Source organism: Thiorhodococcus mannitoliphagus, from assembly GCF_010915725.1.
GTDB classification, from domain to species: Bacteria; Pseudomonadota; Gammaproteobacteria; order Chromatiales; family Chromatiaceae; genus Thiorhodococcus; species Thiorhodococcus mannitoliphagus.
In genome coordinates, this window is the sequence record NZ_JAAIJR010000042.1 from 1 (window position 1) to 42,698 (window position 42,698).

Annotated in this window: 34 protein-coding genes and 1 tRNA gene; 19 read left to right on the top strand and 16 right to left on the bottom strand. The window is 62.5% G+C overall.

All coding sequences use genetic code 11. The features are described 5' to 3' along the window. The 3 genes from G3480_RS28960 to G3480_RS11820 form a co-directional block, all read right to left on the bottom strand. The coding region (locus tag G3480_RS28960) for a type II toxin-antitoxin system RelE/ParE family toxin (RefSeq protein ID WP_338114122.1) at positions 1–108 on the bottom strand (108 nt) is incomplete at its 3' end. A gap of 621 nt (positions 109–729) precedes the next feature. Next, a complete protein-coding gene (locus G3480_RS11815) occupies positions 730–1,062 on the bottom strand; it encodes a type II toxin-antitoxin system RelE/ParE family toxin (protein ID WP_164654094.1) in 333 nt (110 codons plus the stop codon). After that, a complete protein-coding gene (locus tag G3480_RS11820) occupies positions 1,059–1,289 on the bottom strand; it encodes a ribbon-helix-helix domain-containing protein (RefSeq protein ID WP_240905771.1) in 231 nt (76 codons plus the stop codon). The genes G3480_RS11815 and G3480_RS11820 overlap by 4 nt, the downstream gene beginning before the upstream one ends. 758 nt (positions 1,290–2,047) lie before the next feature. On the opposite strand from G3480_RS11820, the gene creD reads away from it, so the two are divergent. Then, positions 2,048–3,445, top strand: a complete 1,398-nt coding sequence (gene creD / locus G3480_RS11825) for a cell envelope integrity protein CreD (protein ID WP_164654096.1) — start codon at positions 2,048–2,050, stop codon at positions 3,443–3,445. Positions 3,446–3,653: 208 nt separating this feature from the next. Next, the gene (locus tag G3480_RS11830; protein ID WP_164654097.1) at positions 3,654–4,781 is read left to right on the top strand and encodes a glycosyltransferase; all 1,128 of its coding nucleotides are present in this window, start codon (positions 3,654–3,656) and stop codon (positions 4,779–4,781) included. Here G3480_RS11830 and G3480_RS11835 read toward each other — a convergent pair. Next, positions 4,722–5,231: a glycosyl-4,4'-diaponeurosporenoate acyltransferase CrtO family protein gene (locus G3480_RS11835; RefSeq protein ID WP_164654098.1), complete on the bottom strand. Its 510-nt coding sequence runs from the start codon at positions 5,229–5,231 to the stop codon at positions 4,722–4,724. The genes G3480_RS11830 and G3480_RS11835 overlap by 60 nt on opposite strands. A gap of 279 nt (positions 5,232–5,510) precedes the next feature. Between G3480_RS11835 and G3480_RS11840 the strand changes: the two genes are divergently transcribed. Continuing rightward, positions 5,511–5,867 (top strand): PilZ domain-containing protein, encoded by a 357-nt coding sequence (locus G3480_RS11840; protein ID WP_164654099.1) that lies wholly within the window; start codon positions 5,511–5,513, stop codon positions 5,865–5,867. A 420-nt stretch (positions 5,868–6,287) separates the two neighbouring features. Here the strand turns inward: G3480_RS11840 and G3480_RS11845 are convergent, their stop codons facing one another. Then, on the bottom strand, positions 6,288–6,611 hold the full coding sequence (locus G3480_RS11845; RefSeq protein WP_164654100.1) for a DUF2782 domain-containing protein: 324 nt from the start codon (positions 6,609–6,611) through the stop codon (positions 6,288–6,290). Between the two features lie 213 nt (positions 6,612–6,824). Here G3480_RS11845 and G3480_RS11850 point away from each other — a divergent pair, with 213 nt between their 5' ends. The 3 genes from G3480_RS11850 to G3480_RS11860 all read left to right on the top strand — a co-directional run bounded on the left by G3480_RS11850 (position 6,825) and on the right by G3480_RS11860 (position 10,024). Continuing rightward, positions 6,825–8,831: a UvrD-helicase domain-containing protein gene (locus tag G3480_RS11850; protein ID WP_164654101.1), complete on the top strand. Its 2,007-nt coding sequence runs from the start codon at positions 6,825–6,827 to the stop codon at positions 8,829–8,831. A gap of 147 nt (positions 8,832–8,978) precedes the next feature. Beyond that, positions 8,979–9,055, top strand: a tRNA-Arg gene (locus tag G3480_RS11855). Between the two features lie 588 nt (positions 9,056–9,643). After that, positions 9,644–10,024 carry an addiction module antidote protein gene (locus G3480_RS11860; protein ID WP_164654102.1) on the top strand — a complete coding sequence of 127 codons (381 nt, stop codon included), beginning with the start codon at positions 9,644–9,646 and terminating at the stop codon, positions 10,022–10,024. Between the two features lie 167 nt (positions 10,025–10,191). Here G3480_RS11860 and G3480_RS11865 read toward each other — a convergent pair whose 3' ends face one another. The 6 genes from G3480_RS11865 to G3480_RS11890 all read right to left on the bottom strand — a co-directional run bounded on the left by G3480_RS11865 (position 10,192) and on the right by G3480_RS11890 (position 15,499). Further along, positions 10,192–10,536: a hypothetical protein gene (locus tag G3480_RS11865; RefSeq protein WP_164654103.1), complete on the bottom strand. Its 345-nt coding sequence runs from the start codon at positions 10,534–10,536 to the stop codon at positions 10,192–10,194. Between the two features lie 69 nt (positions 10,537–10,605). Next, positions 10,606–10,962, bottom strand: a complete 357-nt coding sequence (locus G3480_RS29730; RefSeq protein ID WP_240905772.1) for a hypothetical protein — start codon at positions 10,960–10,962, stop codon at positions 10,606–10,608. Between the two features lie 694 nt (positions 10,963–11,656). After that, positions 11,657–12,259 (bottom strand): NUDIX hydrolase, encoded by a 603-nt coding sequence (locus G3480_RS11875; RefSeq protein ID WP_164654105.1) that lies wholly within the window; start codon positions 12,257–12,259, stop codon positions 11,657–11,659. Positions 12,260–12,327: 68 nt separating this feature from the next. Then, positions 12,328–12,942 carry a BMC domain-containing protein gene (locus G3480_RS11880; protein WP_164654106.1) on the bottom strand — a complete coding sequence of 205 codons (615 nt, stop codon included), beginning with the start codon at positions 12,940–12,942 and terminating at the stop codon, positions 12,328–12,330. A gap of 605 nt (positions 12,943–13,547) precedes the next feature. Further along, positions 13,548–14,336, bottom strand: coding sequence for a DUF2189 domain-containing protein (locus G3480_RS11885; RefSeq protein WP_164654107.1), 789 nt, complete (start codon positions 14,334–14,336; stop codon positions 13,548–13,550). Between the two features lie 191 nt (positions 14,337–14,527). After that, positions 14,528–15,499, bottom strand: coding sequence for a TonB-dependent receptor (locus G3480_RS11890; RefSeq protein ID WP_164654108.1), 972 nt, complete (start codon positions 15,497–15,499; stop codon positions 14,528–14,530). Between the two features lie 696 nt (positions 15,500–16,195). Between G3480_RS11890 and G3480_RS11895 the strand changes: the two genes are divergently transcribed. From G3480_RS11895 to G3480_RS11945, 11 genes are all read left to right on the top strand, one after another. Then, on the top strand, positions 16,196–18,154 hold the full coding sequence (locus tag G3480_RS11895) for a methyl-accepting chemotaxis protein (protein ID WP_164654109.1): 1,959 nt from the start codon (positions 16,196–16,198) through the stop codon (positions 18,152–18,154). Then, on the top strand, positions 18,154–19,257 hold the full coding sequence (gene cheB, locus G3480_RS11900) for a chemotaxis-specific protein-glutamate methyltransferase CheB (RefSeq protein ID WP_164654110.1): 1,104 nt from the start codon (positions 18,154–18,156) through the stop codon (positions 19,255–19,257). The genes G3480_RS11895 and cheB overlap by 1 nt, the downstream gene beginning before the upstream one ends. Further along, positions 19,254–20,900 (top strand): CheR family methyltransferase, encoded by a 1,647-nt coding sequence (locus G3480_RS11905; protein WP_164654111.1) that lies wholly within the window; start codon positions 19,254–19,256, stop codon positions 20,898–20,900. The genes cheB and G3480_RS11905 overlap by 4 nt, the downstream gene beginning before the upstream one ends. 9 nt (positions 20,901–20,909) lie before the next feature. Then, the gene (locus G3480_RS11910) at positions 20,910–23,129 is read left to right on the top strand and encodes a hybrid sensor histidine kinase/response regulator (RefSeq protein ID WP_164654112.1); all 2,220 of its coding nucleotides are present in this window, start codon (positions 20,910–20,912) and stop codon (positions 23,127–23,129) included. Positions 23,130–23,272: 143 nt separating this feature from the next. Beyond that, positions 23,273–23,620: a response regulator gene (locus G3480_RS11915; RefSeq protein ID WP_164654113.1), complete on the top strand. Its 348-nt coding sequence runs from the start codon at positions 23,273–23,275 to the stop codon at positions 23,618–23,620. A 16-nt stretch (positions 23,621–23,636) separates the two neighbouring features. After that, the gene (locus G3480_RS11920) at positions 23,637–25,370 is read left to right on the top strand and encodes a diguanylate cyclase (protein WP_164654114.1); all 1,734 of its coding nucleotides are present in this window, start codon (positions 23,637–23,639) and stop codon (positions 25,368–25,370) included. Next, positions 25,367–25,921 (top strand): chemotaxis protein CheW, encoded by a 555-nt coding sequence (locus G3480_RS11925; protein WP_164654115.1) that lies wholly within the window; start codon positions 25,367–25,369, stop codon positions 25,919–25,921. The genes G3480_RS11920 and G3480_RS11925 overlap by 4 nt, the downstream gene beginning before the upstream one ends. An 11-nt stretch (positions 25,922–25,932) precedes the next feature. Then, positions 25,933–26,373 carry a hypothetical protein gene (locus G3480_RS11930; RefSeq protein WP_164654116.1) on the top strand — a complete coding sequence of 147 codons (441 nt, stop codon included), beginning with the start codon at positions 25,933–25,935 and terminating at the stop codon, positions 26,371–26,373. 1,045 nt (positions 26,374–27,418) lie between these two features. Further along, positions 27,419–28,735, top strand: coding sequence for an AAA family ATPase (locus G3480_RS11935; RefSeq protein WP_164654117.1), 1,317 nt, complete (start codon positions 27,419–27,421; stop codon positions 28,733–28,735). 74 nt (positions 28,736–28,809) lie between these two features. Further along, positions 28,810–29,631 (top strand): SPOR domain-containing protein, encoded by an 822-nt coding sequence (locus tag G3480_RS11940; RefSeq protein WP_164654118.1) that lies wholly within the window; start codon positions 28,810–28,812, stop codon positions 29,629–29,631. Positions 29,632–29,910: 279 nt separating this feature from the next. Further along, positions 29,911–30,711, top strand: coding sequence for a P-loop NTPase (locus G3480_RS11945; RefSeq protein ID WP_240905773.1), 801 nt, complete (start codon positions 29,911–29,913; stop codon positions 30,709–30,711). Between the two features lie 644 nt (positions 30,712–31,355). Here the strand turns inward: G3480_RS11945 and G3480_RS11950 are convergent. Further along, complete coding sequence (locus G3480_RS11950; protein ID WP_164654119.1) at positions 31,356–32,030, bottom strand: tetratricopeptide repeat protein; 675 nt, start codon at positions 32,028–32,030, stop codon at positions 31,356–31,358. A 478-nt stretch (positions 32,031–32,508) separates the two neighbouring features. Here G3480_RS11950 and G3480_RS11955 point away from each other — a divergent pair, with 478 nt between their 5' ends. Next, positions 32,509–34,335: an asparagine synthetase B family protein gene (locus tag G3480_RS11955; protein ID WP_164654120.1), complete on the top strand. Its 1,827-nt coding sequence runs from the start codon at positions 32,509–32,511 to the stop codon at positions 34,333–34,335. A gap of 146 nt (positions 34,336–34,481) precedes the next feature. Beyond that, a complete protein-coding gene (locus G3480_RS11960) occupies positions 34,482–39,542 on the top strand; it encodes a hypothetical protein (RefSeq protein WP_164654121.1) in 5,061 nt (1,686 codons plus the stop codon). Here G3480_RS11960 and wecB read toward each other — a convergent pair. The 4 genes from wecB to G3480_RS11980 form a co-directional block, all read right to left on the bottom strand. Then, complete coding sequence (wecB, locus tag G3480_RS11965) at positions 39,511–40,629, bottom strand: non-hydrolyzing UDP-N-acetylglucosamine 2-epimerase (RefSeq protein ID WP_164654122.1); 1,119 nt, start codon at positions 40,627–40,629, stop codon at positions 39,511–39,513. The genes G3480_RS11960 and wecB overlap by 32 nt on opposite strands. A 73-nt stretch (positions 40,630–40,702) precedes the next feature. Continuing rightward, a complete protein-coding gene (locus tag G3480_RS11970; RefSeq protein ID WP_164654123.1) occupies positions 40,703–41,935 on the bottom strand; it encodes a pyridoxal-dependent decarboxylase, exosortase A system-associated in 1,233 nt (410 codons plus the stop codon). 25 nt (positions 41,936–41,960) lie between these two features. After that, positions 41,961–42,392, bottom strand: a complete 432-nt coding sequence (locus G3480_RS11975; RefSeq protein ID WP_164654124.1) for a DUF29 domain-containing protein — start codon at positions 42,390–42,392, stop codon at positions 41,961–41,963. A 30-nt stretch (positions 42,393–42,422) separates the two neighbouring features. Beyond that, the coding region (locus G3480_RS11980; protein WP_206171686.1) for a DUF4351 domain-containing protein at positions 42,423–42,698 on the bottom strand (276 nt) is incomplete at its 5' end.

The window sequence follows — 42,698 nt, forward strand, 5'->3', positions numbered from 1 at the left end:
CTGCTCCGCTCGCAGGACGGCTTCACGTAACATCCCGTCCCGGATCTTCTGCTTGCGCGCGAAGCGCTCGAACCAAGCGTTCTTGAAGATCCTCACGTGCTCTTGCACTCCGATGCTGTATCACACTAAGTATTATATCATCGAGTCGAAGCAATCACCTCCGCTAAGATCCAGGCGCTCGTCAGCGCCACGGCAGAATGATTGGCAGAGAATCTGACCTGCTATCAGAGGCATTTGGTTCGGTAGGATCATGATGCTGCTAGTGCTGCGGGTTAGAAGTCGCGAGGCCGTTCTTGGCCATTGTCGTTGTCGAAATATTCGCCATGTCGAGACCGCGATCACGATTACGACAACGACAACGACAACGACAACGACAACGACAACGACAAGGCACCCGTCTCGGAACTTGCGCGGCGACGCGCTAGCTAATCCGGAGCGGATCCGACGATGCTCTAGCGTCCGGTTCCCAGTCGATTCCAGCCGTCGAAGCAGTCGGCGCTCAGTGTCAGCAACGGGTCGTCAGCGACCGCTGTCCTTACCCGATCCGACGGGACTCGGCCAACAGCGGTCGCTGGCGCATATCGTTTCGGTGACCGGTTTGCTCTGATTTTCGGCCAGAAGCCAAGCTGTCCGGACTTACGCGCAGATCACCTCTATGTGTTGGGGAAAAGGCAGACGTGTCCGCCATGCGGCCGCGAAAAATGTGTCTTTGAAAGCCTGGCCCCGGGATCACTCCGACTCGTCTTGCTCGTGCATCCATAGAGGCACATCCCGACGGCCGTGAAGGACTCGCCAGACGTCGATATGAGCGACCCGTTCCAAGTAGAAGATCAGGTAGGGGTAGCGCTTGAGTGGCCATGACCGCAGGCCAGGTAGCTCAAGCTCGTAGGCGTATCGCGGTGAGCCAATCGCGGGGTTCAGGCCAATCTCGGCATAGGCCGATTCCAGCGCATCCACGAACCCAAGGGCAATGGCTTCCGAGCTTGTCTCCAGATAGTACTCGATGATCTCGTCGACGTCCCCAATCGCGAGGCGCCGCGGTATGACCTGCTTCGTCGTCAATCGGCCTTACCTTTACGAACACGCTCTCGTAATGTGCCGAAGTAGGCCATGTCCGCGGCCGCTCCGGGTTCAGACGTGGCCCCATCGAGGAGGAGCCCGCGCAGACGCTGCCGGTCCTGATCACGGCGGATCAGGTCGCGCACGTACTCGCTGCTGGTACCAAAGCGCCGACCGGAAACCTGCTCATCGACGTAGGCTTTCAGTGAGTCCGGGAGAGAGATGTTCATGGTGCTCATGTCGACAAGCTAGCGTCGATGGCAAAAATTGGCAAGTCTCAATGCCTGTCATTCGGCGCGGGCTTTGTACCAGATGGTCCCGGCTTGAAGCGTCCTTCTGACGGATTGCTCGTCTTGCCGCCGCAACGTCATCGGAAGCGACCAGCAGTACCGTGTTTAAGGACTGGAGGCGGAGCCAGCAGCCACAGGTCCGGTGTCGCCCCCTAAGCTGAGGCTCACGGCCGCAAGCCCGGAGTCGGTTCTGGGTCGATTCCCGACCTTGTCCACCACTGAGGTGGTGTGGCAATGCGGGCAACATGGCCGGTGGCGAGGTGGGCGAATCTAAGAAATTCGCGACGAAATCGTGTTGGGAATAACACTCCCCGAAGCCGAATGCTCCTAGGAGCCTGTCCGACTTGGGGGGATCGAAGCGAGGAAGTGGGAGAGCGAGGCCATTTCGCTCCGGTTTTGAGGCGCATAGTGGTTCTATGTAACGAAAAAGCGGGGCGAAAGGGACCGTTCTCCCGATTCCGCAGCCGATTCATCCTAAGTCGGACAGGCTCCTAGGACTTGGCGTTGGTGCGAAACAGCGGTTCGCCGGTGATTGGGTTCACGAGCACGCCCCGACGCTTCTGGAAGACGAAATCCCAAGTGAGTCTCAGGTAGCCGGCACTTCACACAAGTTCACAGACGCCTCACCCCGCCTCGACCGGGGCTTCAACTCCGTCCGCCAGACTGTCTCCCGGGATCAACCGAAAAGGAGACAACGCATGCAAAAGGCTCTATTGATCAAGTCGGCCGTGACGGTCGGTCTAGTATTGGCACTGGCGGTGCCCTTGGGAATGGTCGACCAGCTGGTCGGTGAGCGTGCGGCGCGGCAGCGCGCCGTGGTGACTGAGATCGCCGCCAGCTCCGCTGGGGCGCAGACCATTTTAGGCCCTGTACTCGTGCTGCCTTACACCCAGGTCTTCAAGGAAAACTACTGGGCAGACGAGCCGGTCGAAGGCGGTACGCGCCGGGTTCGCCGCGTCCGTGAGGTCCAGACGGAGGGCATGACGCTGCTCATGCCGCAGCTGGCGCACATGGCGTTTTCCGGCGACACCGCGCTCAAGCGGCGCGGGCTCTTCAAGGCCATGATGTACGAGCTGAACGGCGTGATCGAGGGGCGCTTCGAGGTTCCGGCCGAGCCCGAGGTCGAACGGCGTCGCAAGGGCGCGAGCATCACTTGGGGGCGGCCCTATCTCAGCCTCGGGATCAGCGATACACGAGGGATTGCCCGCGCACCCCTGCTCAAGTGGGATGGCGTCGAGCACGGCTTCGCGCAGGGAGCCAAGCTGGGGAAGGCGATTCCCAAGGGCATTCATGCCGAGCTGCCGCCCCTGGTTCAACGACAGACGCCGTCGGCTGCCTCTGACGGACCGCGTGAGATCGCGTTTCGGATCGAACTCGGCTTCAGAGGGACCGAGTCCGTTGGCTTCGTGCCGCTGGCCGAGAGCACGCGGATCGACCTCGCATCGACCTGGCCGCATCCCAGCTTCCAGGGTCGTTTTCTCCCCAACACCGACAGCCAACGGGTGAGTGCCGATGGTTTCAGTGCGGTCTGGGAGGTCTCCGGACTCGCGACGACCGCGCCGGCTGCCTTGCGGGCGGATGTCGCGGCAGATCGTGCTTGTGGATCCGGCTGCTCCGAGTGGCTTGGGGTGCGCTTCATCGAGCCGGTGAACGTCTACTCCATGGCGGACCGCGCCCTGAAGTACGGCATCCTCTTCATCGCCCTGAGTTTCGCGGCCTTCTTCCTCTTCGAGCTGACCAAATCGCTGCGGATCCATCCGGCCCAGTACCTGCTGGTGGGGCTTGCCTTGGCGCTCTTCTTCCTGCTCCTGCTCAGTCTGTCGGAGCACATTGCCTTTGGTCAGGCCTATGCGGCGGCAACGCTGGCCTGTGTCGGGCTGCAAGGCTTCTATCTCAGCCATGTGCTGGGGAGCCTGGGGCGTGGGCTCGCGTTTGCCGCCTTGCTCGGCGTGCTCTTCGCGGCCCTCTACGGCCTGCTGGTCTCCGAGGACGTTGCCTTGCTGATGGGATCGGCGCTGCTCTTCGGGCTGCTGGCGCTGACCATGGTGCTGACCCGCAAGCTGGACTGGTACGCCTTGGAGTCCAAGCGCGTCTGAGTGGGAGGTGGACGCTGTCCGTCACGCCGCTTGGGTGGTGCTGCCATCCAAGCGGCAGCGACGCAGATTGCTGAATCTGAAGCGGAAAGTTTGCCATCTTGCAGGGAGGTCGCCATACTGCTTGCGCCCGCTGGTTCATGCCTGGTGTGCCGCTCTCGAGCAGGCCGCGCCACCACCTTCCCCAACGCTAGGAACGAGTCTACCCGCCGTGCCAACCGAGCTACTCTGGCTGCTCCTGCCATGGAGCCTTGCGTTCGTCTTTCTAGGACGAATTCGTACTTGCCCACCGCTGAAGCACCTGGTCGATAAGATCAGCCAGGCCGATGCGATCAAGGTGTCCGTGATCATCCCGGCCCGTAACGAGCAGCTACGCCTGCCGCCGCTCCTCGCGTCGCTTCAGACTCAGGATTACGCAAACTACGAAGTCATCGTGGTCGACGACAATTCGACGGACACGACCGCAGCGCTGGCGCGCGCGGCCGGGGCCAAGACCTTAGCCCTAACGGAGCTTGCCGATGGCTGGATTGGCAAGCCGCACGCCTGTTGGGTGGGTGCTCAGGAGGCGAGCGGCGACCTCTTCGTCTTTCTCGACGCCGACACCGAGCTGGAGCCGACGGGTCTGCGGCGCATCGTCGCCACCCATGCCAAGCACGGCGGCCTGGTTTCGGTGCAGCCCTATCACCGCATGGTCAAGGCCTACGAGTATCTTTCGTCCATGTTCTTCATCGTCATGATGGGGAGCATCCGCTCATTCACGCTAGCTGGCGATGCAGTCAAGTCGAACGGCAGCTTCGGTCCCTGCATGGTTTGCTCGCGCGAGGACTATTTCCGCACCGGCGGCCATCGTCTGGTGCGCACTGAGATCATCGACGACGTGGCGCTTGCGCGCGAGATGGCCCAGCGCGGTGTGCGGGCGTCGAACTTCATCGGGGCGGGGACCATTTCCTTCCGCATGTATCCCGGAGGGCTGCGCGATCTGGTCGACGGCTGGACCAAGAACTTCGCGCGTGGCGCCATGACGACGGATCCGCTGATCCTCGTCATGATGATCTGTTGGGTCTCTGGAGCCTCGGCATCTGTCGATGCCCTGGTCGGGTGGTGGCGCGATGGGATGTCCGCCTGGGTCGTCGCGGGCCTGGTGGCCTACCCGGCCTATGTGCTGCAGCTGTTGTGGCTGTTGCGCAAGCTGGGCAACTTCGGACTGGTGACTGCGTTGAGCTACCCGGTTTCGCTGGTCTTCTTCACGGCGGTCTTCTTGCGGTCGCTCTACCGCACGCTAGTGCGCAACAGCGTTCACTGGAAGGGGCGCTCCATCCCGATCCGCACGTCGGGCTAGGATGCGAATCGCGCGCCTCAGCCTGACGCGGTTGTAGCGCTGTATCAGGATGCAGGGCAGGTTGGCGATCGCGCCATAGATCATCATGGCCACGCCGACGTCCCAGGGATTCCAGGCGAAGAAGGTCAATGCCATTCCCCAGGTCAGCCAATGCGAGGTCTCAGCGCGTGAGGTTTCGATCACGAAGCGTCTGAGGTAGGCGGGGTCATGACCGTGCAAATGACGTTTCGAGAACCCGCCTGCGTAAAAATCACCGGCCTCTGGTAGACGGTCTTTCCAATCGCGAATCCCGAGCCGCTCATAGAGTCGCCCGGTGGTCTCCCAGCGATAGCATTGGCTGACAAAGGGTAGATCCCTGAGGAAGGCTGGGGGCAAGCGGTAGGCGATGTAGCCGATGCCGAAATGGAAGGCAATCCAAAGGGCGGCATAGAGGCCTGCGTTCTCTAACACGACAAGTGCTCTTGATGGCTATCTGACAAGGCGCGCAATCTTACCCCGAGTTCCTGGCGGGTGCAGAGGTGCCTCCGACTCACCTCGAAGGTAAGGGGTGTCGCAGCGCAGCCGGCTTTAGGCAAGGTGGGTCCGGAACCTCTTTCCCGTCTACAGTGGCCGGGTTCAGCGCGAGCAAGCTTGAGGGCGGCTTCATCAATTCGTCATCTTTGCTGCACCTGACTGTCAACTTGAGTCTCTAATATGGGCTGAAAGTTAAACCCTTAAGGAGTCAAGGCAGTGACGACCATCGAGCGCCGCTACTCTGCCCGCTACCCGATCAAGCTGGCAGTTTACATCCGCTACCGCAAGCGGCGGTTCTTCTGCGCCACGGGTGCGAATCTATCGAGCCAGGGGATGTTCCTTGAAGTGCGCAATGTGATGCTGCCGACTGGAACCATGGTCGAGCTGGAGTTGCGTGCATTGGGGCGCGATTGGCTGATTCCCGCAGTCGTGGCCCATCGCGATGCGGCTGGGATTGGTGTCATGTTCCGGGAGCTTCAGTCCGAGCTGTCTCATGGCTTGTCGCAGCTCATTGAAGAGTCCGCGCGGCCGCCCTTGCCGCTTTCAACGGCCGACCGCAGACCCCCTGCTTAGAAAGTGACCATCAACAACTCCCCCCCCTTTCGCAAAGGGGGGCCAGGGGGGATTTCGGGCGGCATCGCTCGCATCGGGAAACAATTGATGGGCATTTTCTTAGACGGTTTTCCGGACTCCTGATACCTGCATCCCGCAGACAATCGTCGTCGCTCTAAGAAAGCGTCCATCAACAACTTCCCCCCTTTCGCAAAGGGGGATTTCGGGCGGCATCGCTCGGGCCTCGATCATCCTCTGGTCCAAGCGCCTGGCCGGTGGGAGCGGCGCCCCGCCGCGACGGGCGCGCGCAATCGCCCCAGCGTGTTGCGCCGCATGGCAGGCAGCCGTGAGGCTTCGATCGGCTTCGTCTGGCTCAGGGCGTTGAGCTGGTGGGGTAGGGACGAGAGGACACCACCCCTTGGCGGCATCCCCTCGCTGGCGTCAGTTCCACTCGAACAGCACCCACTGGGGGATCGCGATGTTCGTTGGTGAAGAGTCCTGGGCGTCGATCAGTCCGTCTCCGTTCAAGTCGTAGAGGTAGTAGGGAGGGCCGAACTGCGGCTGGATGCGGACCATGTAGAGCACGCCGCGGACGCGGTACTCATAGATGAGTTGGTCGCCGTCCTCGACGATGGTGATCTCGGGCTCTACCGCCTCGCCGGTCACCGAGGATGGCTCCACCGTTGGCGCCTGCAAGAACCCGGCAGCACCTGCGTCCGTGTCATCTTGTGCGCTCACGCCCCCGAGCATCAGCCCCAGGGTCATTGCAGTTAGGATTCTTTTGGGCACGACTTCACCATTGCGCGTCTAAACTCAGATCCGAATGGTAGTACGAACGCCAGCGGATTGCTCGTTCAAGCGTCCCGCCTCAGGCATAATCAGTCGCCTGACCAGGCCGCGCGTCGGTCGCGGCGCTCTGACCTCCCTGACCCACGCCAAGTCGGTGTGGCCTGTCATAAGGCCGCCCGCAGGAACGCTATGCCCGGACTCAATTCGCGACAACGCGAGGCGGTGCGCTACACCGCCGCCCCGCTGCTCGTGCTTGCGGGGGCGGGATCCGGCAAGACACGTGTGATCACCCGCAAGATCGCCTATCTGATCGAGGACAAGGGTCTGCAACCGCGCCACATCTGTGCAGTCACCTTCACCAACAAGGCCGCGCGCGAGATGCGCGAGCGGGTCAGTCAGCAGCTCAAGGGCGTCAACACGCGCGGCTTGCGGATCTCCACCTTCCACACCTTGGGGCTCGACATCCTGCGCAAGGCACCGGAGCAGGTCGGTCTGCGCAGCGGCTTCTCACTGCTGGATGCGCAGGACTCGGAGTCGCTCATCAAGGAGCATTTACGCGGCACGGCCGAGGTCGATGCCATCAGCGCGTCCGCCGTGCAGCACCGCATCTCGCGCTGGAAAAACGACCTGATCGATCCCGCAGCCGCACTGAGTCGTGCCGAAGACGACTTCGAGGCCCGCTTGGCGGCGCTCTACGCCGATTACGAACGCAGTCTCCGTGCCTACAATGCCGTGGATTTCGACGATCTCATCCTCGCGCCGGCCCGTCTCTTCCAATCGCGACCCGCCGTGCTGGAAGCCTGGCAGGATCGCCTGCGCTATCTCCTCGTCGATGAGTACCAGGACACCAACAGCGCGCAATACGAGCTGGTGCGCTTGCTCACCGGCACGCGCGGCGCCTTCACGGTGGTCGGCGATGACGACCAGTCCATCTATGCCTGGCGGGGGGCGCGACCAGAAAACCTCGCGCGACTCCAGGAGGACTACCCGGAACTCAAGGTCATCATGCTCGAGCAGAACTATCGCTCGAGCGCGCGGATCCTGGGGCTTGCGAACACCCTGATCGCCAAAAACCCGCACGTCTTCGAGAAGCGGCTATGGAGCGAGCATGGGCCCGGCGACATGCCCCGCGTGCTGCGCTGCACCGACGAGGCCAACGAGGCCGAGCGCGTGGCCTCCGAGATCCTGCATCTCCACTTCGCCGAGAAGGTTCCCTTCGGCGACGTCGCCGTCCTCTTTCGCGGCAACCACCAGGCCCGGCCGTTCGAGAAGGCCCTGCGCGAGCACAACATCCCTTACTTCCTGAGCGGCGGCACCTCCTTTTTCGCGCGCGCCGAGGTCAAGGATGCGATGGCCTACCTGCGACTGCTCGCGAATCCCGAGGACGACGCCGCCTTCCTGCGCATCGTCAACACGCCGCGCCGCGAGATTGGCCCCACGACGCTGGAGCGGCTTGCCGACTACACGCGAGAGCAGGGCACGAGCTTGCTGGCCGGCTGCGAAGATCCTGGGCTTGCCGAACACTTGAGCGAGCGCCAGCGCAACCGTCTCGGCGCCTTCGTCGATCTGATCCGTGAGCACAGGCGTCGCAGTGCGGAGGATCCGGTCGGCGGCGTGCGGGCGCTCATCGAGACCATCGACTACTACGCCTGGTTGCGCGAGCACGCCTCGAGCCAGCGCGTGGCCGAGCGCCGCTACGAGAACGTCGGCGACCTGCTGGAATGGCTCGGCAAGCTCCAGAAAGGCGATTTCCACGACAAAGGGCTGGCCGATATGGTCGGGCACTTGACGCTGATGGATGTCCTGGATCGTCAGGAGGAAGAGGCGGGAGGCGACCGTGTTCACCTCATGACCTTGCATGCCTGCAAGGGTCTCGAGTTTCCGCACGTCTTCCTCGTCGGCATGGAAGAAGAGCTACTGCCCCACCGCAGCAGTATCGAGGAGGACACCATCGAGGAAGAGCGCCGCCTCGCCTACGTCGGTATCACCCGCGCCCAGCGCGCGCTGACCTTCACCTTGACCAGCCGCCGGCGTCGCTACGGCGAATGGATCCGCAGCGAGCCCAGCCGTTTTCTCACTGAGCTTCCCGCGGATCAGCTCGACTGGGGAGGCGAGCGCTCCGACACGCCCGAGAATCGCAAGGCGCGTGGCATGAGCCACCTGCACATGCTCAAAGGGATTCTCGACGCCGGCTAGGCGGGCGGCGAGCCCTTCACCCTCTGGTGCGGCGCGGCGCGAAATCCGCCTTTGACGATGCGGCCGCCAACAGCGATAATCCAAAAGCTGAATTGAGCCTTCTTGCCGCTCCCGAACGCCTCCGGGGCCAAGCTCAAATCACTCAAAGCGCCCGTAGCTCAGCTGGATAGAGTACTGCCCTCCGAAGGCAGGGGTCACAGGTTCGAATCCTGTCGGGCGCGCCAATCTACAATGACTTACGCCATCCACACTGAAGCTCTCTGAATTGCTGCGCGCTCTTTGTGTCACGCTGACTAAGGTGGCCGCGCGGTTGCAGACGATGAATCGCCCGTCCTGCTCGCTTGCCTTCTTACTGCTGGCTGTTCGGATCTCTGGCGGGTCCACTTTGCTATCTTACGACGCGCCATCCGCGGCTGCGGTCTAGCAAGCCCCCAAAGCGCGTTCCTGCACGAGCCTGGCTTTCCTGGTCGGCGTATTCCACGGCCTCCATGGCTCGGCGATAACGCCCCGGAAGATGCGGCACGACCCGATGACGCAAGCGCGTGGCAACATGCACGAAGAAAGTGCCCATCAATTGTTTCCCGATGCGAGCGATGCCGCCCGAAATCCCCCCTAGCCCCCCTTTGCGAAAGGGGGGAAGTTGTGGCGATGGCGTCTCGGAGATGCGCATCTTTTACGGAACGGGCCACCGGCTGTATTTCATCCGCTAGGGCGTGGCCATCGTCGTGCTGCTGTGCGGGGGCGACAAGTCCACGCAGGCGCGCGACATCGAGCAAGCGAAGGCGTTGGCCAAAGAGTGGGAGGGTTGAGCGATGGCTGAGACATTTTCGCGTTGGGACAGTGCCGACTATCTGAACACCGAGGAAGACATCCGGCTGTACCTGGAAGCCTGCATTGAGGAAGACCCCGGCGACGGCTCGCTGATTCGCCACGCGCTCGGGGATGTGGCCCGGGCGCGCAACTTCAGCGCCCTGGCCCGCGAGGTTGGCGTGAGCCGCGAGGGACTGCGTAAAGCCCTGTCCGCCGAGGGGAATCCGTCGTTTGCCCTGGTGCTGAAGATGGCGCGCGCGCTGGGTCTGGAGCTACATTTGACGCAGCGCGTGATTGAGCGGCCATCCGCTCGGGGCTCGGGCGCTCAGCCGGCAGGTGTCAACGCCTCAGCCGCCCAGCTCCTCGCGGGTCATGAATCCTGACTTGAGCGCCGCGCGACGCGAGAGCCCCCGACCGAAGCCCAGCATCAGCAGCCCAAGGACCACCTACCAGCTCGCCGCGATGTCGATCAGCACCAGGCCGCCGGCCCAAGAGACGAGGCCAATGGTGAGCCGCGCGCCTTGGTTAAAGTCGTCGATGTCCTGGCGCATCAGGCGGCTTCGTCTCGCGCATGCTCGTAGACTTCGCGCAGGTGCTCCGGCAGGAGGTTGGCCGGGTAGGACCCATCGCGCAGCTTGCCGAGGTGCCACCACCAGTGCTCAAGGGGATGAGACGGGTCGTCTTCGAGGAGAAACGATTGGATGTCGTTCAGGCTCCTCACCTGATCCACCACCAGAGCATCAAGCCGGCCTAGCTCGGCCTCCTCCTCGGCATCCAGCTCCAGAACTCCCAGCCGACCACGCGTTTCGCGAAGGAGCGGCCCGTCTCCCATATCGAGCGCGAACTCAACCTCCTCAAGGTAACCATTCAGCCGAGCAAGTCTTGAAGCAGCCATTGAGCCTCCTCCCAATCCGGCAGGATTGTCTCGTCCGGACGATAGACCGTGGTTCTCCGCCCCTCGGCATCACCCCGCCAGGACCTGATCAAGCGCCTGGAGGTAGGCCGCGCGTAGGGGGGGCTTGAGCTGGGTTGCTTGGATGCGCGCCATCAAGGCGTCCATCTCGCCGTTGAGCACGGCGTCGTCGAGATACTTCGGCAGGCGCTCGGGCTCAATCTCAAGGAGCACAGCAGCGGCACGCACCAGGGACGCTTGGCGATCACCAAGCGCGGTCCCTCGGTGGCGCGGTTTTATCGCTACTTTGCCGCCCTGCGCCTGATCGCCCATGACCCGCTGGTGCGACGCTGGTTTCAGGTCAAGACCGCGCATCTCGGGGGCGACCAAGGGCAAACAGGTCGTTGAGTTGATGCGTAAGCTCGCCAAGGCGCTTTGGTATCAGGCGCACGGACAGCCGTTCTGTGCCGAGAAACTGTTTAATCTGCGGCTCGTCGAGGGTGCCTGAGGGCGCCTGGCGCCGCGCACACTGCGGCATCTGGAGAGCACGACCATGTTGACTTAAGCGCCTCATCCAAACGGGTATCACCGGTGTTTCCCCGTCGACCTCCGATCCACCCTCAGGCCACTTTGCAGGCCCCACCGTAGTCCTGAGGCGACGCCCGGGATGGCCCATGGGCCACTTGCCCAACGAAACTGATTTGATGCCGCGCGTGCGCGGACATCCCATGCGAGAGGTTTGGTTGACCCCTTGGGTGCCCATCCGGAAATGCCATCTAAGCCCGTTCACGCGCACATGGCACGAAGGCAAGGGCTGGTTTGCGATAAGAGGAACTTATCGGAATGAGCCAACGTTTTCGTGCGAGCCGCGGGCGGGTAAACCATTAAAAATATGGATTTGCTTGGGTTCTGAGAGGATGGGAAAAGCCCTGACGATGGGCTACTTTCGGAGTGCGAGGGTCGACGGGCGTGCCCATCATCCGAACTCAGTGTCCTGCAAGATGGGCACGTCCGTCCAGCGCCGAGGTGACGCTCAAGCGCCGAGTGCGGACTTTGCCCATCCTGCTGCCCCGCGCCTTTTGGGTAAGGTCATTTCCGAGTTCGCCTAAAGCTAGAGCCGGCCCTAAAACCCCAAGTGGCGATGGTCTGGCGCAGGCGCGGGCTGGTGGGTGCGCCGCTGGCGCATCCGGCGCGTCTTCTCGACCATGCGGAAGGTGGAGCGATTATTGTTGAAGCGCGACACTTGTGCGAGCGGAACCCAGAGGACCTGGTGCGACTCGTCATTGCCGGGGATGAGCAGATCGTCCTCCATCTCGACCAGGAAGCGCATGTCATAGTGCTCATGACGCGGTCCACGCGGGCTCGCAGGAATGGTATGGACATCCACATCGAAGAGCGCTGAGTCCACGAGTCGAATATGGCAAGCGTCCAGGCCCGTCTCCTCTGAGGTCTCACGCAGGGCGACGCGCAGGATGTCCGCGTCGCCGTCGGCGTGCCCGCCCGGCTGGAACCACTGATCATGCTTGCGGTGGTGCAGTAGCAGGGCGCGCTCACGATCCGGGCTCACGACCCAGGCCGAGCCTGTGACATGGCCGGGCCAGAGGTCGCAGTCGAAGCAGTTCTCGTGCTCCTGGACGAAGGCGATGGTCTGTCTGACATGCGCGGCCTCTTCCATGAAGGGGCTGCGATGCCGTTGCAGCAAGGTCAAGAGTTCACGGCGATGCATGGTCGGTTGACTCGCGGAATCGAAAGCGGCTGGTTGTTTCTTGGGCGATGCGCGTGCGGCACGGCGCTTCAGGTCCCGGACGGATTCTCTGCGGCGGCAACTGCCGCTGCGGCGGCCGCGTCAACATCGGCCTCGCTGCCGGCGATGGTCAAGCGGCCGAAGGCGCCAACCGCCCTCACATCGATAATGGAGATGTTCGCGGCCTTTTCCGCCTGGTTGGCGGCGTAGATGACATAGCCCGCTGGCTCGGTCTCGAGGATGAACATACTCTGGCCGGGCAGCATCATAGAGCCACGCCGATTCTGGCGGTTGATGAGCACCGTGTGATCTGGAGACATGGAGCGAATGATCTCTTTCCAGGCGACCTTGCAGGTTTCGCGGTCTTGGACCCTGGCGCCCATGTGGGTGAGCATGAGGCGGCCTGCCTCGATCACATTGCTCTGGTCGCGGTGGTGGATGACCATGGAGCCGAAGGCGCGCTCGATGACCTGCTGCGCCAGATGCACGCGTGTTGCTTTGAGCGCGATGTCGGTCAGGCGGTGAACGGCCATGCCGGGAGACACTTCGACCCAAAGGCAGGCATCCCCTGGGATCGGCAGGAATCCCTGGGAGACGGTCGCCATGTATTCAGCGAGCTGGGGCTGAAGAGAGTCGACATAGACGTATGTTCTGAGCTTGATCATGATTGGCGCATACCGATGCTGTCGTCTCCAACCCAGGAGCAGAGCGTTCTGGCTTTGGGTCCGTCCCGGATGAAGACATGCGGGAGCGCGACGCCGCCGTGCGCTCGGCTAAATTAGCTGAGCATTATACAGGGATGCTGCGGCGCCTGCCCCCAGCTTGCACTTAAGCAGCAAGGCAGGATATGCCCTTGTTTCGGTGTCAGCGCCGCGCGGGCGTCGCAATTATTCACGGGTCGACAACGCGATAGTAACTCTGCAGTAGCGCGCTTTCTTGGCAGCTTTTCCTAGGAGCCTGTCCGACTTAGGATGAATCGGCTGCGGAATCGGGAGAACGGTCCCTTTCGCCCCGCTTTTTCGTTACATAGAACCACTATGCGCCTCAAAACCGGAACGAAATGGCCTCGCTCTCCCACTTCCTCGCTTCGATCCCCCCAGGTCGGACAGGCTCCTCGCCGCAGATGTTACTTGGATCTCGATGCCATTGATTCTCGATACTGGGATCCGGTTGTCAGCGCCTAGCTCGAGACGCCTCGCCTGCGCACCTCCTTCCACTCTGAATAGGGGGCAGCCGCGCCTCGGCGGCTTTGAGCTTCGGCCGAGACGCCTCAAGGCGCCCTTGGTACAAGGTCTCGATAGGCGTGCCAGGTCGCATGGCCCGCCAAGGGCACGGCCAGGAAGAGCCCGACATAGAAGGTGAGGAGGCCGGCCCCAACGATCGCGACTAGCAGGGCGGCCCAGAGCAGCATGGGCAGCCAATTCTGAGCCACTGCGCGCACGCTGGTCCGCATCGCCGTGAAGCCGTCGACGGGGCGGTCGATCAACATGGGGATGGTGATGGCGCTGACGCAGAAGGCACAGGCAGCGAAGAAGGCTCCGACGAGAACGACGGCGATCATCAGGGGCGTGTGCTCCCCCGACAACACGACCGTTGGGATGAAGTTGTCCCAGCTTGGAAAGGGGTCTTGGAAGAGCATGATGAACAGAAAGACAGAGGCCAGGATCCACAACTGCATGATGATTAGGAGGAACCCGGTCGCGATACCCAGTTGGCCCTGATTGCGTTTGATCGCTTCCAGCACTTGACAGTGCGCCAGCGATTCGCCCCGCTCCAATTGGTCGCTCATCCGGTAGAGCCCGATCGCGAGCAAGGGTGCCATCAAGAAGAACCCAGCGGTGAGGAAGGGCACCAGAAAACTGAGGTGACCAACGAGGGTCAGAAGGAAAATCGAGGCACTCAAGACAACAATGGCGCCGCCGTACCTCAGGCTGTAGAGGGGGGCCACACGGATATCGTGCCAGCCCTTCTCCAGCCACTGCCAAGGGTGTCGCAAGGTCACCCGATTGACAGCTGGGTCCTCTTGGTCTATGTGCGGCTCAGAGGTTGTCTCGTTCATTGATGATCCTCCTCCTATCAGTTATCGATGCCTGAAATCCGCGTAGCGCGCCGATTTCGATCATTTCATGACCAGTCCTTCGGTAAGCTTCCAACCCAAATCCAACAATTCGAACAGCCTCCTGGAGACGCAAGGGCAGGCTTCCTTACGTCCGGGTACCCACCCGTGTGTCGATCCGAACCCCGTCATCCTCAGAATCTGATGTCGAAGGTTGCGCCAAGAAAGGGTGTCGATCCGTAGTCCTCGCGTGCCAACTGCCGGCCGCTAGCGTCCTCGAGACGCAGTTCGCCGTTGATCTCCATCCCCGCGATCGCGCTGATCCGCAGGTCGCGGCCGCGGGCGTAGGTGGCGCTCAAATACAAGGGGATGGAGCGATCCTCGCCGACACCATTCGGAGCGGGACCCTTATCGTCTAGGCGGAATTGCAGGGACTCGTACCGACCGCCCAGGCCGAAGCTCCAAGTCTCCGATAAGCGATAGTTGAGTTCCAGGCCGGGGCCCTGAGTGGCGGCCAGTCCGCGCCCTGTCCCGAGGTTGAGCCGGTCGGTGATCTGCCACTCGATGAGCAGAATCGGGATCACATTGGCGCTGTCCTCGAGCCGGCTCAGAACACCGATACCAGGTCCGATCGTGAGACTGTCGTTAACCCGGTAGGACACGCCGGCAAGCGCACCCCCGGTCGCCGCGTCCCCTGAGCCGACGCCTGATTCGCCGTAGTAGCGCAGGGTGGGAATGGCGAACAACGTCCATTGCTCGTCGATGGCCCAGGTGACCGGCACGCTGAACCTGAGCTGATCGATGCTCCCCCAAGGATCGTCCGCGAGGCCGATCCCACCGGAGAAGTCGTAACGAGTGCTCCCGCCACCAACCGAGAAGGAAACGCGGCGCCGCGGGCCGAGGCTGTAGGACATGCCCGCTTGGAGGAAGTAGCGGTCGACTTCGAAACTTCCTCCGGCGTCAAGATCGCTGTCGAACTGGTGGACGTAACCACCAGCAGCGAAGGGTGCCCATCCAGACTGCCGGGTGGATCCTTCGTTCGCGCCCTCGGCGGCGATCAAGGCCCCGGGGCAAAGCAGCGCTGCAATCGTCAGGGCCGACAACTGGGATTGGATTCCCCCCTTCCCGGTTTCTGCGTTTCGTTTCTCGGCAATGTCGTCTTTCATCTGCACGTCTCTATGGCTGGGGTCCTGCGCGGGGTTTGACCTCGATCCAGCAGCTGACTGCTCTGTGCCTTACGCGGCGCGTTGCGCTTTGCCGGGCACTTAGGCTGGACGCACTCTGGGCGCCGTCCAACCGCCGGATCTCGGTTCAAGGCCGACACTTGTAGGCTGGATGTGGAATAGCAGCAAGGACTCTGAGTTTGTTGTAGTGCGATTTGCATGACTCTGGCCGTGACATGGGCGCTCATGGCGTCGGATTCCATTGCCATGGGTTTTTTTGCGGTCCGTGCTGTGGAATTATCAAGAGGCCTGGGGGTGTTCGGAAACTGTCTTCGCGCTTTGGAACATGCCCCTACGGAGGTGTCGGCGGACCTGGATTAATCCGCACGGATTGCGTCACTCGAGAATTGGCCTTGATCATCGATCAGCCAAATCGTGCAGTCGGTGGGCGCGGTGTCCTGCCGAGAAGGAGCGCCGAACCGAAGGCGACAGTGATCTAAGCGTCGGTTTGCGCCGCCCGCGCCTTGACCGCAGCCCAGCTTACGGCTAGCGTCGCTCCGGTTTGCTCAGGGGATACGTGGCGATCATGCCGCCATCCTCGGGGTTGCTCCATGCGATGAGCGCACAGCGGTCCATCCTCAACGCCTCTGCTCTGGGAGCCGTTCGGCGAGCGTATCAGCGATTACCAAGAGTCCCGTCATGTTCACGAATCTCCGTCTTTGGGCCAACAACCTCATCGGTGTCGGGGCCGCGATCCTCATCGCCGTCTCGGTGCTGACCTTTTTCAATTTGCGTGGTCTGGATCAGGTGATCCTGGAGGCGGAGCGGACCGAGCTGCGGCAATACGCCGAGGCCATTCGGGTCGATGTTTCAGCCGAGACCCGTCTCGCCGAGGCGATGAGCACGCTCGTCGCCAATATCCCTGAGGTCCAGCAGCATTTTGCCGCCGGCGATCGGGATTGGCTGCAGTCACAACTGCTTCCCCCCTTCAAGATCCTGGAGGCCGACTACGGGGCCGTCCAGTTCCAGTTCCATACACCGCCCGCCACCTCCTTTCTGCGGCTGCACAAGGTCGATAAATACGGGGATGACCTCTCTGGTTTTCGCCATTCGGTCGTGGATGCCAATACCAAGCAGAAGCCACAACGTGGCCTGGAGTCCGGGGTTGCCGGACTGGGTGCGCGTGGTGTGGTGCCGGTGTTCGATCAGGGGCGGCACCTCGGCTCCGTCGAATTCGGCATGTCCTTCGGTCCGGACTTTTTCGCTGCCTTCAAGCAGGGCCATGGGGTAGAGGCCGGGCTCCATGTGTTTCGCGACGGGTCGATCGAGACCTTTGCCATGACCAAGGGCGATAAGCCGCTCCTGGATACCGCCAGCCTGCAGGCGGCCTTCGACGGGACCCCGCAATACAAGCGGATCGAGGTCGACGGCCTCCCCATGGTGGTCTATGCCGAGCGGGTCGATGACTATGCCGGCGCCCCGCTCGGTGTTCTGGAGGTGGCCAAGGATCGTCTGCACTACCTTGAGGTCGAGGCCCGGGCAACCAACCAGGCCTGGCTGATCGGTGGCCTGGTGTTGCTGCTCAGTCTGGCGATCGCGTTCCTGACCGCGCGCGTGCTGGCGCGACGTCTCCTCCGGGTCGCCGAGGGTTTGAATCGCGTCGCCGCGGGCAACCTGACCGGTGAGATCCTGCTGGAGGGTCGCGATGAACTGGCGGAACTGGCACAGACCACCAACCAGATGCGCCATCAACTGCATGGGCTCGTCTCCCAGGTCGAGACCGATGCCGCCTCGGTGCTGACCGCTGCGCGCGAGATCGCCCAGGCGGTCGACGGTCAGGCGGCGACCTCCAGCCAGATGTCGACCTCGGTGGCGGAGATCACCTCGACGATGGAGCAACTCTCTGCGTCCTCCGGTCAGATCGCCGAATATTCCGGGTCCGTAGTCGAGGTTGCCCGCCGCACCTACGATGGCAGCCGTCAGGGTTCGGAGGCCATGCAGCAGTTGGTTGCCAAGATGGAGGAGATCCGCCGTGACAATCAGCACTCGCTCAAAGAGATCGTCGACCTCGGCAGCAAATCGAAGGAGATCTCCAGGATCATGGAGATCATCGACACGGTCGCGGATCAGACCAAGTTGATCGCCTTCAACGCCGCGCTGGAGGCCGCCTCGGCGGGCGAGGCGGGTAAGCGTTTCGGTGTGGTGGCGGCGGAGATCCGTCGGTTGGCCGATTCGGTCACCGAATCCACCAGCGAGATTGCGAGGAAGGTCGGTGAGATTCAGGAATCCATCAGTCGTCTTGTGATCACCTCGGAAAAAGGCACGGTCGGGATCGACCAGGGCATGGACGCCTCCTCGCGCACCGCGTCCTTTCTCGAGGAGTTGGTCCAGGCGGCGAGCGAAGCGACCAGTTCCGCCCAGCAGATCAGCCTCTCGACCCAGCAGCAGCGGACCGCGAGCAGTCAGGTCGTGGTGGCGCTCAGGGAGATCGTGACCGCCAGTTCCGATACGGCCAAGTCGGTCCGACGGATCTCCGAGGTCGCCCAGGAGATGACCCAGCTCTCCGCCAATCTCAAGGTCCAGATGGACCGTTTCACACTGAATGAGCGGGCGACGACGGCGCTCGACTCGGCCGACACTGCTGCGCGGACCGAGTGATGGAACCCATCGCCGTGGAGCCGATCAGCGTGCTGGTGGTCGACGATAGTGGCTCGGCGCGGGCGCTGATTTGCGCCTTGCTGGAAGATGCGCCGGGACTACGGATCTGCGGCGAGGCCGAAAATGGCCGCGAGGCGGTCGAGAAGGTGCTGTCGCTCAAGCCGAACATCGTCACCATGGACCTGCAGATGCCGGAGATGGACGGTATGGCGGCCATCGAGGAGATCATGGCCGTCCGCGCGACGCCCATCCTGGTGCTGTCCGACCTCGCAGACGCGCGCAACGCCATGTTGGCAGTCGAGCGCGGCGCCCTGGAGGCGACCGCCAAGCCGACCATCGACGACGGTTGCTTATTGGCGGCCCGTCTCAAGATGCTCGCCAGAGTTCCAGTGATCCGCCATATTCGCCGAGGAAAGGCGCAGGCTCCGCCGCACATCTCGCCTCAAGCGGCTGTCGCGCGCGCGCCCCATGCGTTCGAAGCCAGTGGGGACAAGGCAGCGGGCGCCGATCAGGGGCGTGTCTTCGCCATCGCCTCATCGACGGGCGGACCCCAGGCGCTAGCTAGCCTGCTGCCCGCGTTGCCTGCGGACTTCCCGTCCCCCGTCCTGATCGCGCAGCACATCTCCGAGGGCTTCGCCGAGGCCATGGCGAGTTGGCTGAACGACCTCTGTCCGCTGAGCGTCGCGGTGGCTCGGGCGGGCGAGTCGCCTCGGCCGGGGTGGATCTATTTGGCCGATCCATCCACCCATATGACCATCAGCAGCGATTACCGCATCCAGCTGACACCCTGCGTCGAGTCGGATATCTATCACCCCAATTGCGACCGTCTGCTCGCCTCGGTGGCCGAGGTCTGCGGTCACCGCGCGGTGGGTGTGATTCTCACCGGCATGGGACGCGATGGGGCACGCGGTATGCTCGATATCCGTCGCGCGGGCGGTATGACCATCGGTCAGGACGAAGAAAGCTCAGTGATCTTCGGCATGAATCGGGAGGCCATCCTCGCCGGCGCCGTGCAGTCGGTGCTTCCACTGAATGCCATCGCCAAGGAACTCGGCTGGCTCGCGCGCACCGCGCCGGTGGCGCGACGGGCTGCGACGCCATGAATCTCCAAGCGGTTCAGTCCTTCATCAAGGAACGACTTGGACTGCAGTTGAGCGAAGCGTCCGACGACCCATGGCGCGCGATGCTCGTCAAACGGATCGCCCGCGTCGGCGCGGACTCCGCCGATGCCTACCTGGAGTGTTTGCGTACCGATGAGGATGAACTGCAGACGCTGACCAGCCTGCTGACCATCAACGAGACCTACTTCTACCGCGAGCCTCAGCATCTCGATCTGTTGACCGAGCGTCTTTGCCCCGAACTGCTCGCCCGCCAGCAACCCGGTCGGCCGATCCGGATCCTGTCGGTCGGCTGTTCCACTGGAGAGGAACCCTATTCCATCCTCATGGCGCTGCGCGAACGTTATGGCGAACTCGCCGACAGCCTCTTCGATCTCAATGCCGGGGATGTCGATCAGGCCGCCCTCAAGCGCGCGAGAGAAGGCGTCTACAATCCCTTTTCATTCCGCGCCCTGTCACCGGTCTTGATCGAGCGTTATTTCACGCCCGCCGAGGGAACCCATCGTCGAATCGACGAAGGCATTCGCCGCCAAGCAACCTTCCAGCAGCTCAATCTGTTGGCGCCCGAGTATCCGGCGGCGTTGCGGGGACAGGATGTGCTGTTTTTCCGCAACGTCTCCATCTATTTCGACGCGCAGACACGCGCCCTTGTTCTGGGTCGGCTCAAGTCGCTGCTCAATCCAGGCGGGTATCTCATCGTCGGGATCTCGGAGACCCTAGCCAACGATCTTGGGGTTCTGGCGCTGCGCGAGCTGGATGGGGTGTTTTTCTTCGCGGACGCCTCCCCGGATCGACCCATCCTCAAAGCATCGCTCGAATCCGGTCTTGGACCAGGGATGGGGCTGTCGGCGGAGTTCGCGCCATCGCTCATCTCCACCCGGCGACAGAGACCGGTCCCGGATGCCTGCCCGGCAATGCTCGACGGTCTCCCCTTGCGCGGCGACCCGGACGGGCGAGCGTCGGGCCTGAAGCCGATTCGAGCGATTGGAGAACATCCGGTCCTTGAGCAATCCATCGTAGCGCAACCGATCGCTGTGCCGCCCGTGGGAGCAAGGGCCGAGGTTCAGGTTCCCAAATCCGCAGAGGCCGTCTACCAAGAGGCATTGGCCTTGACCCAGGCCGAGCGCTTCGACGATGCCTTGGACCGGCTTGCCCCGCTGTGCGCCGAACTTGCCCCTCGCATCCAAGACCTGACGCTTCTGGCGCACATCCTCCTAGAACGAGACGACAGGCTTGGAGCGCGCGCGGCGGCGGAACGGGCGCTCGCGATCGATCCCTGGTCTCTGGATGCCTTGTTGCTGTTGGGTCGCATCGCCCAGGGGCAGGCTGACGTGGCGGGGGCGATCGGCCACCTGCGCCGCGCTATCTACCATCGTCCGGATGCCTGGCAGGCCCACTTTCAGCTCGCCGAACTCTACCGCGAGAGCGGGCAAGCGGATCTGGCGCGGCGCGAGTATCGCATCGTCCTGCGTCAATTGGACCGCCCGGACATGGCGAGTTTCGGCCAATCCGGCGAGCGCGCCGACAGCCCACAAGACGTCGGTCCACTGCCGTTGCCCTATTCGCTTCGGGATCTACGCCTGCTCTGTGAGACCCGATTGTCCCGACTCGACGCAACGGCGGACTGAGGCGCGACCATGGCCCTCGATATCAAGAAATTCCTCGGTCGTTTCACCGGTGAGGCACGCGATCATCTGGAGCGACTCGAGACCGGGCTGACGACCCTGTCCGCCGGCGGCACGCTCGACGGCGAAACCATCAACGGACTCTTTCGCGCCGCCCATACCATCAAGGGCTCCGCGCGCATGCTCAAGCTGGACAGCATCGCGGAGACTGCCCATCAGTTGGAGGAGGTGCTGGGGGCGCTGCGCGATGGCAAGCTCCAACAGCCCCCCGAGCTTGGCAGCCTCTTGATGCGCGGGGTGGATGCCATCAGCGCACTCGTCGAGCAGGTGGAGCCGAGCGGCGGACAGCTCCCGCCGCCGGACCAGGCGCTGTGCGCCGCGCTCGCCCAGGCCGCCGCCGGCACGACCTCCACCGCCGAGGCCGAGCGTTCGGGCGCGGCCAATCCACCAGACCCTGAGCCGGAGACTCCAGCATCCGCTCCCATCGCCACGCCGTCCACCGACGTTCGCGCCCCAGAGACCGTGCGTGTGCGCATGGAGAAGCTCGACGAGCTCATCAAACTGATGGGCGAGGTCGTCTCCAGCCAGAGCAGGTTCCGCCAGCAGTTGCTGGAGGCGAGGGCCTTGGATGCCGCCTTTCAGTCACTCCTGCGTGACACCTGCGCTGTGCCGGGAGCCGACGCGACGCGGCTGGCCGAACAGGCGGCGGCCTTGCATCGTTTTACCCTGAGCCTGCGTGATCTGATCATGGAAGAGGAGCTGCTGACCGGCGACCTCAATGATCGGGCCTTGATCATGCGCATGCTGCCCCTGGCCATCGTCTTCGATCCCATCGCCAGGGTTGCCCGCGAACTGGGCCGGGACCTGGGCAAGGAGGTGCATTGCGAGATCAGCGGTGGCGAGATCGAGCTGGATCGCCATCTCATCGACCGTCTGAGCGATGTCCTGGTGCATCTGCTGCGCAACGCCATCGATCACGGGATCGAGTCTCCTCAAGAACGCCAGGCTGCGGGCAAGCCGTCGCTCGGCCGGATCCGTCTGTCGGCGCGCCAGGAGGGGGTGGGGATCCTGATCGAGATCGACGATGACGGTCGCGGGCTGGATCGCGACAAGATCCTCGCCAAGGCGGTGCAAAAGGGTTTGATCGACTCCGCCAGCGCGAGCGCGATCAACGACGACCAGGTCGCGGAACTGATCTTTCAGCCCGGCTTCAGCACTAGCGCCATCATCACCGATGTCTCCGGTCGTGGCGTGGGGATGGACGTGGTCAAGCGCACCATCGTCGACGACCTCCAGGGCGCCCTGTCGGTCTCCTCGCGTCCAGGGAAGGGGACCTTCATGCGCATCCAGCTCCCGCTGTCGCTCGCCATGATGCGGGTTCTGCTGTTCCAGGCCGGCGGCCAGTCGTTCGGGCTCACCGCTCAGCATGTCGCGGAGCTGATTCGTATCCCCAGCGGCGAGACCATCCAGGTCGCCGACCGTCCGGCCATCGTCCTGCGCAACGAATTCCTGCCCCTGATCCCCCTGGCGGAACTCTTGCGTTTACAGGAACCCAGGGGTCATGCTGGCGAGGTTGGGTTGGATCCACGCCCTGGCGGCGCGTCCCATCTGGTGGTGGTGATCAACGTCCATCAGTCCAAGCTGGGGCTGGTCGTGGATCGGCTCCTCGATGAGCGTGACATGGTCATCAAACCCCTGCCCGAACATCTGCGCGGACTGGGCATGGTGGCTGGTATGGTGGTCACTGGGACCAACGAACTGGTCAGCGTCCTCCAGGCCCCGGCACTGCTGGCAGCCGCCCGCCGTGTCCGTGGGGAGACCTTGACCGCGACGGAGCCAGCGCGCACGGCCGACAAGCCCCCGGTGGGTCAGCAGATCCTGGTCGTCGACGATTCGCGGAACACCCGCGAAATCGAGAAAGAGATCCTGGAGGCCCATGGCTATCGCGTCACCCTGGCCGAGGATGGGCTGGATGGCTGGCAGAAGGCATTGGGCGGTCACTTCGATGCGGTGCTGACCGATGTCGACATGCCCAACATGGACGGTTTTTCCCTGACCGCCCGGCTGCGGGAGAACGATCGCTATCACGGCACCCCGATCGTCATCGTGACCTCGCGTCAGAAGGAGGAGGACAAGCAGCGCGGCATTCAGGTCGGGGCCGATGCCTACATCGTGAAGGGCGATTTCAATCAGTCCAGTCTGGTCGAGACTCTGCGCAATCTGCTAGGGTGAACCGACTTGAATGCTCCCCGATCGGCCCGCGCGATCTGTTGGGAGGCGCCGCTTACTAGAGCGCCAATCGAGAAAGGCCCGGCGCGGTTTATCCACGCGGCCTGACACACTCACCTTTGACCACGAGAGAGAGTTGGAAGCCGATGCAGATTCTTGTCGTCGATGACGATCCATTGGCCGGGGAGATGACGGTGGCCGTTCTGGAGGACGCCGGACATGAATGCCGGCTCGTCGAACAGGGCCTGGAGGCATTGGAGGCGCTCAGCGGTCCCGCGACCTTCGACCTCGTGGTTGCGGATATGCACATGCCTCTGATGAACGGGTTGGAACTCTTCGATGAGATGCGCGGTCAAGGGCTGACGATGCCCTTCGTGCTACTCACCGGTGACGATCCGCAGCCGCTGGCGGCGCAACAGCCCGGGCTCCTGGCGTGCCTGATGAAGGACAGTTCGATGGAGACCGATCTTCCACGGGTCATCGCGCAGCGTTAGCGCACGAGCAACGGACATGGCGAGCGGCAAGAACGAATCCTTCAGGGAGCGCAAACAGCGGCTGCGTCAATCCTTTATCGCGCAGTTTCCGGGACGGCTTGCCCGGGCGCGAGAACTGCTCGCTGGCCTGACCTCTGGGACCGACCCGCGCGCGGAACTCGAGACACTTCATCTCATTTTCCACACCATCAAGGGGTCTGGCGCCTCCTTTGGTTTCGACTCCATCAACGCATCGGCCAAGGCCGCCGAGCAGGCGCTACGCGAGGCGCTGGACCAGAACGCAGGGGTGACGGAGCGCTTGATCCTCGATCTGGATCAGGAACTGCGCACATTGGAAGCACTTGACCTCGTGCTTGAGGCATCCCCTGATCCGGGGCCGAGCTTCGAGATCCCCGCCCGTCAGGCGGCCGATGGCTGTACCAGAGAACGTCGCCAACGGCTGGTCTATCTGTGCGACGATGACCCGATCATCGCTCAGGAGCTGTCTGGCCAACTGAGCTGTTTCGGCTATCAGGTCATCCCTTTCGTGACCCTGGATGCCCTGCGTCACGCCTTCCTGAGCGAACGTCCGAGGGCGATCATCATGGATGTGGTCTTCCCCGAAGGTCTGGACGCGGGTCCCGCAGCCATCGCGGCATTGAACGCCAGCATTGAGCGGCCGGTTCCCTGTGTCTTCATGTCGAGCCGCAACGACTTCAGTGCCCGATTGCGGGCGGTCCAGTCCGGTGGCAACGCCTACTGCGCCAAACCCGTCAATGCGGTCGAGATGGCCGAGATTCTCGACCAACTGACCAACCGCAACCCCCCCGAGCCCTACCATATTCTGATCGTGGATGACGACCCGGACGTGGCCCAGTTCTTTTCCATGGTGCTGGAAGAGGCGGGGATGGTCACGCGGGTGTCGAACGAGCCCGAGCGCGTGCCCGATGCGCTCGATGGCTTCGACGCCGACTTGGTGCTGATGGACCTCTACATGCCCAATTGCTCGGGTCCTGACCTGGCCCGGGTGTTGCGCCAAATGCCCGGCTATCTCGGCCTGCCGATCATCTATGTCTCCTCGGAGACCAACGCCGATCGCCAGTTCAAGGCCTTGGAGGTCGGTGCCGACGGCTTCCTCACCAAGCCGCTTGCACCCGAGCGCCTGATCGCCGAGGTCCATCTGCGCGCGGAGCGCATGCGCACCCTGCGCTCGTTGATGATTCGCGACGGTCTGACCGGGCTCTTCAATCACAACACCATCCTCCAGTTGCTGGAGGTCACCAAGGCCGCTTGTCGTCGGAGCCAGACCAATTTTTGTCTGGCCATGATCGACGTGGATCACTTCAAGTCCGTCAACGATACCTATGGTCATCCGGTCGGAGATCAGGTGCTGATGGCCCTGAGTCGCACCCTGCGTCTGCGACTGCGCGAGGTCGATCTGGTGGGACGCTATGGCGGGGAGGAATTCGCGATCATCCTCGTCGGTGCGGATGCCGAGCATGCGAAGTCGATCATGGACGAATTGAGGGCCGATTTCGCCGAGGTGTCCTTTTTCGCCGATGGTGTCGAATTCCATTGCGCCTTCAGTGGCGGCATCGCCGCCTACCCGCAATTCAGTACGGCATCGGCCTTGGTGGATGCCGCGGACCGCGCGCTCTATCGGGCCAAGCGTACTGGCCGAAATCGGGTCGAGATCGCTACGAACACGACTGAGCCGGCGAATATGCCGCCCGCCGAGCCAATATCCTCCGGGGGTGGAGAGGCGCAATGAGCACGAGCACTGAGAGCGGGATCAGCGAAAAAGACCCCTTGGCATCGGTTCTGGAGCAGCGTCGCGATGCCGATCAGCGCATCGTCGAGGTCGAGGCCGCGACCGTCAAATGCGTCATCTTTGCCATTGATGACAGGCTCTTCGCCTTTCCTGGCGGCAATGTCGCTGAAATCCTGCCGCTGACGACCATCCACTTTGTGCCCGGCTGTCCGTCCTCGCTGGAAGGCGTGATCAACGTGCGCGGCGATATCACCTCGGTGATTCGTCTTGGCGACCTGCTGGGGTGCGCGCATGCGCCCGACAGCCGTCGCGCGGCGATCCTGCTGGGACAGAGTCGGGGCACCGATGATGTCCCCATGCGCAGCGGTCTGCGTGTCGACCGGGTGGAGGATGTCCTCGATATCATTGAGGAATCCATTCGACCGCCGACAGACACCCTGCCGGAGCAACTGCGCGGCCTGGCCACCGGCATCTTCCAACACCATGGCCAAGCGGTCATCGCCCTGGATCTGGAGCGGCTGTTTCAAGACTACCGCTGCGCACTGCGTTGATGCCCGAGTCGATGGACCCGCTAGCGACCGATGTGAGCGGGATCGATCTGGTGCGATTCGGCGTCGGCGCCCTGACCCTGGCCGTGGAACGGGTCAAGGTACGCGGCATGTGCAAAACCCAGGACCCGTTCGCCCCCAGTCTGGCCACCCTGCTACAGATTCCGCAATCAGCGGCGGCGGCCACCCCCCTCGGGCGTCTCTTGGAATTCGACCATCCCGAAGGGCCGCACAGCCTGCGGGTGGACGAGCCGGTCATCCACTGGCGTCTCCCCACCAGCGCCCTGCGACCCTTGCCGCCGCTGCTGGCGGCCCGCCAGAGCCTGGCCTGCGTTCGCGCCCTGGCCTACATCGGGCATCCGCCCGATGACAGACTGATCATCGTTCTCGACGCCTGGCAGCTCCCCCGACTCGCTACGGCGGCGGACCACGAAGACCCGCCAGTCTTGGATTAAGGTGATTTCCAGGAAACAATAGACCCGCAGTTCCGATCCCGGATGGGCAAAGCCCTCACGCTGCGCTTGATTCGGAGTGCCGAGGGTCAAGGGGCGTGCCCATCATCTCAGCTCAGCGCTTTGCAGGATGGGCAGGTCCGTTCAGCGCCGAGGTGACGCTCAAGCCCCGAGTGCTGACTTTGCCCATCCGACCCGCGTCTTTGGAGTAAGAAAGTGACCATCAACAACTTCCCCCCCTTTCGCAAAGGGGGGCTAGGGGGGATTTCGGGCGGGATCGCTCGTATCGGGAAACAATTAATGGGCGCTTTCTAAGGTCATTTCCGGAAATCGCCCTGTTTGGTTTTTGCGAACAAGAGAGGTAAGCGTGTCTGCGGATTTCTGTGTTGAGCCCTGTGCGCGGCAATTTCCGTGCTGATGGGGCTGAAGGCACTTGTTCCTTCCCTTGTCGCTGAGCCAGGCTCAGCGATCGGTGCGACAAGGTCGGCATCACCAGAGGAAACGGAATTCGCTCCAGGCGGGGTTCCGGACCTCCAGGCCGCCCGGGGTGACGGCTTCTCCTTGTCCAAGTGGGTCCCTTGCGGGGCAGCTCCGCGCTGTATTCGCGCTCGTCGGTCGGATTTGCGCGCCACCCATGGCTGCCATAGTCTTCTGGCCGTTGCGATGCAAGACCTTGCCTGGGAGCCTGTCCGACTTAGGACGAATCGGCTGCGGAATCGGGAGAAGGGTCCCTTTCGCCCCGCTTTTTCGTTACATAGAACCACTATGCGCCTCAAGACCGGAACGAAATGGCTTCGCTCTTCCACTTCCTCGCTTCGATCCCCCCAAGTCGGACAGGCTCCTGGGGCGTCATGGCGGATGGGCCATAGGCGCTCGGCATCGGACGCCATGCTTGCGGGAGCTAAGAAAGCGTCCATCAACAACTTCCCCCCTTTCGCAAAGGGGGGCTAGGGGGGATTTCGGGCGGCATTGCTCGCATCGGGAAACAATTGATGGACACTTTCTAAATCACCCGACTCCCCTCATTGATGCCTGCGGAAACAGCATTATGACCCCTACGACGCCTGACACTCAGCAGCCTTCACCCGAAATCATCGCCGTCGTCAGCCAGGAAGCCGGGGTGGGCAAGACCACGACCGCCGTCAATCTAGCGCTGGCGCTGGCGGCCGCGGGCCGGACGGTCTTGCTCATGGACCTGGATCCTGCGGGCCGTGCGGGACAGGCGCTGGCTCCGGGCGCGCTCGACCGCGGCGGGAGTGAGCGGATGTTGCGCGAGGCGCAGATCTCGCGCGATATGATCGTCGGGACCTCCATTCCGGACATCTACGTGGCCCAGGCGTCCGCCGGACTGTCCGATCTGGGGAGCGAGTTGGCCCCCATGGGGGACTGTCTCACCCGGCTCTTTCAGGCGATTGGAACGATCCACAGCCTGTCTCTGGACTTCGAGCACGTGGTGATCGATTGTCCTTCGTCGCTGAGTCTGCTCACCCTGAATGCGCTCACGGCGGCCCATCGGGTGCTCGTCCCCTTGCCCTGCGATCCGGCCGTTCTCGAGGGGCTGCCGACGCTGCTCAAGGACATCAGCCGGTTGCGGGCCAATCTGGCCCAGCCGCTCTACGGGGTCTCTTTGCTGATGAGTCTGTGCGACCGGGACGGCTCGACGCATGATTTCATCGCGACCGTGCGCCACGAGTACGGCCGCATGACCCTCTTGACCGAGATCCCGCTCGACGAGGCCGTCCAGGAGGCTGCGGAGGCTGGCCGGCCGTTGCTGGTCCAGTGTTCGAGCTGCGAGGTCAGTCTGGCCTTTCAGTCGTTGGGCTCGGAATGGCTGACCCTGAGCGAGCAGGGTGATCAGCCGGACGGGACCTGGCGCTTCAAGGCGCGCCAAGACCGCATGGCCCGCTATCGCGAGGACATGGGGCGCAACATCGAAGCCTGGCTGGTCGATCCCACGTCGCGGCTCTACGATGCCGAAGCCGCATCGCGCCATCAAGATACCCAGGCGATGGAGGAGTTGTTCGCGGCGACCCAGCCGGTCTCCCGCGCGCGTCTTGGCGTCCGGCCGCTCTTGGTGATCCTCCTGGCGGGCGTCTTGATTCTCTTGCCCGCCGCGCTTTGGCTCGGCTCTTGGGCCACTGCGCAGGAGGATTGGCGCATCGAGCTGGGTGCCCGGCTGATCGGGTCGGATCGCTTCTGGAATGCCGGAAGCCTGCTCCTGGCGCGCTCCGACGCGAATGCCTATCGCGAGCTTCTCTACGCGATCCGGCTGGTGGAAGGCAATCGGGAGCGTCTCAGGGCTTGCGGTGAGGGGGCGAGCGTGGACGGGAGCACGGAGTGCGTCATTCGGGTGCAGACGCGATGAGCGCTGTGCCGATCTCGAGTGTCTCGCTGTCAGGGTCACGGGCAGAGGGTCGCGGAGCAGGAAGCCATGGCTGGGTGAGCGCCGCGTTTCTGGTGCTTGTGGGTGCCCTGATCGTGACATCGGACTCGGCCAAGGGCGAGTGGGATGCCTCGCTCTCCAAGCCGAGCCTGGGGGATGATCCTGCCTGGCTGGAGCAGTTGCCTGAAGTTGTGCTGCCGTTGCCCAAGCTCTTGCCCCAGGAGCGCCCCATGCGCGCCGCGCCGGGTCTTGCCGAGCCGGATCTCGCCGAGCCGGATCTCGCCGAGGAGGACATGCAGGGTGACGAGGCCACCTCGGCGATGGCTGGCGCCGAGGATTCGTCGGCGGTCCAGGTCCCTGAGTCGCTTTCCGAGCCGGATGCCCCGGCGCTCGGCGAGGCACTGCCGCTTGAGGAGTCGGCTCCCGTCGGGCTGGTCAGTGCTAAAGCGTTGCCTGCTGAAGTCGATTCGCCCCCGGAGGACTCGATCGCGCCGGAGGAGCTTGCGGTCCCGATCGAGCCGCTCGCGCCATCACCCGAGGTCGTCGAGGTGGCAGCGGCGAAGACGCCAGCGGTACCGACTGGGTCCGAGCCCATCGCGGGAGCCTTGGACTACCGCTGGCAAGTTCAACTCTTGGCTGGGCGCTCGCGTTCCCGAGTCGAGTCGGACCGGGATCTGTTCGCACGTCGGTATGCCTCTATGCTGGAGGGTCTGACACTGGAGATCAGCCGCCCGAGCTTCGGCGACGCTCGCGACGATTTCTTTCGCCTGCGGGCGCTCGATTGGGCGAGCCAATCCGAGGCAGTGGCCTGGTGCGAGCGCTTGCGCGCTCGGGGCCATGAGTGCATGGTCACGCGTGTGATCCACTTCGGCGAGTGAAGTCGGGAGGTCCTTTCCGGGCCGCACCCTGTTAAGCTCTTGCGTCGGCTCGGCCGTCTCAGTCAAGCCGCGTCGAATGCGATACCCCAGGCTTACAGACCACCTCGACGGCACAGGCAGCCCAGAGCAAGGGTTGTGCCGACGCCGTTCGAGTCGTTGATCTTACAGTCGAGTATTTGATCTTACAGATGTTATTGAGCCCCGTCCGGGCTAGGGCTAATGGTTTCCAGCGTGCGGCAGTTGCCGAAGGAAACTCTGCTTCTTGCCCTGGATGCGGTTTTGCGAACAGGACTCATGCGTACCCTCTGCATCACCTCTGGAAAGGGAGGGGTCGGCAAGACGACCCTGGCTATCAACCTAGGGATCGCCATCGCTCGCGCGGGCCGCAAGGTCCTCTTGCTCGATGGCGACCTGGGATTGGCGAATCTCAACGTGCTCTTGGGGATCATTCCCCGATTCACCCTTCACGACGTGGTGCGCGGACAGCGGTCGCTGGCCCAGATCATCATGCCGACCGGCTATGGGCTGGACCTGGTCGCCGGGGCCAGTGGGATCGCCGAACTGGCCGATCTGGGCGAGATCGAGCGTCAAAATGTCATTAAGAGCTTGCAGGGGCTGAGCGGCTACGATGTGCTCATCATCGATACCGGCGCCGGAATCGGGGACAGCGTGCTCCGGTTCGCGCTGGCGGCTGACGAGGTGATCGTGGTCACCACCCCGCATCCGACCTCGTTGACGGACGCCTATGGCATCATCAAGGCGGTTCTGGCGCAGGAAGCCAAGCCGCTCAAGCTGCTGGTCAACTCGGTGGCGTCCGCCGCCGAGGCGCGCCGCATCGCCGATCGTCTGACGAGCGTGACCGACAGGTTCGTGCACGGCACCCTGGAGTGCGTCGGCTATGTCCCGCTCGATCCTCTGATCGAGAAGAGCATCCTCGCGCAGAAGCCGCATCTCGTTCTGAATCCTGGGGCCGCCAGCGCCCAACGCATTCGCGAGACCGCGATGCGCTTGATCGAGGGCCGCGAGGAGGATTTCCGAGGCGGGCTTGGGCGTTTCTTCAAGAGGCTGCTCGGTACCTGAAGCGTCGCTGAGGGCGAAGCCCATGCGCTCATCTACCGGCTTGCAACCGCCCCGGTGGCGGCAGGGCGGGGGAGGCGGCAGCAACCAGGCGCAGGCATTGGCCATGCCGTGCAACCTCGATGAGCGGGGTCCGTTGCGCGTCGGGGATGTCTGGGGTGTGATCGGAGCGGTCATGCCAGAGCCGATTCGAAGATCAGGATTCGGGGCCGGGGTACCACTCTAAGAAAGTGACCATCAACAACTTCCCCCCTTTCGCAAAGGGGGGGCCAGGGGGAATTTCGGACGGGATCGCTCACATCGGGAAACAATTGATGAGCGCGTTCTAACGAATATCCTCACCCAAGGCTGCCACGACCTATTGAGGCGTTAGGGTCGGTGCGGAAACATACCTTCGAATTCGTAGCGAACCAGCCCAGCAGTCCGAAACGCACATAGAGCCACTTGGAATTTCAGGGAACTGCCCGCTGAGCGCAGGCTCGGCTTGCACTCCAGGCTACCGTGAAAAGTGACGCGATCCGCTCTGAGTCGGGCTGAGATTCAGCCTCTCGGCCGGAGCGAAAGAGGTTGATCGCGACGGAATGCATTGCCGATATGAGGCGGCTTCATTGTGTCGACGGGGAGTGCCCCTGCCGCGGGGTCAATGCTCAAAACCCAATCGGGAGCATCTCGGAGTGCCCGGTGAGACGGGGAAGCTCGGCATCCAGGCTGCGCGAGCGTTCCTGTGCCGCTGCGAGTTCAGCGGTCGACAACAGGCTCTGGATCTTGTTGCGCTCGCTCTCGGCGTCGAGATCGCCGCGGCCCGAGGCCAGGTTCATCCACACATAGGCCTGGGTAAGGTCCTGCTTCACCCCGCGTCCACGCGCGAACAACATCCCCAGCCGCGCCATCGCGTGGGCGTCTCCTTGCTCGGCGGCGCGCATGTACCACTCGTTGGCGAGTTTGTAGTCCTGAATCAGCCCGCGTCCCTTTTCGTAGAGCGCCCCCAGGACACGCTGGGCTGGGATATAGTTCTGATCGGCGGCCTTGCGGATCCAGGTGATGGCGTCGAGCATTGCAAACGGTTCGCTACGCTCCCAAGAGCGCTGCACAATGGTCATGCCGACACGATATTGGGCCTCCGCGTCGCCGCTCTCCGCTGCCCGATGCAAGTCTGGATTGTCCCGCACGGATTCATCATGGATCGCGTGGCCTGGTGTCTGGACGGTGGCGGCTTGAAGTGGCTCGTCCTTGATGAATTCGGCCGGCTTGCTGTCGGCAAGCTCGCTCAGGTAGACCCAGAGCATGACGCCCATGATCATCATCGCCGCCACAGTACCCATGATCCACTTCTGGATGAGGAAGCTATCCCGCAGGTGAAAACGGCGGCCGCATTCACGGCAGCGGAACCATCTGAAGAATAGGCGGTGGGACCCAGAACTCGACGTTGAGATGGGTTTGTTGGAGCGGCGCACATTTGAGCTACCGCAATGCGGGCATCTTTCCATGGTGTCTGTGACGAGCGTCGACCTTTGTCAGGCCTTGAAGGGAGGGGGCGGCCCCGAAGCGTGAAGGTGTGCAAAGTTAAGCGAAACGAGGCCAAGATGGCAAGAATACTGGGGTTCTCTTAGAAAGTGTCCATCAACAACTTCCCCCCTTTCGCAAAGGGGGGCTAGGGGGGATTTCGGGCGGCATCGCTCGCAGCGGGAAATAATTGATGGGCGCTCTCTTAGCGTGTTCGATTGTGCTGCGGCTTCGAGGGGCGACGATTGGATATTATAGCGATTGGATACGATAGGGTCATGAGTTGAGGGTTTAGCGATGCGAGATTTTTGCGGTTGGCTTGACTTCGGGTCCAAGCCTCAGGGTGCCCTGCGCGCAATGGCCGCCTCCCTGATGGCCAGGCGCGGCTACGCACTGGATGAGCGGAGTATCCGCGTGATGGACGGGGCCGTGATGTCCCTGATGGGGCCGATGTGCGTCATGGCCGAAAAGGAAGGCGTGCTCGCGCTCATGAGCGGTCGGCCAGTGTTTAGCGAGCCGCAACCGGCGGGAGAGGATGCTGCGATGACGCTTCTGCGTCTCTGGCGCGCGCATGGACCCGAACTGACGCAGCGCATACATGGAAGCTTCGCGCTTGCCATCCTCGATGCACCGCGACAGGACGCCTTTCTGGCGGTCGATCGGATTGGCATCCAGACCCTGGCCTTCGCGCGCTCCAGCGAGGGGTTGATTTTCTCCAATCGGGCCGATCTGGTCGCGGACCATCCGGATCTCGCGGCCGATCTGGATCCACAGGGGATCTTCGACTATCTCTATTTCAGCATGGTGCCCGCGCCTGGAACCATCTTTCGGGGTGTGGAAAAACTGCTGCCCGCCCAATGGGTGCGTTACAGGTCAGGCAAGATCGAGCGCGGTTTCTACTGGCATTTGGCCTATCGCGATGAGCCGCGTCGAGACTTCGAGGAACAGGCTGACGACTTCAGACGCCTGCTGCGAGAGGGTGTGGAGCGGGCGCGTGGGACGGATGATGTGGCCGCCTTTCTATCAGGCGGGATCGACAGTTCAACCGTGGCTGGACTGCTGACAGCCGTCCAGGGCAAACCTGCCCGCACCTACTCGATGGGTTTCGAAGCCGAGGGCTTCGACGAAATGGAATACGCACGGATCGCGGCGCGTCATTTTGGTCTGGATGCGCGCGAGTATTACCTGACGCCTAAAGACGTTCTAGACGCCATCCCGCGCATCGCCCATCAATACGACGAGCCCTTCGCCAACGAATCGGCCGTATCGGCCTATTTCTGCGCCAAGCTGGCCGCTGATGACGGTTATCGGGTCATGCTGGGTGGCGACGGTGGCGACGAGATCCTCGGCGGCAACGAGCGCTACGCCAAACAGAAGGTCTTCGAGTTCTATGGCCGGATTCCCGGCTGGATCAGGAACGGGCTCATTGAGCCGACCGTCGCCTTCCCCTGGATAGATCGGCTGATGCCGGGTCGTAAGCTCAAGAGCTATGTCCATCAGGCCAAGACCCCATTGCCCGATCGAATGGAGGCCTACAACTTTTTCCATCGTCAGCCGCTCGATGAGATGTTCACGTCCGAGTTCCTGGCGCAGGTCGATCCCGAGCGGCCAATCGTCTTGCTGCGCGATCCTTACGAGCGCGCCGACAGCCGGCACTTCATCAACCGCATGCTGCACCTGGATCTCAAGTTCACCCTGGCCGACAATGATCTGCGCAAGGTTTCCGCCATGGCCGAGGCGGCTGGTGTCGAGGTCCGTTATCCGCTGCTCGACGATGCACTAGTCGAGTTCTCGGGGCAGGTGCCGCCGGATTGGAAGGTCAAGGGGCAATATCTGCGCTGGTTCTTCAAGCAGTCGCTCAAGGACTATCTACCCGAAGCCATCATCAAGAAATCCAAACACGGCTTCGGGCTTCCGTTCGGGATCTGGCTGCGCGACCACCAAGCGCTTGCCGAGCGGGTGCGGGATCGGCTGACCGATCTCAGTCGTCGCGGCTGGCTGCGACCGGACTATATCGCCCGTATCCAGACCGAGCACCAGACCCTGCATCCGACCTATTTCGGCAAGATGCTCTGGGTCATGTTGATGCTGGAGGAATGGCTGGCGGCGCGGGAGTCCGGTTGAGAAGATCACCTCACTCCATGTTTGCTCTCTGCCGGATCCCAGGCTCCGAGTAGATTCCTTTCGTCTGGCTCCCACGCTTGTTTGCTGGGGAGTCAGTGCAGACGCGCTCTGCGTCGATTCGTCCTAGTGGACCGCGAGATCGGGTTATGCCGCAACATCAATCCGTGAGCCCTGCCAGCATTCCAACGCCAGCCGCGAAGCCGGCTGTGGGTCGGCTTCGTCCAGGCCCCAGTCAGGGTCTTACCCGTTCGCTTGGCCGCGCGCTCGGCGTCGTCGTGCTCTGCTTCGCGATCTGGATCCTCCAAGGCCTCCCATTCGCCCGTCTACCCTTGCTCTTTGGCGCGACCGTCTATTTGGGGGTCCTGCTCTGGCGCCCGGCGCTCTGGCTGATCTTCCTGCCGCTGCTGCTGCCCGTTCTAGACCTGCGCCCCTGGACGGGGCGGATCTATGTCGACGAATTCGACGCCTGCGTGCTCATCACGCTCGCCGCCTATCTCTTACGCGGTCGCTATACTCCATCGCTCGGAGCAATACCGCCCTTTTCGAGATTACTCCTAGCCCTCTTTATCGGGCTGGTGTTGATTTCGCTGTTTCGTACACTCCACCCCTGGCCGTCGGTCGACGCCAATAGTTTCTTTAGCTACTACAGCCCCTTCAACGCCTTGCGTGTCTCGAAAGGTCTCCTCTGGGCCTTGTTGCTCTATCCGGCCTGGGTGGCCGAAGACCGTTCAGACGCCGCGTGCGCCCGGCGATACCTTTTTCTCGGGATGTCTTTCGCGGGTCTTGCGGTGCTCGCCGTTGTGCTCTGGGAGCGTGGCTTTTATTCAACGTTATTTTTTTGGAGCAACATCTACGCCCCCATCAGCTCATTGCTCGACTTCACGACTCCCTACCGGGTCACGGCACTCTTCGCCGACATGCATACCGGTGGAACGGCGATCGATGGCTGGCTGCTGCTCACGCTGCCGTTCACGGCTGCCGCCTTCCTGACCGCACGCGGACCAATTGTCGCCAGCCTATCCGGTATTGCTGTACTGGGCGTTCTCTATACGGCCTTCGTCACCTTCTCGCGCGGGGTCTATCTGGGCGTTTTCGTGGCGATCGCGGTGGCTGCGCTGATGCTGATTCTGAGGCGGCGCCCAAGGACCAATTCTGACGGCATGTCGCTCCTTCTCCTCGCCGCGTTCACGATGGTCGGCACCGCCTATGTCGCCTTTCGCAGCGGTGGTGCCGTGGTACTCGCCTATAGTCTCGGCGCCTTCCTGAGCGGTGCGCTGGTGACGATGGTCCCAAGCCCCGTCGCCAGGGGTCGCTGGCGTCCGGTGGTCATGACGATTCTGATGCTGACACTGACCCTTCTCGCTACCTGGACCATCTTCGATCGGAACTATGGATTCTTGCCGTTGACGCCCCTGCTCCAAGCGGCCATCTGTATCCCGCCCGCTGTAATCGCCGGATTTTGGACCGGTAAGCGGATGGCGGGGCGGCTGCCTTTGCATCAGTCTGGCGCGATCCTGGCGGTATTCGCGGGTTTTGTGTTCCTGCTTACCCTGAGCCTTTTCGGCTACCGCATGGATACGCGTCTAGCCGATGCCTCCATGGATCTACAGACCCGCATCGCGCATTGGCAGACCGCTGTATCCATCATGGATCGCGGCCTCAGCACCCGACTCTTGGGCCAAGGGGTTGGACGTTTCCCCCAGACTTACTATCTGATGCATGAGGATCCCGCATCCGTCGCAGGATTCAGGCTTGAGGGCGAAGGTTCAAACCACTCACTCAGGCTGCTTGGCGGAAACAACATTCGGATTGGTCAGCGTCTCTCGCTCGTACCTCAGCAGACTTACCAGCTAGCCTTTGCAGTGCGCACGGATGAGCAATCCAAACCCATCCAATTGGAGATGCGGATCTGTCATCGGCACCTGGTGCCTGCTCAGGAATGGAATCCGAGCTGTCAGACGTTCAACCAATCTATTCAATCGACTGATGGTCGTTGGACTACCGTTGACCAAAATTTCGAGGCCCAAGGTCTCGGTTCATTCAAGGGTGGGCTCGAAGGCTGGCTGACGCTTGAATTGGCCAACCGTTCTGCCGGTCGCTGGATCGACATCGATGCGATCTCGATTATTGATCAGAGTGGACGCGAACGGGTGGACAACGGCGATTTCGAGCAGGGTTTCGATCGTTGGTTCATGTATTCCGACTTCGACCATTTGCCATGGCACATCAAGAATCTTTGGGTGCATGTCTATTTCGAACTCGGGCTGACTGGTCTGTTCCTGTTTGGTTTGCTGGCCCTGACCGCACTAACGACCACAGCCCGATCCGCTGCCATCGATCCATTGGTCTTCGCGCTACTCGCTGCCCTCGCTGGCTTCTATGCGGTCGGTGCCTTCGGCACCATCATCGATTCTCCGCGCCTTTCCTTGTTGTTCTGGCTGATCACCTTGCTGGCCCTGGGGTCGGCTAGTGCTCGGCGCGCCCGAGATCCGAGCCGTACACAACTGCCGCATGACGCTCTGCCGCTAGGCCAAGCATCACGTCGCCTAGCGCATCCGTATCCCAGGGATGAGCAGAGCCCATCGGTGTTCCAAACCGAACAGAGTTCGACGGCTCTAAGAAAGCGTCCATCAACAACTTCCCCCCTTTCGCAAAGGGGGGCTAGGGGGGATTTCGGGCGGCATCGCTCGCATCGGGAAACAACTGATGGACACTTTCTAAATACCAATACCCAGGGAAGGCGCTGGCGTTTCACGCTCAATCACCGAAAACAATCGCTGATGATCGTGATGGTTGTCCTGGTGCTCTCAAGCGCTGCGGCGGTCGTGGCGCTCCAACAGACGATGCGCTTTTATGATGTGGACGGACGACAGTTGGTGACCAAGGTCTTGGAGCGCTATGAAATCGAACTGCCCTGGCTCGAGCCCTGGCTACGCGCCCCGCCACGTCTTGTCGACGTCGCTCTGGATGGGCGTCAGCGGTCCACGCATCCGCGGATCCTATTGCCCGAGCTTGCCGACTGGGACGGTCACGGTCTGGCGCCTGCCATCAGGTCACGTCGAGATCAGTATGTCGCCGTGGGGATCGATGCGAGACCTTATCCACCCTGCGGTGGCTCTGGTGCGCTGCGGCTGGCGGTCTGTTGGATCCTGACCGGTGACGAAGCGTCTGGGCGCCGGGGGCTTGAGGCGCTGAACACCTTTCAGCCGAGTTTGCCGAATGCTGGAGGCGACTACAGCGATGGCTGGGAACTGGCCTGGGCCTATGATTGGCTTGCGCTCCATCCCGAAATGCCAGCCTCGACCCGAAGTCGCGTTCAGGCCCGACTGCTCGACCTGCTACCCCGCTATCTTGAGCTGCTCGACGGTCGCGGCCCGTCGCTGTGGCATGGCCGGGTCTCGCTGGCGTCGACGGCTTGGCTGATCGCCATCGCGATCGATCCGGAGAACCCCGAGCAGCAGGAGTTGATCCGCCGTAGCCAAGCCCATTTCCGCGAGGCCATTGCTGCGCTCAGACTGACGGAAGGTTGGCCCGAAGGCTACAATTATTGGATCAATTCGCGCGCCTTCATACTGACGCTGGCTGCCGCCGCTTATCTCAATGGCTTCGAGGAGACGCAGTACGCCCCCGAGATCCGCAAGGCGCTCGAACGCGTCGGGCTCTGGACGCTCTACATGACCCGCCCGGATGGGCGCGTCGAGCTGACAGGCGACGAAGGCCCCCGGGTCGATCTAAAGGACGAAACGCGCCGGGTCATCGATCTCATCGTCCAGCTCACGCGCAGTCGTGTGCTATCGAGCTACTCGCGCTGGCTGGAAGCCAGACATGGAACCGAGAGTTACTATCGTGACTATCGCTGGGGCTTCCAGCTCTTCAACGACCCGACAGTGTGGCCGCTGGCATCTGTTACATCAGGCACGCTGGATGGCTTGAAGACGGTGCTGCCCAGCGCTGACTGGTTTGGGCCGAAGGCGTTCAATCAGATCGTGGCGCGTAGCGGTTGGGGAGCGGACGACACCCTGCTGACCCTGCGTGCCGGCCATAGCCTCACGCATCACGGTCACTACGACGCCGGTCACTTCACGCTCTTGAAGGGCGCGCCACTGGCGATCAGCAATGCCACCTATCGGGGCGATATTGCGGCACCCAATCGGCTCTACTACGGCATTCGCACGGTCTCACGCAACTCGCTGCTGGTGCTGCGTCCAAATGAGCGCATCCATCCATCGCCACTCGTCGAGCGCAACGTCATCGACGGCGGACAGCGGATCGTCATGCCGACTGGGAGCTCGGTTCAGGGCGTCGCGGATTGGCTGGCCCAAATCGGTCAGGGGCGGCACTACGAAGGAGGTGTGATCCGTACCTATCAGCTCATCGACGACCGTCTGTTGTATGTCGAGGCCGATCTCACCGGGGCCTATGACAACAGCGACTACGATAGCCAAGACCGAGGCGGCAAGGTTGCGCAAGTCACGCGCGCACTGCTCTATCTACTCGATGAAGATCGTGTCTTCGTGTTCGACACGGTCGAGTCAACCGATCCCGGTTATACCAAGAAGTGGTTGTTGCACCTGCCGCAACGGCCAGATATCCCGGATCTGCGTGTCAAGTTGGGGAACGAGAACGCGGGCATCCTGGAAAGTCCGTCTGCACGCCTGTCGATGGTCAATGGGCGCGGTAAGCTGGATCTGGTGCGATTGGCACCCAAGGAGGCGGTGACCCGACTCGTAGGCGGGAAGGGGTATGAGTACTATGTCGAGGCTGATGGCGACGATCAGGTGCTCGATGGCATCAATTTTGGCCAGGACTCGCTGAAGGCCCGTTGGTTCGACAATGGGCTCTGGCGGATCGAGATCCAGCCCACACAGCCGAATCGGCTGGATCGATTCCTGATCGCCTTGACCCCGAGTCTGCGCGGAGCGAATCCGAAGCCTGTCGAGCCCTTACGCTTGAACAGTGGCGAGGCGCTTGCGGCCTATACGGATAATAGTCTGCTGCTCTTCGACATCGGCCATTTTATGGAGCCGGTCCGATTGGCTATTCCGGGCCAGCAGACGCGGTTACTGGTTACCGGTGTATCTATCGGTGATCAGTTCGAGGTCGACCTTGGCGACCGTCAGGAAACCGTGTCGGTCACACAGAGCGGACTCATCGAACTCAGCCTTGACGCTCAGGCTAAACAGATTTCGATTCGGCAGCGTCCGTGAACAAGCGTTCCAAAATCGCTGCGATGCGCGGGCCGGTTTGGCCGTCCCATTTCTCCGGAATCGCGCCCTGTTTCCATTCACCGGCAAAGAGCCGGTCCAACGCTGGTCCGAGTTTGGCCGGGTCGGTGCCGATCAGCTCATTGGTGCCGATGCTCACCGTTTCGGGGCGTTCAGTCGAATCGCGCAGGGTCAGGCAGGGCACGCCCAGCACCGTGGTTTCCTCGGTGATGCCGCCGGAATCCGTGATCACGGCCTTGGCCGAGCGCACCAGATAATTGAATTCCAGATAGGGCTGTGGATCGACCAGCCGGACGTTCGGCGGCACCTCGACCAGTTCGCGCAGGGTCTTAGCCGTGCGTGGGTGTACCGGAAACATCACCGGCAAACCGCGTGTCCCGGTGCTGATCGCCGCCAGCAGGCGCGCGAAGCCTTCGCCCTGGTCGACATTCGCTGGACGATGCAGCGTCAGCACGAAATAGCCGCCGGCCTGCAAGCCCAGTTCCCCCCAGAAGGGCGGCTGGCGCAGACGTGGCAGATTGGCCAGTAGGCTGTCGATCATGGTGTTGCCGACGAAGAAGATCCGTTCGTCCTCGATGCCCGCCCGGCGTAGATTGGCGTTGGCCACTTCACTGGTGGTGAAAAACCAGTTGGTGATGGCATCCGTTACCATCCGATTGATCTCCTCGGGCATGGTCCAGTCGCCCGAGCGGATCCCGGCCTCGACATGGGCGACCGGGATGCAGAGCTTCTGTGCCGCGATGGCGCAGGCCATGGTCGAGGTCACGTCGCCCACCACCAGGCACAAGTGGCTCGGCGCTTCCAGCAGCAGGCGTTCGTAGCGGGTCAGGATCGCGGCGGTCTGTTCCGCTTGGCTGCCCGAGCCCACCTCCAGATTGACATCAGGTTCCGGGATCCCGAGTTGCGCGAAGAAGTCACCCGACATCCGGGCATCATAGTGCTGACCGGTATGCACCAGACGATAGCGAAGCGTGCCGCCGGTAGTCTGGCGTGCTTCGAGTGCGCGGATGATGGGCGCAATCTTCATGAAATTCGGCCGCGCACCGGCGATGATGTCGATCAAGGGCATGGGCGTTCCTTCCGGCTCCAATCTCGATGAACAGAGAACCTGAAATCTGGCGGATGAGTGGTCGAAATCGATCTCAGACAAGCACCTCGACCGGGGGCGGATGTCCTAGGAAGGCTGTCGGACTTGCCGTCAAGCCGTAAGCCCCTGACTGCATGACGGCAATCAGATCGCCTTCACGGGCGTGACCGAGCAGCATTTTATCGGCCAGCAGGTCGAGTGGGGTGCAGAGCGGGCCGACCACGGACGCCGTTTCGGGTTCGTCGCCCGACTCGACCCGATTGGCGACCAGCACCGGATAATTCTTGCGGATGACCTGCCCGAAGTTTCCCGAGGCGGCCAGATGATGGTGCAATCCGCCATCGGTGACCAGAAACACCTGACCGCGCGAGAGCTTGCGCTCGACGACCCGGCAGACATACACCCCGGCCTCGCCGATGATGAAGCGCCCGAGTTCGATGATCAACTCCGTATCCGGCAGCGCGTGCCGGGCCGCTGGCAGGAGTTCGGACAGACGCGCGCCCACGGCGGCGAGATCCAGTGGTTGCTCGCCGGGGAAGTAGGGGATGCCGAAGCCGCCGCCGAGATTGAGCGCACGGACCGGGGCGGGCGCCTCCAAGGCCAGGCGCATGGCCAGTTCGAGCGTTTTCTCCTGGGCCTCGGAGATCGCCTCCGCGCGCAGATTCTGTGAACCGGAGAAGATATGGAATCCAATGAATTCGAGATCCATGGTCTTCATCCTGCCGAGCACGGCGGGTACCTGCTCGGCATCGATCCCGAACTGCTTGGGGCCGCCGCTCATCTTCATCCCGGAGGATTTCAACTCGAAATCCGGATTGACGCGCACCGCGACCTTGGGCCGGATGCCCAGTGCCTCGCCGGCCTGAACCGCCGCCAGCAGCTCGCGTTCGGATTCCAGATTGATCACGATGCCGGCGGCAATGGCTTGGCGCAGCTCGATGGGGCTCTTGGCTGGACCGGCAAAGCTGATCTGATTCGGCGGCATGGGTGTGTCGAGCACGGTCTTCAATTCGCCACCGGAGGCCACGTCGAATCCATCGACCAGGCCGGCCAGATGTTGGACCACGGCCGGCATGGGATTGGCCTTGATCGCGTAATGCAGATGGATTTGATCCGGCATGGCTTGGCGTAGCTGGGCGATGCGCGCGCTGATCAGGGCACGGTCATAAGCATAGAAGGGCGTGCGTCCGACACGCTCGGTCAGGCGGGTGATGGGGAAGCCGCCGATGACGAGCTGGTTGTCGCTGATTGCACAGCTCAGCGGGGCGGTGTGGCGGATCGAACTCATATGGCTGTAGTTCCTGCCTGCCGGCTCAGGGCCAATAATTGGCGTCCAATAAGTCATCGACACTGTAAGGGCAATCGGCGGGAAAGTTGGCAGTGTCGATGCCGGTCTCGAAACTCGCCAGATCGACGGCGTCCTGATGAGCCTCGCGGATTTCTTCCTCAATGAAGCGCTTCAGGCTGGGCGAACCCTTGAGCAGCTTGAGGATATCCTTGCGCTGGGCGCGGATCGTCCCGGCCCAGCTCGACGAACGTTGCTCGGGTTGATAGTGCCAGTTCAACAGATGACCGATCAGAATCCGTAGGCGTCGATACAGTTCACGACGCTCATTGCCCATCTCGGCCTCTAGCTCTTCGGTGAGGTGCTCGATATCCAGGGCCTCCAAACGGCCTGTTTGGAGCAAGTGGACTTGCTGCTCCAGCCAACGCAGGCGATCAGCGTCATGTAGATTGGGTTGCATCGAACAGCGCCCTCATGATGACTCGATGCGTCAATCGTTAGTGTTGAACACATCATCGAGCCGATTGGCGTCAAGAATCCGCTCGGCCCAAGCTTCCAACTGCTCGGTGCCGGCCGCCCGTAATCGCGCCCGAGTGGCCACGTCGAGCGGACCGAAACGCTTGATCAACTGGCGTTCGAGCAGGCTGCATTCACCTTCCTGTCGGCCCTCCTGCCGGCCCTCCTGCCAACCCTCCTGCCAACCTTGCCGCCGGCCCTCCTCCAGCCCTTGGCGTTTCCAGTCTTCCGTCCATTCGATGACGCTTTC

Coding starts and splice junctions, on each gene's coding strand:
- creD (WP_164654096.1), top strand. CDS start 2,048: ATGCAAAAGGCTCTATTGATCAAGTCGGCCGTGACGGTCGGTCTAGTA.
- G3480_RS11960 (WP_164654121.1), top strand. CDS start 34,482: ATGCCGCAACATCAATCCGTGAGCCCTGCCAGCATTCCAACGCCAGCC.
- G3480_RS11920 (WP_164654114.1), top strand. CDS start 23,637: ATGGCGAGCGGCAAGAACGAATCCTTCAGGGAGCGCAAACAGCGGCTG.
- G3480_RS11875 (WP_164654105.1), bottom strand. CDS start 12,259: ATGCATCGCCGTGAACTCTTGACCTTGCTGCAACGGCATCGCAGCCCC.
- G3480_RS11880 (WP_164654106.1), bottom strand. CDS start 12,942: ATGATCAAGCTCAGAACATACGTCTATGTCGACTCTCTTCAGCCCCAG.
- G3480_RS11935 (WP_164654117.1), top strand. CDS start 27,419: ATGACCCCTACGACGCCTGACACTCAGCAGCCTTCACCCGAAATCATC.
- G3480_RS11850 (WP_164654101.1), top strand. CDS start 6,825: ATGCCCGGACTCAATTCGCGACAACGCGAGGCGGTGCGCTACACCGCC.
- G3480_RS11860 (WP_164654102.1), top strand. CDS start 9,644: ATGGCTGAGACATTTTCGCGTTGGGACAGTGCCGACTATCTGAACACC.
- G3480_RS11890 (WP_164654108.1), bottom strand. CDS start 15,499: ATGAAAGACGACATTGCCGAGAAACGAAACGCAGAAACCGGGAAGGGG.
- G3480_RS11910 (WP_164654112.1), top strand. CDS start 20,910: ATGGCCCTCGATATCAAGAAATTCCTCGGTCGTTTCACCGGTGAGGCA.
- G3480_RS11845 (WP_164654100.1), bottom strand. CDS start 6,611: ATGACCCTGGGGCTGATGCTCGGGGGCGTGAGCGCACAAGATGACACG.
- G3480_RS11975 (WP_164654124.1), bottom strand. CDS start 42,392: ATGCAACCCAATCTACATGACGCTGATCGCCTGCGTTGGCTGGAGCAG.
- G3480_RS11905 (WP_164654111.1), top strand. CDS start 19,254: ATGAATCTCCAAGCGGTTCAGTCCTTCATCAAGGAACGACTTGGACTG.
- wecB (WP_164654122.1), bottom strand. CDS start 40,629: ATGCCCTTGATCGACATCATCGCCGGTGCGCGGCCGAATTTCATGAAG.
- G3480_RS11930 (WP_164654116.1), top strand. CDS start 25,933: ATGGACCCGCTAGCGACCGATGTGAGCGGGATCGATCTGGTGCGATTC.
- G3480_RS11955 (WP_164654120.1), top strand. CDS start 32,509: ATGCGAGATTTTTGCGGTTGGCTTGACTTCGGGTCCAAGCCTCAGGGT.
- G3480_RS11895 (WP_164654109.1), top strand. CDS start 16,196: ATGTTCACGAATCTCCGTCTTTGGGCCAACAACCTCATCGGTGTCGGG.
- G3480_RS11885 (WP_164654107.1), bottom strand. CDS start 14,336: ATGAACGAGACAACCTCTGAGCCGCACATAGACCAAGAGGACCCAGCT.
- G3480_RS11865 (WP_164654103.1), bottom strand. CDS start 10,536: ATGGCTGCTTCAAGACTTGCTCGGCTGAATGGTTACCTTGAGGAGGTT.
- G3480_RS11970 (WP_164654123.1), bottom strand. CDS start 41,935: ATGAGTTCGATCCGCCACACCGCCCCGCTGAGCTGTGCAATCAGCGAC.
- G3480_RS11820 (WP_240905771.1), bottom strand. CDS start 1,289: ATGAACATCTCTCTCCCGGACTCACTGAAAGCCTACGTCGATGAGCAG.
- G3480_RS11925 (WP_164654115.1), top strand. CDS start 25,367: ATGAGCACGAGCACTGAGAGCGGGATCAGCGAAAAAGACCCCTTGGCA.
- G3480_RS11950 (WP_164654119.1), bottom strand. CDS start 32,030: ATGGGTACTGTGGCGGCGATGATGATCATGGGCGTCATGCTCTGGGTC.
- cheB (WP_164654110.1), top strand. CDS start 18,154: ATGGAACCCATCGCCGTGGAGCCGATCAGCGTGCTGGTGGTCGACGAT.
- G3480_RS11915 (WP_164654113.1), top strand. CDS start 23,273: ATGCAGATTCTTGTCGTCGATGACGATCCATTGGCCGGGGAGATGACG.